Origin of the sequence: Geobacillus sp. JS12, assembly GCF_001592395.1 — a bacterium.
GTDB classification, from domain to species: domain Bacteria; phylum Bacillota; class Bacilli; order Bacillales; family Anoxybacillaceae; genus Geobacillus; species Geobacillus zalihae.
Genome location: NZ_CP014749.1, coordinates 1207693 through 1265363 on the forward strand (window position 1 = coordinate 1207693; position 57671 = coordinate 1265363).

Below are 57671 nucleotides of genomic sequence, written 5' to 3' on the forward strand. Positions count from 1 at the left end.
GGACAAGTGCGACAAAAAAACGAAAGGACCATCTCGAACAAGATGGCCGTTTCATGGATTAAGCACGCTTGGTGAGCGCATGTTCCACTTTAATGCAGCGGTCCATAATGACCGTGCAGCCTTTTTCTTTCAAAAAGCGATACGCCTCCTCATTGACGACGCCAAGCTGCGCCCAAAACACGTCGGCATCGATTTGCACAAACTCGCGGGCCAGCTCGGGCAAATGCTCAGAGCGGCGGAACACATCGACGATGTCGACATGGCCTTCGATATCCGTCAGTTTGTCGACCGCCGGAATGCCTTCCCACTCATCGATCATCGGATTGACCGGAATGATTTCGTATCCAGCGTCTTTCATCGCTTTCGCCACCATATACGACTCGCGCTCCGGATTGTTGGACAACCCAACGACGGCAATCCGTTTCGCCTTGCGCAAAATTTCACCGATTTCTTCCCGGCTTGGGTTGACAATGGACATCCGGGTTCTCTCCTTCCTTCCCTCTTCGGTTTTGCAGTACTTGTTTCGCGATCGAGAAAGAAAAATCCTTCTATGGGACGGAAAATGTTTTAGCCCCTTTTCAGAACAGCCCCTCTTCAGTTTTGGCTACAAGCTGCTTATGCGCAGTCCCCATCCCGCATACACGCCCGCTAAAAAAACAGTCGTCATGGCAATGAGGTGGACGACAATCCATCCCCACCGGCCGTAGCGGAAAGAGGAAGCCGCAAGCGGGGAGCGCGCTTTTTGGGGGACGATTTTTCCGCCCATCCACTCAAAGAAAAGCAAATACAGCCACCAGGCGGTGTATGAATCCCATACATCCCACTTCTTATAATCAATCAGAGAGAGCGGCGATACAAGAGCAACCAACTCGAACAACATAATCAACTGCACCATCGCAAAGTAAAACGGCAACTTCCATGCCCAGCTTTCCGGACTGTACTTGACTCCAAACAAAACGAAAAACGGAATGACGGTTGCCATTTCAACGAGCGGAATCGGTGTATAAGGAACGAGCTTAACAGGGAAGGAGTAAAAGCCTGCATAGACAAACGCAAGGCAAAGAACGATGCCTGTCACCGCACTGAATGCATACAAAACCGCATATCTCCGTATATGCCGTTTGGCGATCCAAAAACTTCCCGCTATACTCAACATGACCGCTGAGAGTTCCACCGTCCAAACAACAGGAAGAGAAAACGTCATCATCGATCCTCCCTAACCCATTTCCCACTCCCTAAACGCTGTCTCAGACAGCACTGTTAGTATAATCCAAAGCATAGAATTTATTCCGGCGCCCTCACCAGCTTTCCACTCCATCAGGCTGCCTAGCATGGCTTAACAAACGTGCTTCGTGCAAATTTAATTATTGATGAAGAAAAGGTGTCCCGCTGTGTTTTTGGGACACCTTCCATGGATCGGACTGCATCAAACTTTCAAGAATTTCCGAAAAAAGAAATCATTGTGCAACAAACACTAAAATTTTCCCGAACGAAAAATCGAGTAAAGCAGCCAACCAAATAGAAAAGCGGACGCGCCTAATCCGATTTCAACAGCAGGAATCTTCCACAGCAGCGTCGACGGACGCCCCAATGATGAAGCGATCATCAGGCCGACGAGGACGATGCTCAGCGAAAGAAGAACGATGCTAAACGACAGCCGGTTCGTCATCTGGTCGAGCTTCTTTAGCAGCGCTTCCAAATCAGGAGCCGTGATTTCCAATCGAAGCTTGCCATGCCGCATCATTTTCGTCCATTCCTTTACGCCCTCCGGCAGTCGGAGCAGCCATTCACCATAATCAAAAATCCGCTTCCACGCTGTTTCTGCCACGCGATCAGGCCGAAGACGCTCTTTCATCAGCTTTCTCCCAAACGGTTCGGCAACGTCCATGATGCGAAACTGCGGGTCAAGCGTCTCCACAACCCCTTCGACCGTCAACAGCGCTTTTCCTAACAGCGTCAAATCGCTTGGGATGCGAATGCCATGGCGAAATGCCACCGAAAGCAAATCCTCGACGGCTTCCCCAAGACTGATCTCACCGAGCGGGACGCCGTAGTATTTCTCCCGCAGCTCGTCAAGATCATCGCGCAATTTTCCTTCATCGACTCCGTCAGGAACAATCCCTAAGCCGTAGATCGCACCCAACACCCCATCCGTGTTTTGCCGCATTAAGGCGATGATGAGTGAAGAAAGATGATGTTTGACATGAGGTCGAAGGCGGCCCATCAAGCCAAAGTCAATGAAGGAAAGCGTTCCATCGTCAAGAACAAATACATTGCCAGGATGAGGGTCGCCATGAAAAAATCCATGCTCAAACATTTGTTTAAAGGTTGCTTCAGCCAAACGCTCGGCGATCGTTTTTAAGGAGTGGCCGTTCGCTTTCAGCCGCTCGAGCTCCCCAAGTTTCATTCCTTCGACATATTCCATCGTGAGCACGGTTTTCGTCGTATAATCCCAAAACACCTTCGGGACATACACCGACGAATCGTCGGCAAACTGCTGTGCAAACCGTTCCGCATGGCGCGCCTCGACGGTATAATCCAGCTCCTGCCGTAATGAACGCGCCAGTTCATCGACAATTTCAGACAATTGGTAGGTTGCCGCCCAATCGAGACGACGTTCCGCCAGCACGGCCAAATCTTGCAAAATTTCCAGATCCGTCTCCACCCGCGCAGCGATGTGCGGACGCTGCACTTTCACCGCCACGGCTTGTCCGGAAGGAAGAACCGCCCGGTGCACTTGTCCGAGCGAAGCGGCAGCGAGCGGCGTTTCGTCAAATGAACGAAACAAGGTTTCAAGCGAGCCCCAAGTTCTGTTTCCACCCTCCGGCGAACGTCGGCAAACGGAAACGGCGGAACTTGGTCTTGCAGTTTTTCGAGCTCGCTGATGATCGGAGCGGGAATCAAATCCGGCCGTGTGCTGGCAATTTGCCCGAGCTTCACGAACGTCGGGCCGAGCTCCTCGAGCACAAGGCGGAGCCGCTCCCCAACCGTTTTTCCTTCCTTTTTCCCTTGCTCCGCTCTCCATCGCGGCGGCAAAGAAAGAAAAGACGAAAAGCCGAGCTCATCGACGATCATCCCGAATCCGTGCCGAAGCAAGGAGATGGCGATTTCGTGATACCTTCCGATATGGCGCATCCGTTTTCCGATCATCGGGACATCTCTCCTAAGGCGGCAAAAAGCGAGCGGACAGGCCGCATCGGTTTACTGCCCGCTTTGTTCTTTTTCCTCCAGACGGCGGATTCGCTCCTCGAGTTGCCGCACGTCTTCTTTTGTTGCCAATTCAAGCTTGTCGATCACCTGCTTGATTTGCTCGCGTACAAGCCGCTGCACTTCCGTTTTCCGCGCCTCGGTCTGCTGCTTCCATTGATCGATCACTTCCTTCGATTCGTCAAGCGACAATTCGCCTTTTTTGACAAGCTCGTCAATGATCTTTTCCACTTGTTCTTTGCTTGCAATCGCCAATCCCAGCCCGAATGCCAATCCTTTTTTCAAAATGCTCATTCGTTTGCAGCCTCCTTGTGCCATTGTGTTTTCCTTATTGTACCATTCTTTGGCGATCCATGTCGAGCTAGACGGCAGCTCTTTTGTATAGGAGACATGTCGATGCGGCATGCTATCGTTGGACAACGATGCAAAGGAGGGGATTTTAATGGCTGATGAACCGTTGCATTACGGAGAAGACTATCATGTTATTCCCGCGACATCCGCAGCAAGCGGCGTCGGCGTCAGCGTGCTGCCCGATTTGTACTGCCATACGATCCAAATCGTCAACATTTGCCTCGTCGGCCGCCCTGGCGACGGCGCATTCGTCTTGATCGATGCGGGAATGCCGGGGTCAGCGGACGATATTATTTCCGCTGTTGAAGACCGCTTTGGCAGCGGCAGCCGCCCGCAAGCCATTATTTTAACCCATGGCCACTTTGACCACGTCGGAGCCTTAATTGAACTCGTCCGGGAATGGAATGTGCCGGTGTACGCCCACAAAGACGAACTGCCGTATTTAACCGGCAAAGCGCGTTATCCCGAACCGGACGCGTCCGTTGAAGGCGGGCTTCTTGCCAAAATCTCGCCGTTTTTCCCAAACGAACCGATTCAACTGGGCGATCACGTTCATCCGCTTCCAGAGGACGGCACCGTCCCGCACTTGCCGGAGTTCCGCTGGCTGCACACCCCGGGCACACACCGGGCCACATCTCCTTGTTCCGTCCGCGCGATGCGGCCTTGATCGCTGGCGATGCGTTTGTCACGGTCCGCCAAGACTCACTGTACAAAGTATTGACCCAGCAAACCGAAATTACCGGCCCGCCGCGCTACTATACGATCGACTGGACGGCCGCCCGCGAATCGGTGCGCAAATTGGCCGCCCTCTTCCCATCGGTCGCTGTCACGGGACACGGCGCCCCAGTAGCGGGAGACGAGTTGCGCGATGGGCTGACGAAGCTCGCTTGTGATTTTGACCGCATCGCTGTCCCAGATTACGGAAAGTACGTCCATTAACGGAGCGATCCCGCCGGCGCTTACAATGGGAAATGAAAGGCTTCCCGGTTTGAAATGATCAGCGGCAGGCCGTGGCTAAGAAAAAAGGGTGTCCCAATCGGACACCCTTACACTGTCGACAACAGCCGCCAATTTGCTACGGAAAGCGGAATCCGTGCTGCTGCAACGTCAAGACGATGCGTTCCTTCGAAATCTTTTTTTCATCAAATTGAACCTTCACTTCCCCATCTTCCGTGTCGACGAGCGAGCGCTCCACGCCGTCGAGCCCACTAAGAAGATGTTCAATGCGCGCAATGGGCTGCGGCGACGTCGCCCCATCGATATAAAAGGTAGCTTCAGCCATCCTCTTCCCTCCTTCCGCAAAAACATGCCGTTCCCCGCCGCTTATTTTGCCCGATTCCCGCCCGCATAAACGGGCCTATCGCTCCGTTAGCGATGGCATAAAAAAAGATGGCAAGAATTGCTCTTGCCATCTGTCATAAAAAATGGGCCTAAGTGGACTTGAACCACCGACCTCACGCTTATCAGGCGTGCGCTCTGACCAGCTGAGCTATAGGCCCGTTTATGAATGGAGGGGGACGGATTCGAACCGCCGAACCCAAAGGGAGCGGATTTACAGTCCGCCGCGTTTAGCCACTTCGCTACCCCTCCATAAATAAAAAATGCCGACTGCAGGACTCGAACCCGCAACCTACTGATTACGATTCAGTTGCTCTACCAATTGAGCTAAGTCGGCATGATAGAAGTAGACCGTGACTCCTTGGCTTCTGTTGTGTCCCTTCCTCTACCAGCCAATTCGAAGAAGCTAGATGCGTCGGGACAACTCGAAGCAAATTCGACGATGCAGATGCTCGTCTCTACCAATTGAGCTAAGTCGGCATAAAATAAATGCAAGAAGGTGGCTCATTGTTGTGCTCTGTGCCTCTTCCTCTACAAGCTGTTTCGAGGAAGCAGGATGCGTCGAGGCAACTCGAAGCCGACTCGACGAAGCAGATGCTCGTCTCTACCAATTGAGCTAAATCAATATTTATGGCGGAGGAGGAGGGATTCGAACCCCGCGGGCTGTGACACCCTATCGGTTTTCGAAACCGACCCCTTCAGCCAGACTTGGGTACTCCTCCATAACTGTTTGGAGCGATGCGGTCGAGAGGACTTGAACCTCCACGGGGTTGCCCCCACTAGGCCCTCAACCTAGCGCGTCTGCCATTCCGCCACGACCGCATACAATGGAGCGTAGGGGATTTGAACCCCTGACCTCTTCGCTGCCAGCGAAGCGTTCTCCCCTGAACTAACGCCCCATGATGGTGGAGTATACTGGGATCGAACCAGTGACCCCCACGCTGTCAACGTGGTGCTCTCCCGCTGAGCTAATACTCCACGTTGTTTGCCTAGCAGCGACCTACTCTTGCAGGGGCGCTGGCCCCAACTACCATCGGCGCTGGAGGGCTTAACTTCCGTGTTCGGGATGGGAACGGGTGTTTCCCCTCCGCTATCACCACTAGGCAATGGCGACGATTTTCATTATAAAGCAATCCAAAAGTTTGTCAAGTTTTTTTGTATCTTTATATTTCAGTTCCTTCAGAATCGGAACGACAATGTAAAATTTACTATAAAAAAACGAAAGAGTCAACCCTCTTTTTCATTTTTTTCGATCTTCACTGTCCCTTTCTCGAAAATTCTTGTCATCCCCTTCTTTATACGCGTATAATAAAGGAAGAAGGAACGTATAATAAAGCAGGGCATTGGCGGCCACCAATGCCCTGTCCATACACAGCCGCTGCAAGAAGTGCAGTGGCCCAAGCCTCGGGCATCGTAACCTACCCTCGCCTCGGCCTAGCAGGGTGGGTTACTTTTTGTCTTTGGATACGGCGATCACCGCGACGATGAGTGACGCAAACGCAATCATGAGCGTCAGCGCGTCGGCAATCGACATCATCAGCACCACCCCTTTCGTTCAGGGAGTGGCCACTGCCCACCCTGCATATAGCTGTGCATGTTTCATTATACCATCAAATCAAACAAATGCGAATATACATTCGCATCCTCGTTGAAAATTAGGAATGTTTCCCTACCCGAGGGGACAAACGCCACTTTTCCTGTTGCTTCGTACCGCCGCTTCCACAGTCCTTCTCCCCTGCTTCCTATAACCGCTGAAACTCCGGCGTTTTCATCAAGCGCTCGAAAAGTTGTTGTACGTATCGAGCGTGTAAAACCCGTTGTATTGGGCGATGGCGGGGTGAATGCCGATGCTGACGACGCGGTAGTCGGACACCGGGAGCCCGATGTATTGCTTGATTTCTTGGAACTGTTTTTCCGCGTAAAATTGTTTTACCGTCGGCTCGTAGCGGAAGACGATTTCTTCGTTAATCAAAAACACCAAGATCACTTGGGCCGCTAGCAGCCGCTTCGCCCACCTTCTCCCGTTTTCGCCATATTGCCACATGATTTTCAACGCCAGCGCAAACTGCACATAAATGACAAGCGGGCGCAAAAAAAAATGAAAGCGGGCAAAGTTAAACGTGTCCAAAAAATGAAACCGCTCGGTAAGCGGCAGCCACCCTTTATAAAACCAAAAGGCGTACCATGCCGACAGCGCGAAATTCAGTCCGAATAGGAAAAGAAATAACCGTTCTTGCTTCCACCGTTTTTTCACGAAAACGAGATACAACGCCACCAACCAGCTTGGCAAAATAAAAAACGTATGCTCGGTCATGACGTGATGGTGGCCGAGGATAAAATTTTTCCACGTCAAGCGGACGCAATGCCAAAACGACAAACGGGCATGGAAGTACTCATCCCGGCTTGTCGGCTCGTCTTCCCATAAAAACGAGTACACAAGCCGGTACTCGACAAGCAAATACAACAGCGTCATGTAAGCGATGGAAGTCAAAAAGCGGATGTTCCACCCCTTCCCGCGCAGCACATCCAAAAGCCAAAGAGTGCCCATGGCGGCAAGAAAGAAAAAGAACCCGAGCACAAAGCTGGAATAAAACGGGAGAAGCGTGAGCGCGACGTAATGTTTCCACTCCCCCTCGCCTTTCCGGATGCTCAAAAACGCCCAGAGCGCAAGCGGCATGCCGAGCGTGCTTAACATCCCCGACGGCCAAAACAGCGTCAGCGCAAATGCGAGCGCCACGCCGATGCGAACAGCCATCCAACGCGGCTCGGGCAGGAAATGCGTTTTCAACAACAAATACATGCCGACAAATACCACCACCCTTGTGATCGTTTGGCTGAGCGCATAAGCAGTCATCGTGGGAAATAACGCGTGCAGCCAGACGATGCCGGTCAACTCCGAACCGAGGGCATTTCTTGACAACTTGCCGTTGGCGATTTGCGGAATCTTCGCGTCAAGCGGCCCGGTGATTTTTCCGCTTTCGGAGAGCACCTTATACCAAGCGATATTGGAATCCAAATTATCGTGGACGCGAATATGGGCGTTTTCGCCAAGGAGAAAGAGCGGGGACACGTAAAGGGCGATGACGCCAAGCGCCAAAAGGAAAAATCGCCGCTCGCTTTGTACGTCCATCGGCATGACGCTCCTATTTCCAAGTTTCTATTGGATACGATGTGCAATTAGGAGAAAATTATTCCTAAGGACGGTCGAAGGGAGGATGGATGAAGAGCCTCCACTTCTTTATGAAGCTGCAACAGAAAATCAGCCCATGACATGCATCGAAAATATGTTATGATATAGATATAAACAGAAAGAAACAGACAAAAAACAACAATCCAGAAAGGAGTTCCTCATGTTAGCAGCAGAACGGCAGCAAAAAATCGTCGAGATCGTCAATGAACGGTTAAGCGTTCGTGTTTCTGAACTAAGCAAGCTGTTTTCCGTTACGGAGGAAACGATCCGGCGCGACCTTGAAAAATTAGAAAAGGAAAACAAACTGAAACGAAGCCATGGGGGCGCCATCAGCATTCGCCATGAATCGGAAATCGACTTTTCCGAACGAGAGATCACGAACGCAACAGAAAAAAAGGCGATCGCCGAAGAAGCGGCCAAGCTTGTCAAAAGCGGCGACCGCATCATTTTAGACGCCAGCACAACCGCTTGGTATTTGGCCAAAACGCTTCCGGACATGCCACTAACCGTCTTGACCAACTCGATAAAAGTCGCGATTGAGCTCAGCAAAAAAGAAAAAATTCAAGTCATTTCAACAGGCGGCATGTTGTCGCCGCGTTCGCTCTCTTATGTAGGGCCGTTGGCAGAGCGATCGTTGGAAACGTACCATGTTGACAAAGCGTTTTTGTCATGCAAAGGGATTCATTTAGAAAGCGGATTAAGTGAATCGAACGAATGGCAGGCGTTGCTGAAGAAAAAGATGATGTCGATCGCCGATCAAGTTATCTTGATGGCCGATTCAAGCAAGTTTGGGGTGCGTACGTTTGTTCATATGGCTGATCTTGACTGTATCCATCATCTCATTACAGACGATCAAATCGGCCATGAATCCGTGCACAAATTGCAGGAACGGCAAATTGTCCTGACGATCGCCAGAACAGAGCAGAGCGCCGATCGGCTTTCGTTGGAATAGGCCGGCATAGGAGGATACAAAAAGAATGGCAGCTTTGTTTCAGCGGAGGATCCACTCAAATGCATCAAAGCAGGCGGAGCATGTGTGAGCCGCCTGCTTTGGATGAAAAATGAAATTTTGTTGCTTGCCCATCCACATATAGATATATATGAATTTTCTTGAATTTAAACCTTATCGTGATGACTCTATCTTTGACGGTTGTTGTAAATGAAGCTGGTTCAATTGTTCAATCACCATGTTCAACCGATGAGACGGCAAAGACACGACGTTGGCAATTTGACGCAATGTCAACATTTTTAAATGCCCAAACATCGACAGACCGAGCACTTCTGGAGCGTATTGTTTTAGAACGTTTACAGTTTCTTCATGGGAAAGAAGATCAATGAACCTCGTATGCTCAGAAAATGTGAGCACAAACCCACGCTTATTTGGATAAACAAAATCATATTCCCCAGACCCGACAACGAGCTCAACCCCGTATTCCGTCTCGGCAACTGACTGGATGCCGTTCGTTTTGTCCAACGTTCTCCCTTTTTCCCTCACTTCACCCGCACTCGCTTCAGGCAAAATGAGTCTCGCCGTCGCATTGGCTGGAATGCGGATGCGGATGCGAATATCGTTCTCTTGCAATACCCAAGAAGATTCAATCCATCCGTACATCGATTTGTACGTCGCTTTCGCATATGTCAAGTCCAAGCCGCTCCAGCGCGGATGAATGCGGATGCGTTGATAAGCCGGTACGGATTCATCAAGATCCAGCCCAGCGACAACGCGGTACAGCCAATCACCAATGGCTCCGTACGCGTAATGGTTGAAAGAATTCATATCATCGCTCCAAAATGAACCGTCCGGCTTGATGCTGTCCCAATGCTCCCAAATCGTTGTCGCGCCTTTTTTCACACTGTACAACCATGATGGATACGTGTCTTGCAGCAGCAATCTTACTGCAGTGTCATGATAGCCGTTTTCAGACAAAACGAAACATAAATAAGGGGTGCCGACAAAGCCGGTTGTTAAATGGTAGTCGTTTTCAATGACCATCTCATTTAATTCACGAGCAATTCGTTTTTTCGCTTCTCCTTCTACTAAATCAAACATGAGCGCCAATACATGCGCCGTCTGTGTTGGAGAAGCGAGACGACCTGACGGAGTAATAAATTCCTGCTGAAACGCCGCTTTGATGCGATTGAGCAATTCCGTATACGTCCGTACGTCTTCCGCTTTATTTAATACGACGGCGGCATCACGGACAAGACGTGTCGAGTAGGCGTAAAAGGCTGTCGCAATCAAATCGGTGGGCGTAGCACCTACATAGCTGTTTTCCTTGGCATCGAGCGCCAGCCAGTCACCGAAATGGAAGCCGGTATTCCAGAGATGTTCGTTTTCTCCTTGGCGGCGTATATATTCGACCCACGCTTTCATGCTGTCGTATTGCTCCGCCAGCAATCGTTTGTCTCCATACACGAGATACACCGTCCACGGGCAAATGACTGCGGCATCGCCCCATGCAGCGGAAGATGACGCCCCTTCCGCTCCCAATATATTCGGGATGACAAACGGAACGCCGCCGTCTGGAAATTGGTCCGCTTTTAAATCGCGCAGCCATTTTGTAAAAAATGGCGCCCCTTGATAGTTAAATAGAGCGGTGCGGATGAATACTTGCGCATCGCCCGTCCATCCGAGCCGTTCATCGCGCTGTGGGCAATCGGTCGGCACATCAACAAAGTTGCCGCGCTGTCCCCAACGGATGTTTTGTTGGAGTTGATTGACGAGTGGATGAGAACATTCAAAATGCCCCGTCGGCTCCATATCCGAGTGGATCACTTCGCCGACAAAACAATCCAGCGGCAGACCTTTTTCTTGGCCCGGATATCCTTCCACTTTGACATAGCGAAATCCTTGAAACGTAAAATGGGGCGCATATGTCTCTGTTCCTTCCCCCTTGGCAATATAAGTGACCGTCTGCTTTGCCCTGCGCAAATTTCCTGTGTAAAAATTCCCCTCTTTATCCAGAACCTCAGCATGTTGAAGCGTAATCGTTGTTCCCGGTGGTGCGCTGACCGTCATTCGGATGCGGCCCACCATATTTTGCCCCATATCCAGCACCGCTTCCCCCGCAGGCGTCACAAATGAAGCGATGGGGCGAATCGTTTCCGTGATGCGCGTCGGCCAATTTTCTTGCGCGATCAAATGGTTCAACGGCATATCCGTGAGCACTACTGTCGGCTTCCAATCCGAATCATCGAACTTTCCTTCGCACCACCCTGGCTGTTCAAGACGAGCGTCATATACTTCTCCATGGTAAATTTCCGAGTATAAAATCGGGCCTGTCGCCGCTTTCCATGTCGAATCGGTCACAATGATTTCCTCGGTCCCATCTTCATAACAAACATGAAGCTGCACAAGAGCGGCGCGCCGATCGCCGTAAATATGTCGCTTCCCTTCCCAGCCCAGCGTCCCTTTATACCAACCATCCGCCAACATCACACCGATGGCATTGATGCCTTCACATAATTGGCTCGTCACATCGTACGTTTGATATTGAAGGCGCTTATGATAACTCGTCCACCCAGGCGTAAGCACATCTTCCCCAACGCGTTGTCCGTTAAGGTACAGTTCATACAGGCCAACGCCTGTCGCATACACGCGCGCCGCTGCAATCGGTTTGTTCACTTCAAACGGTTTTCTCAACAAAAAAGCAGGTTCTGCCAATGGGTCGATCTCATTGGGATCAGGAGTAATCCATCGCGCTTTCCATTCAGCCGACTCCAACAAAGCTGTTTCCCACCAGGCCGTGTCGCTCCAATCCGACTCTCGTCCAAAGTTATCCCACACTTTCACCCGATAGAAATATCTCGTTCGGGACCGAAGTCTCGGTCCAGCATATTCAATGTGGATAGACTGATCAGATTCGACTCGTCCGGGATCCCAGACCATCATTTTTTCCCCGCGTTCTTCCGTCCATACTTGAATTTGATATGCCTGCTGCACAGTTCCTCGTTGATCCGATTCGATCACCCAACTGAGGCGCGGGCGCAGAACATCAATTCCGAGAGGATTCGTTTTGTATTCGCATTTTGTATCACAGACTTTCAAAACATCCATATGGTTTCCCCTTTCTGCTTTTTGCATGGCGTTAGATTTCATTCAACCAACTTTTTTTGTTATCGCATCAGCTGCTCGCTTGCCAGAAATCAAGGCTTCCCCAACGTCCTTTCGATATTTGTTTGTTTTTCACTCAAGGAACAAGTCCCTCTCTTCTCTTCCAGTGATAAAGAGCTCCTATCATTCCAGCGTCGTTTTGATGCTTGCAAGTTTCAATAGGAATTTTAAATTCCTTCCAAAGCTCAATGTTATCCAAATGAATGTTGAGCTGATTGACTAGATTCCCCAAGAACTGATCCCTCCCCCAATCAAAATTTTCTGAGGATTTAAGGTGACAGCCAGGTTGAAAATTCCATAACTAAGACATTTCAACCATGAATCAACCAGCTTCTTTACCTCCGGATTCTTTTCCGCCTCAAGGAGCACTTCCTCACCGGATATATTTGCTCCTTGATCCAGCCCTTCAATTGCTTATAACCATTGACCAATGAAGAAGTAGAGGCGTTTTTATGCATGATATCCTTGTTTCGCCTCCCGCCTTGAGTAATCATAAATCCAAATTCTCCACCTCTGAACGCAGTGCCGCGCACTAGCTCATTATGGATGAAAATCCCTCCCCCGATCCCGGTTCCAATCGTTATGCAAATAAAGTCTGTACAATCAACGGCATTCCCATTTAATTTTTCTGCTAATGCCGCACAATTGCCATCATTTTCAACTTCCACCCTTAGATGAACTTTTTCTTCCAGTAGACGCTTCAAGTTTTGATGGTCCAATGCAGTGATCGATCCCGCTCGTTCAGCATATCCAGTATATGGATTTATATAGCCCGGCAAACTGATCGCAATGCCGCTAATTTCGTGCAGATCCCTATACATCTCAATGACGTTGAGCATATCTGCTAAAAACAGCTCTACATGATGGCGCTGAGTAGGATAGCTGTCCTTTGAAAGAATCGTATAATCTTCTAGCATCACGCTATGTTTTACTGTCGTGCCGCCAACATCAAACACAATATACTTGTTCATCATCCGCCCCTATGAAATGCAAAATGGATGTATCGATCACTTGATGGAACCCGCAACCATGCCTTCAACGATTTTCTTATTGAAGAAAATAAACAAAATTAATGGCGGAAGCGAGATTAAGAGAATATTCGTAAACAGCAAGTTCCACTCCGTATTGTACATACTCAAAAAGTTGTACAGCGTCAGTTGCAATGTTGCGTTTTCCTTGCCTGGATAAAAATAAAGTGGATTGACAAAGTCGTTATAAATTCCCACCATCGTCAACACCACGACTGTCGCCGAAACCGGTTTTAACAACGGGAAGATAATGGAGAAAAACAGACGGAAACGTCCGCAGCCATCGATTAATGCCGCTTCATCAATTTCCTTTGGAATCGTGGCCATGAAATTTTTATAAAGAAGCACCGTAAACGGAAGTTGGAGCGCCACTTCAACAAGAACGATTCCTGGCATCGTTTTAAACAAGCCGATTTCATTGAGCACCCAAATGGTCGGCACAACTGCTGGAGGAATGATGAGCCCAACAAGAATCAAAAAGTCAAAAAACGGTGTTGCTTTGCTTTTCTTTCGGTGCAGCACATACCCCGCCATAGATCCAAGAAAAATGAGAAGAATAATCGAAAACATGGTGATCATAAGGCTGTTAAAAAAAGCGCGAATGATCATGCCATCTTGTGCCGCCAACACTGTCCGTATATTTTCAATCAGATGAAATGAACTCGGCCATGCCATATTCAACAGGGAAGATTCCTGCACATCCTTTACTGCATTGATCATGACAAAATAAAAAGGAATGCCGAATACAACCAAGGTCAATAAAACAGCGACAAACTCGGCAGCCATCTTCCCAATCTTTTTGCTTGTCAGGCTCTTCGGTTTTTCGGAAGCAACATGAAGTTTAAGCTGCTGATTCACTGCCTTGTTCATTACAAATTCACCTCTTTTCGATTCAAATAGACGTACAGCGGGAAAGCCAATGCAGAAACGAGCAAGAATAAGATGACGTTTCCAGCTGTCGAAAGACCGTAAAAACCTGCTTGATATTGTTTATAAATAATTGAAGCGATTAAGTCCGTGCTAAATCCAGGCCCGCCTTTCGTCATCGCCCAAATCAAATCAAAAGAACGGAGACCGCCGATAAATGCGAGAATAATCACGGAATTCATCGCCGGGCGGCTGAGCGGCAATGTAATGTGCCAAAAACGCTGGAACGCGTTTCCTCCATCGATCATCAACGCTTCATAATAATCGCGCGGAATCGACATAATTCCGGCGATAAAAATCACGGTTGCCATTCCGACTCCTTTCCAGACATCCACGAGCGCCACCGACAAAAGAGCGATTCTCGTGTCGCCAAGCCAGTCCGGCCCCACAATGCCGATCGTTTTTAAGGCGAGGTTGATTAATCCTTTCGACGGATGCATCATCGCCATAAAAGCCACCCCAACGGCCACCGTGCTGAGGAGCGAGGGGAAAAACACCATCGAACGAATAAACCCTACGCTTCTTAACTTTGAACTCAAAAACACACCGAGAAGCAAACCAAGAACCACTTTTAAAGAACATGTCACAACGGCATAAATAATCGTATTTCGAAAACCGATATTTAACGATTCTTCCGTTAAAAACATTTTAAAGTTATCCAACCCAATGAATTTCCAATCGGTCAGCGACCACCACGTCATGCTGAAGAAAAACGACATGAGCGTCGGCAACAAGAAAAAGACAAAATAAATGACGCCAGCCGGGATCAGAAACCAATACGTATATGTGCGATTTGCCAGAGGATTCATTCGACCGTCACCTCTCTATGTCTCGAGTCAAAGGAAGCCCTGCCGAACGGTGGACAGGGCCTTGATTTTGCATCGATGCCGCAACCCGCTTACCATCCTTTCAAGCCAAGCTGCTTCGCTTGCTTTTCAACATCTTTATCATAAGACTCGGCTCCTTCTTTCGCCGATTTGAGGCCGCTTCCAACCGCAACGGTAATTTGTTCGAGGTTCGGGCCTTTGACTGGGCTTAAAAACTCAAGGGCAGGCGCTGTTTTGCCTTGTTCAAAGTACGGAAGCATATCTTTGACGGCTGTGTACGTATCATCCGGCAGCTGGATTCCTTTAATTGCCGATGGGCCATAAGGCTTCACTTTTGACAATAAAATTTGTTGCGCTTCTTCCGATACGAAGAATTCAAGCCATTTCTTCGCTTCTTCGACATGTTCGCTTGCTTTATTAATATAAATGCCTCCTGGCGACCATACCGTAATTCCATTGATATCGGGGCTGTCGCTCGGCTGCGGGAAAAATCCGATATCGTTCACTTTATCTGGATACAACTTTTCAATGTTTGGCAACGCAAAGGAAATCATTGGGTAATGAGCTCCTTTGCCTTCCGCCAGCATTTTCAAGCCGTCTTCATACGTCGTTGCGTTAAAATCTTTATTCATGTAGCCTTTCTTATAGATTTCCTCCAATTTTTCGAAGCCTCTTAATGCAACAGGTGTGGTGGCGATTTTTGCCTTATTGGCCGTGTAATCTTCCGCAAACGTCGGTTCCTGCGCAAGCACGTTATAAAAGTCGGCCAGAAACACAACTTGAGACGTCCACGTATGTCTGTATGTGCCAATCACCGCCGTTTTCCCCGCAGCTTTGATTTTTTCACAGTTGGCCATCAGTTCTTCCCACGTTTTCGGAACAGAAAGCCCAAGCTCTTGATACACTTTTTTGTTGTATAGCCAACCGCCCGCTGCAAAATTCCCAAGTGGTACACCGTACACTTTATTGTTGACAGTGACTGACTTCTTAAACGAATCTTCGAGTTTATCAATATACGGTTCATTCGAAAGATCGACGAAATTTTTCTCCGGATTTAGCGCTTGTAGAAGCGAACCAGAATTATAAGCAACTAAGTCTGTCATATCTCCTGTAGCGAGACGCGTTTTGACCAAGTTATCGCCTTCCGCCCTCCTGGACGGGTTTCGATTTCGGTTTTGATGTGATACTTCTTTTCAAATTCTGCGGAAATAGCTTTCAATGCCTCAAGCACAGGAGGATTTTCGTTGTCCGTCAATAATGTCAAAGTCGTCTCCTTTTCTCCCCCTTGCCCGAAGCGTTTTCTTTGCTTCCGCCGCATCCTGATAAAATCCCTGCCAATAGAGCAGTAGAACAAAGGATGGACAGCCACTTCCTTTTTGTTCCTGTCAAAGTCAACTCCCCTTTTCAATCTATTTGTTTTTTGTGATGTTTTTATTGTAAATGTTTTTTGTTTTGTTTGTAAGCGCTTCATTTTTTGGGGGTGTGTACGTTTTTTTTAGAATAACCCATCTTATTTCTTTTTTGGCTATTCCCGTTATCAATCACCATTCATCATGTTTGGTGACAGAATAAAAGTCAATACGCCCCATTATGCCAAAAACCTCGCTTCCATTTCGTCAATGCAGCGAGGCCTCTTTTTATTGGTCAAAAATATCTCGATATTGTCCTGGTTTCATGCCGGTGTATTTTTTAAACAGCTCTGAAAAATGACGATAACTATGGTAGCCAACCTTCTGGCTCACTTCGCTGACTTTTTCTCCCTCCCGCAACAGCTTCTTCGCCTGTTCCATTCGCACGTTTGTTAAATATTTAATGTACGATTGCCCCATTTCTTCTTTAAACAGCAGACTAAAATAAGCGGGATTCATGCCTACATACTCCGCCACTTCTTGCAAAGTCAAATCGCGAAAATAATATTTCTCAATATAATCGCATGCTTTGGCAACAGCTTCATGCTTAATTTCCCGGCGCGCAGCAAGCAACCGTTCCATCATTTTCTCCATTTGCTCCTGAAACCACCGGTACAAGTCTTCTTTTGTACGGATGGCTCGAATATGGATATGCGGCAAATAATGAGGGTCGTTGATGGCAATCATGTCTTTGTGAACCTCTTTCACCACTTCCAAGGCAAGATAAATCATTTTCAACAGTTCCTGTTCCAGTATATCGGGATTTAATCGCTGTTGATCAAGCTGCTTGAGAAAACGTTGCATTTGCTCCCTAAGTCCCTCTTGATCCCCAGAGCGCATGCAAAAAATCATGTTTTCCTCTTGTTCAGGCAGGTTCATCGGAATATTTGGGTTCTTTCCAACATCTTCAAATCGAATTAAACCGTTCTCCTGCATAAATTGCCCATAACGCAGCGCTTGTAATGCCTCTTGATAACTTTTGGGGGCATCTTCCACATACTCATATGTTGTTCCCGCCCAATGACAAGTTTTTCGTCTTCAAAATCCATGATCCATTTCTCCCACAGTTCTCCGTTCAAATGCGTAAGATGAAAAACAATAAACAAACGTTCCTTCCCGTTTCGAATATGAACGGCTTTGTATGAATCGTCCTCCGGAAGGGACCATCCTTCATGGAACGTAGCAAGCACGGTCACCCCTTTATGCGTTCAGCTTCTTCCCCAAAACTTTCTCTCCATTTTGGTATGGCTTCTTTTCCTAGCATCAATAAATCAAACGTCGCTTTTTCCAACAATTCTGCTCTCATATCATTCCATTTGGATTGAATCATAGAGACGTTTTGCCGATGTTCGATTTTCTCGATCGTCCGTTTAATCGCTTCCTCGATCATCGGAATGGTAATCGGTTTTTCTAAATAATCCACAACTCCAAGCTTCAGCGCCTTTTTGACGTATTCAAATTCATTAAAACCACTGAAAACAATGCAAATCGTATCCGGAGCCATAGATAAAATGTTCTCGATGACTTCCAATCCATCCATTCCCGGCATGCGAATATCCGTGAAAACGATATCAGGACGAGTCGCTTCAAATAATGCCAAAGCATCCGTTCCGTTTGCAGCTGTTCCCGCCAGTTCAATTCCGTACTGCTTCCAATCAATCATCGTTTGCAATCCTTGAAGCACAATATACTCATCATCAAAGATGACGGCCTTTAACATTTGTCGTCACCTCCCGCTTCTGGACGAAACTTGATCTCCACTGTCGTTCCTTCGTTCACTTGGCTTGATACCGTTAGTGAACTTTCCGGTCCGTAACATAAAACCAATCTTTCCCTCACATTCCGCAACCCAAACCCTTGTTCAATCTGTTTCATATCCGCGATCCCACTCCGTTATCACGGATGACAAAAACAACTTGTCCGTCTACGATGCTTCCAATGACTTCAACAGTCCCTGGCCCCACTTTCGGTTCTAAACCGTGGTAAATGGCGTTTTCAACTAACGGCTGAAGCAGCAGTTTCGGGATTTTTTTCTCTATGACAGCACAATCCACTTGTTCGATATAACGAAAACGATTTTGATACCGAATGTTTTGAATGGTCACATAATGGCGGATATGTTCTAATTCTTTGGACACGGGAATCATATCCTCCCCTTGGTTCAAGCTCAACTTGAAGCTTTCCGACAACGCGACAGCCATTTGCGCGATTTCATGGTGATTTTTCAGTATAGCCATCCAATAAATAGAATCGAGTGTGTTATATAAAAAATGCGGCTTGATCTGCGCTTGAAGAGCTCTTAACTCCGCCTCTTTTTTTTCTAATTGAGCACGAACAAGCTTTTCGTTCAATTCCTGATTTTCTACCGTCACCTTTTGGAAAATTTCCCGCAGATTCATCAACGGCTTCGCTACTCTCCCAGACGCAAAAAAGGCGAAAAAAAGGGCGAAAAGACCAAGAACTGACGAGATAAGCGCGGTTGCCACCCGATTTGGCGGGCTTGCTTCAGCAGCTCCTTTTCTTTGATGATTTGGATAAAAAACCATTCTGTCGTTTCATTCTGATAGCTGCTAATTAGATACCCTTTTCCTGCAGCTGATGAGGAAAAGATTTTGCATCGCTGTTTAAAAATTTTAACAGAAGAGGCGGAACTTTGTTAAAAACGTCTTTCCCTTCTTTGCCCGTGAAATCTAGGATCGCCCATTCAAAGCTTTTCTCCTGCGGAAATACTCGTTGAAACATCGACTTTCGAATATTGACAACCAATAGACCTATTTTCCGTGGATGAAACACATTTTGCGGGTCCCTTAACAATTTTACCGATGAAAACGTGCTATTTGACTGTCCTTCATTAAGGACATTGTAGCCAAAAAACACCGGTCTTCCTTGTTCTTCTAGACTCCTCTGATACCATGGAAAGCGGGCGATTTCCTGATGAACTCCGCCTTTTCCGTATTTCCCGCTGCTGTTCGGATTTCCGTAACAGACCGCACGGTAGTGATTATCAAATAAACAGATGGAATCAATGTATTGAGTATCAATGAAGTAGCTTGAGATTAAATGTTCGATTTTTCGCGTCGTGTCTTGGTCAAGTCCACCGCGCACATACTTCTCACTGTTGACGAGTTCATTCCGGACATCCCATTCCATGAGATCAGGCGTTCCATGTTGATGATGTTTTGGAACAACAAATCCGCCACATGACTGGATGTCTGCAACTGTTTTTCCATTGTTTTTAGTTGATGATCAATTAATGTGCTTCTCGCGATATGAAACGAAACAAAACCGAGCAACAACAAAGGAGGGATCGAAATGCCGATCATGAGGAGGAAATATTTGCTGCGAATGTTGTCTTTTAGGCGAATTTTACTCCATATGGAACGAATAGTTTTCATCTTTCATCCAACTTTCTTTAATGGCTCTGTCATGATGGCACGGAAACGAGGAGGAACGGGATCGTCAATCTATTACGCTTGACGATCCCGTTTATGATCAACAACATTACCGTTTCAACAGCACCTCTTCTTCATACTTTTGCACTTCGGCCAACCAATGTTCCCTTACCGGAACGTTCATCGACACGCAATATTCATCCCACACCGCTCCGAACGGATACGTTTTAAACTCTTCCATCAGCGCAAGCCGCTCTGTGAATCGCTCTTCCTCTTGCAGCTTCTTCAAGTGATCGTGCGGTAATAAGAGTGCATAAAGCAACGCTTTGATCATATTGCGCGTGCCGATGACCCACGCCGCCACCCGATTGATGCTCGCGTCGAAAAAGTCAAGGCCGATCATAACGCGATCCAGCGCCTTGTTGCGGACAACTTCTAAGGCGATTTCCTTGAGTTCATCGTCCAAAATGACAACATGGTCGCTGTCCCATCGCACCGGCCGTGAGACGTGCAACGCCAGCTTGTCCAAATAAAGCAACAGAGCGGAAATTTTATTCGAAATCGTCTCCGTCGGATGGAAATGGCCGGTATCAAGCAGGTAGATTTTGTTGCGAGTCAAGGCATAGCCAAGATAAAATTCATGCGACCCAACGACGTACGCTTCAGAACCGATGCCGAACAGTTTGCTTTCGACGGAATCGAGATTGTATGCTTCATTGATCGGCTCGGCAAAAATTTCATCCAATGACTCTTTGAGCCGCTCCCTTGGAGTGAGCCGGTCGCTCGGAATGTCTTTGTAGCCGTCAGGAATCCAAATGTTTGTCAAGCACGGCGTACCAAGCTGCTCTCCGAAATAAGCGCCGATTTTCCGGCTGGCAATGCAATGGCGAATCCAAAATTGGCGAATCTCGTTGTCTGGATGAGACAGCGTCAAACCATCGGCCGCTTTTTCGTGGGAGAAGAGCGTCGGGTTGAAGTCCAACCCAATCCCCCGATCTTTCGCCCACTCAACCCAATTGGCAAAATGCTCCGGGGACAATTCGTCCCGCTCGACCGCCTTGCCGTCGGTTTCTGCATAAATCGCGTGCAAATTGACGCGGTGTTTTCCTGGGATCAAGGACAGCGCTTTGTCCAAATCTTGCCGCAATTCATCCGGCATGCGCGCTTTGCCTGGATAATGGCCCGTCACGTCAATTCCACCGGACAGCTCACGCTTTTGCACTTCAAACCCTGTAATATCGTCCCCTTGCCAACAATGAATGGAAATCGACACTTTCTCCAATGTGCGCAACGCCTCATCAACGTTGATCCCCCACTGCTCATACGCTTGTTTCGCTTCATCAAACCGATCGCGGGCCATATCGTCACTCTCCTTTTTTCGGGACAAATTTTTTTAACGGGAACGATTGACGAACAAGCAGCCGAGCTTCTTCCAACGTTCTTACTTTTCCAAGCGCCAACCATTGGGCAATGAGGTTGCCGATCGCCGTCGCCTCGACAGGTCCAGCATAGACGGTCTTCCCAGTGGCATCAGCGATCATCTCATTCAGCCATTCATTTTGACAGCCACCGCCGATCACATTGATTTGCTGGAATGTTCGTCCCGTTGTTTCTTCCATTTCGTCTACTGTCTTTTGATAGCTAACAACTAAACTATCAAACACGCACTTAGCGACTTGCGCCGGGGTTTCGGGCACCGGCTGATTCGTTTCCCGGCAGTACGCTTGGATGGCAGCAATCATGTTCTCCGGCTTTAAAAACCTCTCATCATCGACATTGACGATGGCATGGAAATGACGCTCAGCACGGGCCAAGTCAGCCAGCTCGGCAAAGGAATATTGATTTCCATAGTTTCGGCGCACTTCTTGAATCATCCATAACCCCATAATATTTTTCAAAAAGCGGAATCGGTAATCAATGCCACCTTCGTTCGTAAAATTATAGCTGCGCGCCTTAGGCGAGCAAATCGGCTCATGACATTCCACTCCCATTAACGACCATGTACCTGAGCTTAGGTAAATCGTATCGTCCAGCTCAGGAACAGCAGCGACCGCCGAGGCGGTATCATGGGTGGCCGGCAAAATGACTGTCATCTCAACGCCGAGCTCTTCCGCGATGTCCTTGCGCAGCGGGCCGAGCACAGTTTTGGGCAGCTGCAGCGGCTGGAACATCGTTTCCTTGAGCCCAAGCTCCCGCACGAGTTCCACATCCCACGTTTTCGTCTGCGCGTTCACAAGCTGCGTCGTCGTCGCATTCGTATATTCATTTGTTGTTCGGCCGGTGAGCAGATAATGGAAGTAATCCGGGATCATCAAAAACGTATGCGCCCGTTCCAATACATCCGGCGCTTCCTGTTTTAAGGCATACAATTGATAAATCGTATTAAACTTTTGAAATTGAATACCCGTTCGCTCATACAGCCGTTCTTTTCCGACAATGTCAAACACTTTTTCCATCATGCCGTCGGTGCGCGGATCGCGATAAGCCACGGCATCCGTCAATCGATGGCCACGTTCATCTAAGAGCACAAAATCGACCGCCCACGTATCGACGCCAATGCTCGTTGGGCGCAATCCTTTCTCCCGACATAATTGAATGCCTTTTTTGATTTCCGCAAATAAATAGGCAACATCCCAACAAAAATGATTTCCTTTTTGGATCATTTCATTGGCAAAGCGGTGTACTTCAACGAGTTGAATTTGCCCCCCTTTGATCCATCCCGCCATTACGCGGCCGCTTGACGCACCGATATCGACGGCTAAACAACATTCCATCATGCTGCCCCCCTCCGCAAGCGCTTTCCTATTCATTCAAGAAAACAGCGGGAAAGGGCATCCTTTCCCAGCTGTTGATTAGCGTGGAAACGCGGCTGGCACGCCGCCATCGACCGTCAACATGCATCCGGTCGTTTTTTCCGCTTTCGACGAGGCAAAAAAGGCGATCGCCTCGGCGATGTCTTTCGGGTACACATTGACAAGCAGTGTCGTCCGTTTCCGGTAATAGTCTTCAAGCTCATCGGGTTCAATGCCGTACGCCTTTGCCCGCTCTTCGCGCCACGCCGAATTCCAAATGGCGGACCCTTGCAAAACAGCATCAGGAAGAACTGAGTTGACGCGAATGCCGTATTGCCCTCCTTCAGCGGCGATGCAGCGGGCCAAATGCGTTTCCAACGCCTTCGCTGCGCTGTAAGCAGCCGCATTTTTCCCCGCATACACCGAGTTTTTCGAGCCGACAAACACCATGCTGCCGCCGATGCCTTGTTGTTTCATTTGCTTGAACGCCTCACGGGCGACAAGGAAGTAGCCGGTGCCAAGGACGTTCATGTTCAAATTCCACTCTTGCAGCGTTGTTTCATCAAACGGGCTTGATGTCGCCAACCCAGCGTTGTTGACGACAATATCAACCCCGCCGTAGGCGAGCGCCGCTTCGGCAAACGCCTGTTTTACCTCTTCTTCGTTCGTCACATCCATGCGGACGGCCAATGCTCTTCCCTCGCCATACGCCTCATTGATCTCCGCAGCGACTTTCTCTGCCCCTTCGATATTCAAATCCGCCACCACAACGTGCGCGCCTTCCGCTGCGAGCCGCCGGCACGTTTCACTGCCGATGCCCCCCGCTCCACCTGTAACCAATGCGACTTTCCGCGAAAATTCTGCCTCGGGCGGGGCGAGCGTTAACTTATACAGCTCAAGCGGCCAATATTCCACTTGATACGATTCTTCTTCATTTAACGAGACAAAGTTTCCTAGAGCCGCCGCTCCTTTCATCACCGCAATCGCCCGATGGTACAATGCACCGCTGACGTTCGCCATAGTTAGACTTTTTCCTGTGTTGACCATGCCCAGACCAGGAATCAAAATGACGCGCGGCGCCGGTTCAAACATTTGGTCGCCTTCTTGTTTGTTTCGTTCAAAGTACGCTTGATATTCGTCTTTAAATCTCGCAATTCCTTCTTTTACTTTTTCGATCAACCGCGGAACATCTTCGGACTGTGGATCCCAATCGATGTAAAGAGGAACCCGTTTCGTATGCACCAAATGATCCGGGCAAGCCGCCCCGACTTGCGATAGAACCGGTGCATCATAGCTGTTGACAAATTGCAACACATCATCGGCATCGTCATAGGTGACAATCATGCGTTTTTGATCGCTGACCGCCCCACGGATGACTGGCAATACTTGAGCGAACACCGCTCTCCGTTCCGCTGCTGGCAGCGGTTCATATTTTTGTCCGCCAAACACCTGTGCTTCATCGATGCGCGCTTGGATGTACTGTTCTGCTTCGTTAATAATCGAAATCGTTTTGTCATAACATTCTTTCGCCGTATCTCCCCAAGTGACAAGACCGTGTTTTTCCATCAACACGAGCTCCGCATTGGGGTTGTTTTTGACTCCTTCGGCAATCATTTTGGATAATGTGAATCCAGGACGCACATAAGGAACCCAAACAAAACGATTCCCATAAATCTCTTCGGCAATTTGTCGGCCGTTATCAGCGCAACAAATGCTGATAATCGCATCTGGATGCGTATGATCGACATGCTTGAACGGCAAAAACGCATGAAGCAGCGTTTCAATCGACGGACGCGGGTGTCTATGGTCGATCATGCAATGGGACAAATACTCGACCATTTCTTCATCTGACATTTCCTCGCGCTCCATCAGCGGCCGGATATCCTCAAGCCGCAGTCCGGTAAAATGCTTCGCCTTCATCGTCGCTAAATCAGAGCCGCTTCCTTTCACCCACATCACTTCAATCTCACGGCCGCGGAAATCTTTTTCGATCGTCTTCATCGACGTATTTCCCCCGCCCCAGTTGCACACCGAGCGGTCGGAGCCGATCAAATTAGAGCGGTAGACGAGCTCCTCGAGCCCTTTAGAAAGTCGGGCTGCTTTTTGGTCATCCCAACGATTTTGCACCATTTTTGTTTCGCCACCTTTCCTATTTTTTATCAAGAATTATTATAATATGTTTTTGGATTTATTTGAATAAGTTTATTTGTTTTTGTTTTTTTATGAATATAGATCGTGTTGGACATAAAATCGTTATCTACCAATTCACTTAATAAAAAGTGTTCAAAAAAGGTATCTCAAACCAACTGGTTTAAGATACCTTTTTTCATATTTTTAGTGAATTTTAGAAATCGTAGTTCCCAGCATTCTCTGCAGTGAAATCAGTCGGAGGTCCCATGATCACAGTTTTGCCATCCTCTCGTACTTCGATCGTCCCCACATTTTCTACATTTTGCCCATTTTTAGGTGTTTTGCCTTCAGCTAAATCCTTTGCAAGAGCAACGGTTAAATAGCCTAGTTTGTTCGGTTCCCACAAGATGGCAACATCCAATGAACCATCTTCTAAGAAAGGCTTCGAATCTTTAGGTAATGCTGTACCGACAACAGCAATTTTATCTTGCAAACCTTTTTCTTGAATGGCTTGAGCAGCACCTAATGGAGCTGGAGTCGAAAATGCCATAATACCTTTTAAATTCGGATATGATTTAATTAAATCCAGTGTTTTTTGATAAGCAACTTGTTGTTTTTCATCTGTAGCAATTTTATCTGTAACTAGTTTGATGTTTGGATAATTCTCTTGCAGTTCTTTCTTGGCAGCATCAATCCAAGCATTTAAGTTGGCTGCGGAAAGCCCACCGGTTAGGATAGCGATTTCTCCTTTGTCAGTTCCCATCTTTTCAACTAATGTCTTCGCAATATGGCGACCGTAAGCATCATCATCAATTTGGTGAACTGATAATTCCACAACAGATTGGTCCGCTGGTGTATCCCAGTCCATGACTTTAATTCCCTGTTCTTTCGCTTTCTTCAATACTGGTGTCAAAGCAGCAGGATCATTGGGAGCGACTGCAATCACATCTACTTTTTGACTGATTAAATCTTCGATGACTTTGACTTGTTGAGCAGCATCCGCTTCTGTTGGGCCAGTATAAATAACATCAACCCTAAATCTTTTCCAGCTTGCACTGCTCCTTTTTCTGCTGCATTGAAATAAGGAATACCAACAAGTTTTGGGACTACAGCGATTTTCAATTTACCGTTTTTGGATTCCTTATTTTCGCCAGCTTGGTTGCTGTTCGTTCCGCTATTTTGAGAAACACAGCCTGCAAAAAGACCAACTAAAAGAATAAATGAAATAAGTGATACTAGAACTTTTTTTAGTTTCACGTAAAGCTCCCCCTTTATAAAATTTAGCAAAGTTTTGCCGTTAATCTCACTGAACTGGTCAGATTAACTTTATGTTTTACAAAGTAGCCTGTAGTTTTTTCTTTTGCTCTAACTTCACTTTAATAAAATTGATTACAAGAACAGAAATAAGGATTGCACCCATAATAACATTAACAATCGCCCGCGGAACACCAAGCAAGTTTAATCCGTTGGAAAGCACTTGGAAAATGATGACCGCGTATATGGTTCCAGCTACTTTCCCATACCCCCTTGTATTTCTGTGCCTCCTAAAACGGCAGCGGCCACGCTTTGCAGAAGATATGAAGACCCAAGGTCTACCTTAGCCATATTGTATCTTGAAGTCATAATAATCCCTGCCACCGTTGCAAGGAATGAGGCATAAAGGTAGACTTTCAGAAGAATCCTGCTATTGTTAACTCCCGAAAAAAGAGTGGCGACAGGATTGCTTCCAATCATGTACACACATCTTCCCCAGTTTGTTTTTCCTAAAAGAATGGCAGTGAAAATGGCAAAGAAGACGAAGATGATCATAGACAGCGGAACTAGCCCGAGATAATAACCATTTCCTATCAATTCATAAGCTTCACTAAACCCAGAAATTGAATTCCCTTTGGTTATACTTAATATCACCCCCTCAAATAAAACCATCGTTCCTAGCGTAACAAGAATCGGCGATACACCGATTTTTGAAACAACAAATCCGTTAACAAAACCGCAAATTAGACCAACGAAGATGCCGACAAGTATGGCTGCCATCATGGAATAACCATGGCTTTGCATGATGGCAATCGCCACGCCGGATAACGCTGCGGTATAAGTAATGGATAGATCAATACCACCTGTTATGATGACAATCATCATGGCCAAGGAGATTAATCCAAACTCAGGCAACTGGAACATCATATTATTTAGATTTCCCATGCTTAAAAATCCCGGGGCTATAATCGCCATAACGCAAAACAATCCCACAGCAATCAATCCTAATATGTTCTCTTTTGACAACGCTCTCATTTATGCCCCCCTTTCTATGACTCTACCTCAATTTTTGCCAGTTTGTCTTTGGTTCGTTTATATTGAATATGATCATATGAAACAGCAATCAAAATAATGGATCCAACCACTATTTTCTGCCAAAACGTATCGATTCGCGCTAAAATAAGACCATTTTGCATAATCCCCAACAAAAGAACCCCTAAAAATGTTCCCAAAATTGTTCCACGTCCTCCCATAATATTGGCACCGCCCAACACAACGGCTGCAATAACTGAGAGTTCGAATCCAACTAGGCCGTTTGGGTCAACTGCCTTTGTGTAAGCGACTTGCGCAATGGCCGCAATCCCAGCTAAAAACCCCATATAGGCAAAGACGAAAATCTGAACTTTATCAAAGTTAATACCGGCCCTTATGGCTGATTCCTTATTTCCACCAACCGCTAAAATTTCACGGCCAATAACGGTGTACTTCAAAATAAACCAAGTTAAAAGCGCAACAACAAGAAATATCAAAATGAGAATAGATACTCCAAACACTTGAAAATTAGCAAAATCAATAAAGATTTTGGGGAAGTTTGTGCTGTTTAAATATTGACCGTTGGTGATATACAAAACTAACCCATTAATCATACTCATTGTTCCAAGCGTAACTACAATAGCTGGGATCTGAATTTTGGACACAAGAAAACCATTGATCCCCCCAACACTCCCCGAGTAAAGGGGCAATTACAAATAAAAGAAGAAGTGATATTGGACTGTCCGGCAGGAGCAACAAAAGTCTTCCGATAATTACGCAAACAGCACTAGTTACCGCCGCTACTGATACATCGATCCCCCGGTAATAATGACCAATGTCATCCCTACAGCTAAAATACCAAGAACAGCATTTCCTTTCATAATATCAACAATATTGTCAAATGTTAAAAATACAGGACTGATAAATGACAGCACTATAGACAGCATAATCACAATCACGGCAATACTCATTTCTTTTGATTTAAAAACAGTCTTCACATTTGCACCTCCTTGTCTGCTGCGTATGTTGCTGAATACTCGTAGTTTATCTGTTGCTTTGCTCCGAGTAACGCATAGTTCATAATATTTTCCTGGGTGGCCTCTTGAATTCCCAGTTCACCCACTATTCTTCCATGCCTCATGACTAAAACTCGATCACTTACCGCTAAAATCTCCGGGAGTTCCGAGGAGATCACAATAATCCCCATTCCTTCTGAAGCAAGCTGACGGAGAAGTTGATGAATTTCTGTTTTAGCCCCAATATCAATGCCGTTCGTCGGTTCGTCAACAATTAAAACTTTCGGTTTGGTTGAAAGCCATTTTCCAATGACAACCTTTTGCTGGTTTCCACCTGATAACTGGCCAACAGCCATTTCCGGTATAGGCGGCCTAACATCAAGTGTTTTCATATAGTGACAGGCTAAATCAACTTCCTTTTTGCGATTAATTAAGCCAAACATATTTCGAAACGTTTTCAAAATGGGCAGAGATATATTATTAATAATCGATTGTCGCAGAATAAGACCTTGAGTTTTCCGACTTTCAGGAATATAGGCAATTCCTTTTTTCACCGCATCCTCCGGTGACGTTATATTTACTGTTTTTCCATTAACTTTAATTTCACCTGTATAAGGTCTGTTAATCCCAAATATCGCTTGGGCAAGTTCCGTTCTTCCTGAGCCAACCAGACCTGTAATTCCTAAAATTTCCCCTTCTCTTAAACTAAAAGAAATATTCTTAAAATTCCCCTTTTTTGATAAATCCTTCACTTCTAAAACCGTATTTCCTATCTTTCTAACTCCTTGATTTCTTTCGTACTGGACTTTGCGTCCAACCATTAAAGTAATAAGTTTTTCCTCATCAAGTTCCCCTTTCAAAAATGTTCCAACATATTTACCATCCCTCAAAACAGTAAACCGATCGGAAACGGTAAATAGTTCTTTTAATTTGTGACTGACAAATATAATAGAAATTCCTTTTTGTTTAAGATTATTTATTACTCTATAGAGCTTTTCAACTTCTCCCGAGGATAGCGACGATGTCGGCTCATCCATCACAATGAGCTTAGAATCGAATGCAATAGCCCTTGCAATTTCAACAAGTTGTTGTTGAGCAACGCTTAAACGTTCAACTGGAATGTCTAAATCGAGATGAACATCAAGTTCTGTTAGCGCTTTCTCCGCTATCTCCCTTACTTTTCCCCAGTTTATTTTTTTCCACGACTTGCTGTTGCTATCTCTTCCTATATATATATTTTCCGCCACTGATAAGTTAGGGAATAAGCTTAGGTCTTGGTAAATAACCGATATCCCCTTCAAAGTTGCATCTAATGGCCTTTTTATATGCACCTTTTGCCCCTCAAAGTAAAATTCCGCACCAGGGTCCGGCTGATAAATTCCTGCCAATATTTTAATAAGTGTGGACTTTCCTGCACCATTTTCTCCGATTAAAGCATGAACTTCACCATGTTTTACTTCGAGACTGACCTCATCAAGCGCTTTAACCCCAGGGAACGTTTTGCTAATACGATTCATCCTCAATAAATATTCAGACATAGTCCATCCCCTTTCCGTCTCACGTCAATAATTCGCCTTCTTCTTGATTATTCTCTTTCTTCAACTTATAGTACATAAGATTCCTCTCCTTACAGAACTCATCTACTTCCTCAATAGTCGGAATACCAACTTGTGCACCTAGCCTCATCACCTTCAACGCCCCGACGATGGTTGCAAATTGTGCAGCGCTTACAAGATCCTCCCCATCAACAATAGCACATGCAAGTGCACCCGCGTAGGAATCACCCGCCCCAACAGTATCTATAGGGGTTACTGGAACAGCCTGGATATACTCAAACTCTCCGTCATTGCAGATCAATGAACCTTTATCAGCCATTTTAATAATCGACTTTTTTACTCCCATTAACTCAAAACATTTGGCGGCTTCATATGCTGTGTCCACCGATACTACATCTATTCCAGTTAATTCCTTTGTCTCTTGACGGTTTGGAATAATTAAATCAGCGTATTCCAACGCACGCACCGTAATTCCATCAGCTGGCGCAGGATCAAGAATCACAAACATATCCTTCTTTTTGGCTTCAATCATAGATTGAATGACTACTTCTTCTGGAACTTCCATTTGAACTAACAGAACTTGGCTGTTCGAAATGCCAGAAAAAGCGTCGCATACATCTGCAACCTGTAGCTGGTCATTCGCTCCTTTTACCACAAGCATGGTGTTTTCGGCTGTACGATCAATCGCAATAATTGCACAGCCTGTTGGACTATCCTCTATACGTTTTACATAGGTCGTATCAACTTTGTTTTTTTGCAGCGAATTTAACACAATCTCCCCATATAGATCCTTTCCGATGGCACCAACCATATGGACAGTTTTCCCTAGACGAGCGCATGCCGTTGCCTGGTTTGCCCCTTTTCCTCCAGGCAGCAGCTCGATTTTTTTTCCGAAAACCGTATCGCCATGGCCAGGATATCGATCTGTAAGAGCTACTATATCTATGTTTATACTGCCAACAACGACAATATCCGCCATTCTTTTATTTCTCCTTTGATCTTAGACTTGATTGTATTTGAAAACTATCAATAAACTGTCTTAACCTAAGAACAGCATCTTCTAAAGCCAGTTCTTTCTTAAATAGGCATGACGTGCCCAAGACCAGCATATTTGCGCCATTTTCTAAAACTGCAGGCATTGTTTGATACCCTATGTTTCCATCTACTTGAATATTCACATCATAGTCTGCCTCTGTGATCAACTCTTTCAGTTTACTAATTTTTTTCTTCATTAAAGGTATAAATTTTTGTCCGGCAAACCCAGGATTGACCGTCATCACTGTAATATAGTCCACCGTATCCAAAACGTATTCAATGGTGGAAATAGGGGTCGATGGATTTAATGCTACCCCCGCCTTCAAGCCACTATCTCGAATCTTTTGTAATGTTCTTTGGAGATGAAGGGTAGCTTCGACATGCACTGAGATCATATCCGCTCCGGCATCAATAAATAATCCCAAGTGCTCTTCCGGTTTTTCAATCATCAGATGGACATCAAATGGTTTATTAGTAAAATTCCTTAGCGCTCGAATTATATCCGGCCCCATTGTAAAGTTCGGAACAAATTTTCCATCCATAATATCAAAATGAAAATAGTCAACTCCCGCTTTATCTAAACGAATGACATTATCTCGGAGATTTCCCATATCAGCGCACATAAGGGATGGGCCGATTAAAATCACGTACTATCTCCCCTCAGACAAATTCCTCATTTTTAATAGATAAAAGGTTTTTCATCAACTTCGCTCTTCCAAAATAATCATACAAAAACTCGTATTGTATAAATAATTGATCATAGATCTTTCTGTTTTCTTCATTTACTTCGTAAACGATAGGTTCATAGTGAATCATATGGCGCTGAGCCTCCTCGATCGTATCCCATCCTCCCCTTGTTTTCCCTGCTGCAACAGCAGCAAGCACAGCTGCTCCCATAGCACATGTATGTGGTAATGTCACAACGTGCACATTTTTACCTGTTATATCTGCAAGCAATTGCATCAATAGCCTGTTTTTTTCCGCCAAGCCTCCACATGCATATATTTCATCAATATTGATACCGTTTTCAACAAAAGCGTTTAAAATCTTCTTTGTGCCAAAACCGAGAGATTCCATCAGTGCTCTATATATATGCTCTGGTTTGGTTTGTAAAGTAAAACCAACAATAAGCCCTGTGAGATTTGGATCTTTCAAAACAGAACGATTGCCATTCCACCAATCGAGCGCGATTAACCCATTCTCTCCTGGCCGGAGTCGGGAAGCTTCTTCTTCCAAAACGCAGTATATCGATTTTTCCGATGTTGCTTCTCTCATCAAATGAGCAGGTGCCCCATTTTTAACAAACCATGATAATAAGTCTCCCCCGGCGCTCTGCCCAGCTTCGTATCCAAAATAACCAGGCAGAATACCATCTTCAACTACGCCGCTGATCCCGGGCACAAAAATTTCTCTTTTATCCACACACATATGGCATATCGATGTTCCCATCGCCATAACCATTGTTCTAGGTTTATTTATTCCAGCACCCAACAGAGAAGCATGGGCATCAATAATTGCAACAGATACAGCAACACTTTCAGTTAATCCTAATTCCAAAGCCATTTTTCGGGATAGAAAACCTGCTCTTGAACCAATTGGATAAATATTGTCCGATAATTTCTCACCAATTAAGTTTTCGAAGCGCGGATGAACAAATTTTAAATATTCCTTAGAGGGGAATCCTTCATGCTTACTCCATAACCCCTTATACCCCGCCATACATGAACTCCGTTTTTCTTCCCCAACCAACTGCATAACAATCCAATCACCGGCTTCGATAAATTTATCTGCAGCATCATAGATCTCCGGGGATTCATGCAATATTTGTAAAATCTTAGGCAACATCCACTCCTCAGAGATTTCCCCTCCATACCTACGCAAAAAGGGTTCGTTTCTCTCGAGTGCTACTTTATTGATAAGTTGGGCTTGTTTATGTGCTGCATGATGCTTCCATAACTTAACCCAGCTATGTGGGTTTTTTTGTATTTCTGATCAAAACAAAGGGGAACACCACTTTTAAAAATAGGCAAAATCGTACTCGCAGTAAAATCGATCCCGATACCTATCACATCTTGGACGTTAACCTTAGAACCTTTTAAGCATTGTTTTGCTATATCTTTTAATACATATAAATAATCTCCCGGATGTTGAAGCACCCAATTGGGCTCAAGCAGTTCTCCAGACTCAGGTAGCCTCTCTGTGATTACCCCATGAGGATAATAGGAGACGGCTGAGGCGATGACTTCCCCTGATTTCGTACTTACTAGTACACCTCTAGCGGATTCAGTACCAAAATCTATTCCAAATACATATTTGTCTTTCAAAAGTTCTCACCTCTATATTGTTTGACTATTATTATAATTAATTCATTTTTGTTTTTCAACATCATTTTGTATATTTTTTTCTGAATTAGAGATTATAAAACAAAAAAATAAGTTGAAATATATTATATTTTTGTGGGGTTTCATCTTTGTTAAGCCAAAACAACATTGATTCCCAAACTTCTGATGCTTCTCATGTCATTCACAGACATTTTGTCATCCGTAATTAAATAATCCACATCCTCCAAATCAGCTACCCGAATCAATGATTTTGTTCCGTATTTGCTGTGATCAGCAAGCAAAAAAAGTTGATCCGATATAGAAATAAATTTTTTCTTTGTCTGGGCCTGCATTTCATGAGCTTCACTAACCCCTCTCTGCACATCAAATCCAGTGCATGAGAAAAAGAACTTATCTACATGGTAATCATCAATAACTTTTTGAGCAGATATCCCAACAAATGACATCGATTTATCTAAAAGATACCCACCAATAGTGATTAGTGTGACTTCTTCTCTCCCTGCTAACTCCAACGTTACAGCAATCGAATTTGTAATCACCGTAATCTCTTTATCTTGGATGTATTTCGCCATTTGCAATGAAGTAGTACTGGCATCCAAAGCAATAATATCCCCATTTTCAATAAAAGTTGCTGCTTTTTGTGCTATCACTTGTTTTTCTTTTATATTAATCGATTGACGCCTAAAAAACGGAATTTCTGTTTGATTTTTTTTATGGATACCGCCCCTCCATGTACACGTTTCAGCAATCCCTCCCTTTCTAACCGTTCAAGATCCCTGCGAATCGTCTCTTCGGTGACGTTAAATTTTTTGCTCATATCCGCCACCCGAACTGACCCGAATTCCTCAACAAGTTTTAAAATATGTGCCTGCCTCTCATTTCCCACCCACGTCATATCCAACTGGCCATGTTTTATCATCATACTACTCCATCCTTTCTAAATAAATTGATGAATCCCACAAAAAACAACTATTATTTTTTTATTATTATCTATTTTCTAATATAACACACAAATCGTTTTTAAGGAATTTTACGTTTTTTAGGGCCTTTCCCCTATATTGAAACCTTATTGGTTCATCACCACACAACGTGTACTTGACAAGTGAGGATTTTTCTCGTTTTCCCCTGTATAAAATCGTTGTTTTACTGGTTTTTCATTGCAGAAGGAAGTATGGCGTGTTTTGAAACGGTCAAGTACAACTTTTGTTGAACATCCATCTATTGTTGTCATGTGAATGAATTTGTCTCTCGAAAAAACATGATTGACAAAATGACGGTTGATAGATGTCCGAATATAGAAATATCCTTGTAGGATATACAATTAAAAAACAGCGGCCCTCTCTTACAAAGCCGCTGTTGACGATCTTCTTTTCTTCTTCTACGCCCTTGATTTTTCCTTTAATCCAATCCTATGATGATCCTCCTCATTCATCCGGCTGAAAATCGCCGCGAGGATCGATCCAGATATGTTGTGCCACACGCTGAAAATGGCGCTTGGAACAGCCGCCAAGGGTGAGAAATTGGCTGTGGCGATCGCCACGCCCAATCCGGAGTTTTGCATTCCGACTTCCATTTTCCTGCAAAAGAACTAATTTTCTCTATGATCGTCATAAATGGAATCCTCCTCAACAAATGTGCCCGCCAACCGCTTGGATATCTTCTTCACGTTCGACCGCCACGTCAATGGCAAGACGCAGCCCTTCCACGATCGTTTCTAATGCCATGCTGGGCTGCCCGAGATGCCGGGCGGCTTGTTCCGGCAAATACGGAATATGGATAAATCCGCCGCGAATGGGCTTCTTCGATTGGGTGATGTAATGCATCAATCCATAAAACACATGGTTGCAGACGAACGTTCCCGCTGTATAAGAGACAGAGGCTGGTATGCCGTGACGCCTCAACGCCTCGACAATCGCTTTGACCGGCAAGGTTGACCAATAGCCGACAGGCCCGCCTAGAACAACGGGTTCGTCAATCGGCTGCTGGCCTTCGTTGTCGGGAATGCGGGCATCATTGATGTTCACCGCCACTCTTTCAACAGAAATATCCGCTCTCCCTCCTGCCTGTCCGACGCAAATCACCACATCAGGATCCACTTGCATGATTGCGTCATGCAAGATGGCTAATGATTTGCCAAATATGGTTGGAATCTCGCGAACTTCAACGATATACCGATCGTTTTTCCATCCGGCTGCTTGCTTGGCCGCCTCCAGCGACGGATTCACCGTTTCTCCTCCAAACGGATCAAATCCGGTCACGAGCACTTTTTTCATCGCATCTCCATCCTTTTTGATGATGAAATTTATAAATCTATGAGTGTAATCACATACATTGCGGCGATGTTGAACGCCAACAGAATCAACGCTGTCGGCACTTGCACGCGAATCACGTGGTTTTTGTCTTTCAAATATTGTCCACCGCTGCCGAATGAGCGCGAATGTCATCCCGCACATGATCCGGCAGTTTTCCGTATTTCGCTTCCGCCGCTCCTTCTGCCATAGGAGCGACGAGCGGACGAACCATTTGAGCATGGCCGCCGATGGAAGTAAGCCCAGCCGCGGCTGCCGCTTCCCGGATGATTAAATAGACCGTCAAGATTCTCCCTGTTGTCGCCGCCTTGATTTTCGCCACGACACTCTCCGCCTGTTCCCGCAGCCCAAAGCGTTCCAAAAGGCCGATGACGGGCAATGTCGCAATGAACACCGCCATATACCGGTTGGTCGTAAACGCCGTTCCAAACTGTTCAATAATGTCATACAGCGATTGATGAGCGAGCAATCCTGTCGCCAATCCAGCCGCTGTCACAACAAGAAGCGGATTTATGCGAACGATAAAACCAATGATGACAATCAACACGCCAATGAGCACCATGTTCCCTTTCTCCTCTCCCAACATCATATTGGCATTGTGATCCGTCCATCTCGCTGCCTTATTCCTCCACCGACTTTTCCTGCCTCCCCCCTTTTCCTTCAATCGTTCCGTATTTCGGAACAATCATTCCAATTTCATCATTTTCATTATATAATTAAGAAAAGTCAAAAATCAATCAATATTTGGTGGAATTTGTCCTCGCTGAACACCGCCGCAGCAATTGAACCGAGCCCCTTTTTATTGCATCCCCTTCCTCTATTTTGTATCATGAATAATTAAGAGAAATTTAGCAGAAAAAGGAGTGCTCCCCATGACCAAACAACTCCCTCCCGGCCAATTTGAAACGGAAAAATGGCCGATTTTGCATGAAGGCGATGTGTACGAATTCGATGAAGCGACGTGGAATTTCCGATTGTTCGGCGATGTGAAAGAGGAAGTTTCGCTGTCGTATCAAGAAGTGATGCAGCTGCCGAAGACGGTTTCAACCATCGATATGCATTGTGTCACAACATGGTCAAAATTCGACACGACGTTTGAAGGCATCGCCTTCCGCGAGTTTTTGCGCTTTGTGGAGCTAGATCCTGATGTGAAATACGTGAAAATTTACGGATATTTAAACGGCGACCGGTTCGGTTATTCGGCGAACTTGCCGCTTGAGGCGCTCATGGGCGACGATGCCTTGTTTGTCTATCGATGGAAAGACAAGCATCACGACTGGCAGGACATCTCGCCGAAGCACGGCTATCCGCTCCGGTTCATCCCGCCAGCGACGTTTTACTTATGGAAAGGGGCGAAATGGGCGTCGGGCATCCGCTTTATGAAGGAAGATGAGCCGGGCTATTGGGAGGAGCGCGGCTATTCGATGACCGCCAATCCGTTTAAAGAGGAGCGGTTTGCCGACTGGGTGCCGCGGATTCGCTTTTGACAAACGCAAAAAAGCGAGGGAAAAACCCTCGCTTTTTGTTCATCAAGCGGCTTGGCGGGATGCCGCTTGTTTCTCAAGCCAAGCACGAAGGCGCCAAAAGAGAAGCTGAAATACGATGGCCGCCATCGCTCCTTTGACGGCGTTAAACGGCAAAATCGCCGATACCACCAACGCCTTCGCTTCCGGCGCGCTCATCTGCGGAGCGCCGAGGAAAAGCGTGTACGCCGGCAGAAAGACGTAGTAGTTGAGCACGCTCATGACGAGCGCCATCGTCACTGTTCCCGCCGCCAACCCCAGCAGCAAGCCTTTTTTCGATGCGGCTTTCCGATAAATATAGGAAACCGGCAAAAGGAACGCCACCCCGGCAGTGAAGTTGGCGATCTGGCCGACCGGAACGCCGGTCGCACTGCCGACGAACACGTAGTTCAGCACGTTTTTCAATAGTTCGACCGCCACGCCGGCGAGCGGGCCGTACAACAAGGCGGCGATGAGCGCCGGAATGTCGCTGAAATCAACAAGCAAAAAGTTGGGAAACGGCGGCAGCGGAAAGTTGAGCATCATGAGCACATGCGCCATGGCGCCCAACGCTCCGATGCCGACAAAGGCGCGAATGGAAATGCGTTTCATGCTTGTTCTCCTCCCCTTCTCGTGATTCATCCTCACAAGAAGAAGGCTGCCGCCGCGAGCGCCAACAAAAACTCCCTTAAACCGGACGAGGCTTAAGGGAGAAAAAGGGTGTGCGCAACTAGACGTTCGCATGCGCCAAAACGAACGCCGGCAAACCTTCATCTTCTCCCATCCAGACTATACTGTCGGCTCCGGACTTGCACCGGATCCTGCCTTGCGGCTCGCGGGCTGAGAGGCGAAGCGCCTCATCACCGCCGGTCGGGAATTTCACCCTGCCCCGAAGATGAATCGTTTTTCATTTTTGATTATTCTGATGAGTTTAGTATACAATCCTGTTTTCGATTTGTCTATGTTTTTTTGCTCACAGCTTGATTATTCCCGCATCGGAAGCGAATCTCCCGGTTCGAGCACCGGTGGGGCGACTTGAACCAAATCGGCGTATTTCAATCCCGTCCCCGTGTTGAGCACGACGACCGTCTCCCCGTCGCGAATCCAGCCGCTCTCGCGCAATTTTCGGGCCGCCGCAAACGCCGCCGCTCCTTCCGGGCAAATGAACGCTCCTTCGAGCTCCGCCACCGTCCGCTGCTCGGCCAAAATCGCTTCATCGCCAACGGCAACCGCGCAGCCGTCTGTCTCATATACCGCCTCAAGCACCAGGAAGTCGCCGAGCGCTTTCGGCACATTGATGCCAAACGCCACTGTATGAGCGTTCGGCCAAAACTCGGATTCGCGTTTTTTCTCCTGCCACGCCTTCACAATCGGCGCGCAATGCTCGGCCTGCACAGCAACAAGCCGCGGCATGCGGCCGTCCACCCAGCCGAGCGCCTGCAATTCTTTGATCGCCTTGTAAATGCCGATCAACCCAACGCCGCCCCCGGTCGGATACAAAATGACATCCGGAAGCCGCCATGAGAATTGTTCGGCGATCTCAAGCCCCATCGTTTTCTTTCCTTCAATCCGGTACGGTTCTTTCAACGTCGACGCATCGTACCATCCGTATTCGCGGATCGCTTTCGCCACAATTTGGCCCGCATCGCTGATCAAACCGTTGACTAAATACAATTCCGCTCCTGCGATGGCGCATTCTTTGCGCGTCAATTCCGGCGCGTCAACCGGCATGACGACTGTCGCCTGAATGCCCGCCCGCGCCGCATACAGCGACCACGCCGCACCCGCGTTGCCGTTTGTCGGCATGACGAGCTGTTTGACCCCTAATTCTTTTGCTTTAGAAACGCCGACAGCCGCTCCGCGCGCTTTAAACGTTCCGGTCGGAATGACTCCTTCGTCTTTCATGTAGAGCGCTTCAATGCCGATTTTACGGCCGAGCCGCGGCATCGGCACGAGCGGCGTCATCCCTTCGCCGAGCGACACGATATGTTCAGGACGTTTCACCGGCAATAACTCATGATACCGCCATAAGCTCGGTTCCCGCTCTGTAAGCACATCCTGCTTCACTTCTTGGCGCATCGACTCCAAATCATACGCGACCAGAAGCGGCGACCCGCATTCACAAAGTTGATGAATTTGGTCGACATCGTATGTACGTTCACATTTCGGACAATACAGATGAGACACGTAGCTGAATGACATGGTTTGGCTTCTCCTTTCTGTTCCGCTCATCTGCACAAGGCAGGAAGCAGCTGCGTTCTCATTTTGGACGAGGCCCTTGCTTTTTCATTATATCATAACGCTTCTCTTGGCCGCCTCGCCCGCCGTGGAAAAACTCGTGCGCCGCATGGCGCCCCCTCTTTCCCTGTTGGAGATCGCATATGATAAAATAAACACGGAACCTCTCCGCTGCATTGGCGGAAGCGATTCGCGGATTCACCCAACACTCATACATAAAAAGGAGATGAACCAATGAAACAGGAACTCATCGAACGCTTCATCCGCTACGCGAAAATCAACACTCAATCCGACCCAAACAGCCATACGTGCCCATCGACTTCGGGACAGTGGGAGCTGGCGAGAATGCTCGTCGAAGAGCTGAAGTCGATCGGCATGGAAGATGTGACGATCGATGACAACGGCTACGTGATGGCGACGTTGCCGGCCAATACGGACAAAAACGCGCCCGTGATTGGCTTTTTGGCTCATATGGACACCGCTCCGGAGTTTACGGGAGCCAACGTCAACCCGCAAATCATCGAACAGTACGACGGCGGGGACATCGTGTTGAACAAAGAACAAGGCATCATCTTGTCGCCAAACGATTTCCCGGAGCTCGCTCACTACCAAGGGCATACGCTCATCACGACCGATGGGACGACGCTGCTTGGCGCCGATGATAAAGCCGGAATCGCCGAAATTATGACCGCGATGAACTATCTCATTCAACACCCGGAAATCAAGCACGGCAAAGTGCGCGTCGCCTTTACGCCGGATGAGGAAATTGGCCGCGGGCCGCATAAATTTGACGTTGCCAAATTCGGCGCCCAATTTGCCTATACGGTCGACGGCGGGCCGCTTGGCGAATTGGAGTATGAAAGCTTTAACGCTGCCGAAGCGAAAATCACGATCAAAGGAAAAAACGTCCATCCGGGCACAGCGAAAGGAAAAATGATCAACTCGATCAAAATCGCCATGGAGTTCGAGCAGCAGTTGCCAGCCGATGAGGCGCCTGAGCATACGGAAGGATATGAAGGGTTTTACCATTTGCTTTCGTTCCAAGGCAGTGTAGAGGAAACGAAGCTTCACTACATCATCCGCGACTTTGACCGCGAACAGTTCGAGGCTCGCAAAGCGAAAATGAAAGAGATCGCGGCTTCGCTTGCGCAAAAATATGGAAACGACCGAATCACGCTCGAAATCAACGACCAATATTACAACATGCGCGAAAAAATCGAGCCGGTGCGCCACATTGTTGACATCGCCCACGAAGCGATGACGAACTTGGGCATTGAACCAAAGGTGAAACCGATCCGCGGCGGCACGGACGGGTCGCAGCTCTCCTACATGGGGCTGCCGACGCCGAACCTTTTCGCCGGCGGCGAAAACTTCCACGGCCGCTACGAATACATTTCCGCCGACAATATGGTGAAAGCGGCCGAAGTGATCGTGGAGATCATCAAGCTGTTCGAGCAAAAAGTATCTTGATCTGCAGCGATGGCCTGACTTGAACGATCGTTTGTCTATCGCCCAAGCAACGGTTTTGTGCAACCATATGAAAAGGTGTCCCCAACGAGCCGGGACACCTTTTTGACGAAGCGATCTGTCGCCCCAATCCCGTTCCGTCACGGAAGCCGGTTGATCCGCCCCTCGATCCGTGCTGAGAACGGTTGCTCAAGACCGCGAATATACGAGACAAGGGCATCCAAATCGACCGGGCCGACCTCGCGGTTTGTCCCATGCGTCAACACCGTGAACCCATCGCCGCCGTCGGCGAGGAAGCTGTTGACCGTCACCGTGTACTCGGCGTCCGGTTTTAGCGGTGTGCCATCAGGAAGCTGAATGTCAATGACTTTTTCTCCGACCGGCCTGCTGGCGCTCCATGTATAGCGGAGGCCGGAGATTTGCAGCATGCGCGTTTGGGTTGGCTGCCATTGTTGATTCAAAAGCTGGCGGATTTGCGCGCCGGTGAGCGTCATTTTCACAAGCTGGTTGTTGAACGGCTGAACGTTGTACAATTCGCCCCACGTCACTTCGCCTTGTTCAATATCGGCGCGAATGCCGCCCGGGTTCATAAAGGCAAAATCGGTTTTCATCGCCGCCCGCTGGGCATCGGCGATCAAATTGCCCAAGGCGGACTCGCCGCTTTCGTTTTGTTCATCGGTGATCGTTTCGGCTGCTGTGCCGACGACTTGATTGACAAGCGGCGCCACTTTCGCTTCATATTTTTCGACGAGGGCACGGATTTCCGGGTCCGGAGTGATGCCGTCATGATAGGTCGTCACGATCTCCGCTTTTTTGGCGACGACGTCTTTCGTGCGCGGGTCGATTTTCAAATCGACATCAGCAAACGCCGTGCCGTACGAATACGACTGAACGAGCAGCTTGCCGTCCACAACCGCATTTAAATAGGCATGGTTATGACCGGCGAAAATCACATCGACTTCATCATCGACATTTTTGGCGATATCGACAATTTCCCCGCTTGCGTTTGTCCCATCCGGATTGGATACGCCTGGGTTATGGGCGAGAACGACGATCGTTTGCACTCCTTTTTTCTTCAGTTCCCGGACCGCTTTGTTAATCGCTGTTGCTTCATCGATGAACTTGACTCCCGCGACGCCGCTTGGCGTCACAATCGTTGGTGTTTCCGTGAGCGTGACGCCGATCAATCCGATCGGCATGCCGTTGACCCGCTTAATCACATATGGCGGGAGAATCGGCTTTCCTGTTTGCGCATCAACGACGTTGGCGCTCACGTACGGAAAATCTGCTCCGGCGAAATCGCCGGTCGCCGGGTGGTATCCGCCATGGATCAAGCGGAGCATTTCCGCTACTCCTTCATCAAACTCATGGTTGCCAAGGGTGCCGACGTCAAAGCCGAGCTTATTGAGCACTTCGATCGTCGGCTCGTCCTGCAGCAACGCCGATACCGGCGGGCTGGCGCCAACCGCATCGCCGGCATGGACGAGCAGCGTATTTTTGTTTTCCGCCTCCCGCTGTTTCAAATAAGCGGCCAAATAATCAGCCCGTCCGACTTCCCGCCCGCCGACTTTTCTCGTCACATTCAACTGACCGTGGAAGTCGTTAATGCCTAACAGCTGCACCTCAATATAACGGTGCGAGGAAGCAGGCGGCTTCCCCTTGCTTTTCCCGTTCCCTGCCGCCCCAACTGGAGCCGCGGCCAGCACCGCTGCAGCAGCCAATGCGGATAGCACCCGTCTTCCCCATCGTTTGGAATTCTTCATTCCCGGTTCCCCTTTCTCTCGCCTTCTCGTTCACTCCCATTATATCCTTGCGAGTCCATACAATGATAGAGAAGAAAGGATGATTTTTCGTAAATATTTTGTAAATTCACAACTGACTGTTGAGAACAACAGAAACAAAAAAAGACCGCCCGATAGAGTCTGTTGATCGGACAGTCTTTCCCTTTTAGCTCGGTGGACAGCCAGCGTCATTCGGCGCTATGCCACGCGAAACGGCCATGAACGTCAAGCCCTTCTCCTTGTTAGATCGTCTCCTTCCCGCGCACGCCGTTGATCGAATAGCTCGCTGTAATGGCGGCATTTAACGAATGGGAAACGGAACAATATTTTTCTTTTGACAACCGAATGGCGCGGACGACCTTGTCTTCCGGCAAATCGCCTTCGAGCGCGTAATGAATATGAATCTCTGTAAACCGCTTTGGGTGGTCATCGGCGCGCGTTCCTTCGACTTCCATCGAAAACGCGCGGACATCAAGCCGCATTTTCCGCAAGATCAAAACGATGTCAATGCCGGTGCAGCCGGCTAAGGCGTGAAGCAAAAGCTCCATCGGCCGAGCGCCTGAATCGTTGCCGCCGACGTCTTTGGCCGCGTCGATCGGAATGGTGACACCGGAAGCGCTTTGGCCGCTGAATGACATGTTTCCGTTCCATACAACCGTCGTTTTCATCATGGTCGCTCCTTTCTCATCGGTCCGGGGTCGGACGGACGTTCCGACAGCCCGTTTCTTCTTTTCAGTTTAGCGGCTATGTCCTTGAAATGCAAAATTCCTGTCTACCGTTTTCGCTCATGCATGTTAAAATAGAAACATGCACAAACTTGTTGAGTAAAGGGTGTTTGATTCGATGACCGCACTCATTTTGCTTCTTGCTTATCTTCTCGGCTCGATTCCGTTTGGCCTTCTTGTCGGGAAAATCGGCTACGGGATCGACATCCGCGAACATGGAAGCGGCAATCTTGGGGGAACAAACACGTTCCGCGTGCTTGGGGCGAAAGCGGGAACGATCGTCATTGTCGGCGATATGCTAAAAGGGACGCTGGCGGCGAGCTTGCCGATGCTTTTTTCCGTCCCCGTGCATCCGCTTTTGGCCGGGCGGTGGCAGTCGTCGGCCATATGTATCCGGTGTTCGCCAAGTTCCGCGGCGGCAAGGCGGTGGCGACATCGGGCGGGGTGATGCTGTTTTATTCGCCGTTGTTCTTTTTGTCGCTCATCGCCGTGTTTCTTGTCGTCTTGGCTGTTTCACGCTACGTCTCCCTGTCATCGATGGCCGCGGCGCTGTATGCGGTCGTGTACACCGTCTTTTTCACGGACGACATTCCATTGACGGTGGCAGTGTTGTTGCTGGCTTCGTTTATCTTTTATCGTCATCGCGCCAACATCAAGCGCATCTTGAACAAAACAGAGCCAAAAGTGAAATGGCCAGGCAAACGCTCATGACGACGGACGGAGAAAGGAGTTTGTTGCGTTGAGATTGCCGGAAGCATTTGTCGCGAAAATGAAGAAGCTGCTTGATGAAGAAGCAGACGAGTTTTTCGCTGTTTATGAAAACGAAAAAATCAACGGCTTGCGCGTCAATCCGTTGAAAACCGACCCGGGCGCATGGGCAAAAACGGCGCCCTTTTCCCTTTCCCCGGTGCCGTTTTGCCCGACCGGGTTTTATTATGAGCCGGACGAACAGCCGGGAAAGCATCCGTACCATGCGGCCGGCCTGTATTACATTCAAGAACCGAGCGCGATGGCGGTCGCCGAAGCGCTGCGTCCCGCCCCTGGGGAGACAGTGCTCGACTTGTGCGCCGCCCCTGGCGGGAAAACGACCCAGCTTGGAGCGATGATGGAAAACAAAGGGCTGCTTGTCGCCAACGAAATCCACCCGAAACGGGTCAAAGCGCTCGCAGAGAACGTCGAACGGTTCGGCTTGACGAACACCGTTGTCGTCAATGAAGCTCCCGAGGCGCTTGCCGAGCGGTTTCCCGGCTTTTTTGACAAAATTTTAGTGGACGCCCCCTGTTCCGGCGAAGGCATGTTTCGCAAGGATGAAGAGGCCGCTTCGTTTTGGAGTCCGGCCTATGTGGAAGAATGCGCGGCAAGGCAGCGGCGCATTTTAGAAAGCGCCTATGCGATGCTGAAAGAAGGCGGCATTCTTGTCTATTCAACATGCACGTTCTCTCCGGAGGAAAACGAGCAAACGATTGAATGGCTGCTTGAGGCGCACGATGACTTGCGGCTGTTGCCGATCGCCAAAGCGGGAGGGCTTGAGCCAGGGCGGCCGGAATGGACGAAAACCAATCGATCCGATCTCGTCCACGCCGCCCGCCTTTGGCCGCACCGTCTGAAAGGGAAGGGCATTTTGTCGCCAAACTGCAAAAACAGCGGCCCACCTCACCTTGGCAGGGGCGACGGGCAAAAGCGAACGCGCCAAAAGCCGCGATCCGCCTGTATCGCCAGTTTGAACAAGAGGCATTGTGGACAGAGCGAGACGGCACGTTCGTGTCATTTGGCGCCCATTTGACTGTGTTGCCCGAGCGTTGCCCGGATTTGTCCGGTTTGAAAATCGTCCGCGCCGGGTTGCACTTAGGGGATGTGAAAAAAGAGCGGTTTGAGCCGAACCATGCCCTTGCCTTGGCGCTGCGGACAGAGGAAGCGAAACATGTGCTTGACCTATCGAGCGCAAGCCGCGAAATCGTCCAATATTGGCGCGGCGAGACGCTTTCCACCGGCGGCGACCGCGGTTGGCTGCTTGTGGCCGTGGATGGATTTCCGTTCGCCTGGGGGAAAGAAGTGAAAGGAACGGTGAAAAACTTTTATCCAAAAGGGCTGCGCCTCGTCTAAAACGTCGGAAAAGCAGATGGCAAAGGAGCTCCCAATCGCAAAAAAGGGGCTGACCCAAAACGCGGGTGCGTTTTAGGTCAGCCCTTTTTTACTGGTGCTGCTTCGTCGGAATTGTTAAGGTAAACACGATCTCATCGGCGGCCAAATCGATTTTTTTGGCCGCCACTTGATAGCCGTTGCCAAAGCGAATGTCCGTGAGCGCGACGTAGACGCGGGTGTGCTCCGGGTCAATCGCCACTTCATCCGGCAGCGGGGCGTGCTTTTGCAAGTAGCGAAGCACATACGTCACTGGCAGCTTCCAGTCGCCGAGCGAAATCGTCGGCTCCGTGAGCTCGACATTCCCTCCTTTGATTACTTTGGGCACAAACGAGACGACAAGTTCGACCGAGCGGCCTAAAATGGGGATTTCGCTTGAAACATAGACGCGATCGGCGAGCCAAACGCGGTATTGCAGCGGATGGCCTTTCGTTTTTTCTGCCAAATAGTCGTTCATGACGGCGTTCAAATGCTCCTTCTTCGAGTATACTGTAAACGAAGCTCCCTCCACATTTGGGCGCGCCGGCCGCTTCACCGGTGAAGTGGGTTCGAACAGCCAGGCGACAGTCCAAACAAGAACCGCGGCGTTGACAGCCGCCAACATCCAAAACGCTCGTTTCCAATTCATTGCAATAAGCTCCCTACCCACCACTCTTTTTGTTGATCTAACGCTTCATGCACTCGCATGGCCATCTGTTCGTATCCTGCGGCATTTGGATGAAATTCATCACGGTAGAGCAAATCATCATGATCGGCAAAGATGTCTTGAATATCAACGAAAATCGTTCGGTCATAACGGGAAAGCACCGCCTGGCTTGCCTTGTTCCACTCGGTAATGACATCATTGATTTCCGGAATATTCGGCAACGTCGTGGAAAACGGATTGTATAGACCCACAAGCACAATGACCGCATCCGGATTAATCGTGCGAAGCGAGATCAATAGATGATCCAGTCGGTCGGCAAATATTTCCGTGGCTTGCTGAAACCGCTGGCGCGACAAGTCTAAAAAGTGCGAGCGGACGACATTCATCACATCGTTGCCGCCAATGGTGATCAAGATCATATCAGCCCGCCCGAGCTCCGCTTGATGGGCGTGAATGACTGGTTCCAATTCAGCGAGGCGCCGGCCGCGTTTCCCGAAATTCGCTACGGTGACTGTCCGCACTCCCTCTTCTGTCGAAAGGAGCGGGACAAGGCGGCCGACATACCCGCCTTTCCTTTCGCCGTCCCCCACTCCTTCCGTCAACGAATCGCCTAAAGCGACCAAATGTATATCTTTCGGAAGCGGCTTTGCTTCCGTCTGCTTGACGGCGGCTTCATGCGGGCGCTCCGGCTTTCCGCCCGCCGAAAGCGACACGCATCCGGCGAGCAGCCAGCAGCACAACAACCATCCCCACCGTCTCATTGTTTGACACCTGCCTTTTGCCGCAACAAGGGGAAAGACGAAAAGAAGGCAAAAAGGCGGTAGCCGTTTTTGCCTCATTGCGACGACTGCACGATTTTGATATGCTCTAAAATTGTTTCGTATGGCACATCTTGCACGCCGCTGTACGTCTGAACCACTTTTCCGTCTGGCCCGACCAAATAAAAACTGGTGCCATGCACGACTTGGTCGTCATTGGCCGGCTTTTGCACGATCGTTTTAAAGCTTTTTTGCGCCAACTCGCTGATCTCGGCCGGGCTGTATCCAGTCAGCAAATGCCAGTTTGCTAGATCATCTGTAAATTGCTTCGCATACGCCGCCAGTTTTTCCGGCGTGTCGACTTCCGGGTCGACGCTGAAGGAGACAAACTCGACATCCAGTCCTTCTTTCTTTGCCATTTGCTTTAGCTTGGCCATATGGGCCGTCATCGGCGGACAAACCGTTTCGCAATTGGTAAAAATAAAATCGGCGACCCACACTTTTCCTTTCAAGTCGCGAAGTCCAAACGGCTGACCAGACTGATCGACAAACGTAAAGTCCTCAACCGGCCAGTTTTTGGCGTCCGGAATCGTTTTTCCGCACGCCGCCAGCAAAAGAACAACGAGAAAAAGTGCGATTCGTTTCCACATCGATAGGTCCTTCCTTTTCGACCAAAATATGTTGATGCCGCCAATAACGGCGTTTATTCATCAAGCGGCGCTTCCTCGGCGTAGTACATGAGCGCCAGCGACCCGGGACCGGTGTGAATGGAAATGACCGGCGTTGTTTCAACGATGTCAATCGGCGAATAGCCGATGATGTCTGTCACCGCTTCCTTGAGCCGCTCCGCCCACCGAGGAGCATCGGCATGGGCGATGGCGATTTTCTCTACCCGTTTGGCCCCTTGTTCCTCGACAAGACGGCCCGCCAAATGGGACACCGCTTGCGAAAAGCTGCGAACCTGGGCAACCGGCGTATACAGCCCGTCAACCAGAGCGGCGATCGGCTTAATACGCAAAAGCGAACCGATGAGCGCTTTGCCGCGGCCGATGCGGCCGCCTTTCACCAAATGCTCAAGCGTATCAAGCACAACATACAGCCGCGTGCAACGGCGTATTTCGTCAAGCCGCCGGATGATATCGGCGACGCTTCTGCCCGCCTTGGCCAAACGTGCTGCTTCGAGCACTTGAAACCCCAACGCACAGGAAATAAATTGTGAATCCACGACGGTGACCGCTGCCTCTGTCAAAGCGGCCGCATGTTCAGCCGCACGGACCGTACCGCTCAGCTCGCCAGCCATATGGATCGACACAATCTCGCTGCCGTCCGCTCCGAGCCGGTCATAGACGGCTAGAAACTCACCGACCGACGGTTGCGAGCTTTTCGGCAATTCACGCGCTGCCTTCATCTTCGCCATAAACTGCCCTGGCGTGATTGTCACCCGGTCGATAAACGCCTCCCCATCCACTGTCAAATGAAGCGGAACGACTTCAACGCCGTGCTTGGCAAGCACCGCCGCCGGCACATCGACCGTTGAGTCGGTTACAATTTTGATTGATTTCATTCGTTCACTCCTAATACTGATGATCTCGTTTCCATTATATAATGAAACCGGCGAAAATCCCACCAAAAAAAAGTTGTTTTGCCGCCAAGGGCAAAACAACAACAGTCATGCATTATGCTTTAACGCCGTTTCTTTAAAGATCTGTTCATATACAGGCCATTTCAGCACTTTCTTCAAATGTTCGCGGAACGAATACACAGAACGGCTCGTTCTCGATCGGTACACCTTTGCAATAAACGCCTCCAAGCGCAGTTGGATCATGAATCGGTATGTGTTCTCTTCCTCCAATACAGGAATTTCGATAATCTTGACCTTCTGTCCATATGCGTTTTTGAACTCGAGGCTTTTGAATAGCAAAATATCAATCCTCTTTTTCACCGATTTACTTTTATTATACACCAATCCGGTGAAAAAGTATGTCGGAATGCGGCAAATTTGTTCCGACTTTTTTCGTCAAATCAATAGATGGAACAAGTTCGGGTCTTTGTTGACCTCTTGGAACGGGAAGCCTTTTTTCTTCATCCGCTCGATGAGCGGCGCGTAGTCTTCGCGCCGTTTCAGCTCGATGCCCACAAGCGCCGGTCCGCTTTCTTTGTTGTTTTTCTTCGTGTATTCAAACCGGGTGATGTCATCCGTCGGCCCAAGCACTTCATCCAAAAACTCACGCAACGCCCCAGCCCGCTGCGGGAAGTTGACGATGAAATAGTGCTGCAGTCCTTCGTAAATCATCGAGCGCTCCTTGATTTCCTGCATCCGGTCAATGTCGTTGTTGCCGCCGCTCACCACGCAAACGACCGTCTTGCCGCGGATTTGTTCCTTGTAAAAATCAAGCGCAGCGATCGGCAGCGCCCCTGCCGGTTCAGCGACAATGGCGTTTTCGTTGTACAGCTCCAAAATCGTCGTGCATACTTTTCCTTCTGGAACGACGACGATGTCATCAAGCACCCCGCGGCATAAGGCGAATGTCTTTTCCCCGACCGTCTTGACGGCAGCGCCGTCAACGAACTTGTCGATTTCATCGAGCGTCACCACATGTCCGTGCTCGAGCGCCGCTTTCATCGATGGGGCGCCGGCCGGCTCAACCCCGATGACTTTGGTGGACGGAGAAATGCTTTTCACATACGTCCCTAGTCCGGCCATCAATCCCCCGCCGCCGATGCTGGCGAACAAAAAGTCGATCGGTTCATCGCAGTCGTTGAGCACCTCGACGCCAATCGTCCCCTGTCCGGCGATGACGTATTCGTCATCAAACGGATGGATGAACGTCCGCCCTTCCGCCTCGGCGCACTTCACCGCTTCGTTGTAGGAATCGTCAAACGTGTCGCCGACAAGCACGATCTCGACCATGTCTTTGCCAAACAGCTGCACTTGCGACACTTTTTGCCGAGGCGTCGTCGCCGGCATATAAATTTTCCCATGCACGCCAAGCGCCCGGCATGAATAGGCCACCCCTTGGGCATGGTTGCCGGCGCTGGCGCATACCACCCCGTTTCTCCGCTCCTCATCGGTTAAATGCTTCATCCGGTTGTACGCCCCGCGCAGCTTAAACGAACGCACGACTTGCAAATCCTCGCGCTTTAAGTAGACATTGCACTCGTAGCGCTCGGATAACAGCGGATTTTTTTGCAGCGGCGTATGGAAAACAACATCCTTCAGCGTATGATACGCGATCAAAATGTCCTCGACGTATACTGCCCCTTGCTTCCGTTTCAGCTGTTGTTCCATGTTCTCGTTCCCTTTCTTTTCTAAGTTGTCTTTGATTTGTAGATTATATCACAAATTCGCAAAAAGAAAAGGGAATTTTCGAAAAGTTTTATGAGGATGAAGGGAAGCGGGCTCGTGAACATCGCGATGACCCCGCTTTACCGGATACTGGACGCTTCCGCCGGCCGGATTCACGCTTTTGGCCTGACGCCATCCGATGAGCGCCATCCTTCCTGCTCGAAACCTCTCCCTAGCCGTCCTGCCAGACGGCAACACGGCGAATTGTGCAGCATATGTACGGCGAACTACTTCTTCATGCGCAAGCGGACAGAAAAAACGACCGGCGCTATGCCCGGTCGTCCTCTTTTTTGAACTCTTCTTCCTCGGCAAATTCCGTCGCCCATCTTCCTTCATCATACCAGCGGTGCGCTTCTTCCCTTCTTGCTTCTTCGTGCACATGGTTTTCCATATACAAATGGAAAAACGCTTCAACCGCCCCGATCGCCAAGGAGCTGAAAAACGCGCCGTATGCCATGTTGACGGACGGGGCAATGAGGGCAAAGCTGACCGGCCAAATAAGCAAAAAGGAAAGCGGCACGTCAAGAGCGGCAGCGACAAAATGGCCGACGCGCGGCAACACGAACAGATCGCCGATCATATAAGAAACAAGCGCCGTCACGATCGTCATGAGTGAAATCAAGGAAAGCGGGGCATCGAAGATCGTAAACATCGAAAACAAGACGACGCTCCAAGCAGCGAGCTTGACGACAAACGGAACGATATGTTTCATCGTCTTCCTCCATTTCCATTGTGGTTCTATTGATTATCGTTCCTTTTTCGCCCCGCTTCTATGCAGAAACACGTTTTCAAAATGTTCCGATCTCAAACAAAAAGACGCCCCGTTTTTGGGGTCGTCTTCGCAAACGTTTCGTACGCCAACGACAAACGCATATCCATGCCCGTGTCCCATCTATTTCGCCTTTTTCCGCTCATAAATGATAAAGGCGTGTTCATACGGATTCTTTTCATCTTTCCCTCCTGGCGTATAGGAAACGATTTCCCATTCATCGTCAGAAATGGGCGGATAAAACGTATCGCCGGGGAAGGAAGCAAAAATTTTTGTCACATACAGCCGGTCGACAATCGGCATCGTCGCCCGAAACAGTTCGGCCCCGCCGATGATAAACACTTCATCAGCGCGCGATGCGATCCATTGCTTGACTTCCTCGAGCGAATGAAGCACAAGGCAGCCTTCCGGGCGAAACGAGCGGTTGCGCGTGACAACGACGTTATCGCGGCCGGGAAGCGGCCGGCCGATCGCTTCAAACGTTTTGCGCCCCATCACGATGGCATGGCCCGTTGTCACCCGTTTAAAATACGCCAAATCGGCCGGCAAATGCCAAGGCAAGCGGTTGTCTTTGCCGATCACCCGGTTTTCATCCATCGCCACAATGTGCGAAATCATCGCGTCCTCTCCTTTACACAGCCACCGGTGCTTTAATCGTCGGATGCGGGTTGTAGCCGACAATTTCAAAATCGTCGTATTCGTAATCGAAAATGGACGGCGGCTTCCGTTTGATGACGAGCTTCGGCAGCGGGCGCGGCTCGCGCGTCAGCTGCAGTTTCGCCTGTTCGAGATGGTTTTTGTACAAATGGACGTCACCGCCGGTGAAAATGAGTTCGCCGACATCGAGGTCGCACTGCTGGGCGATCATATGCGTCAACAGCGCGTAGCTGGCAATGTTAAACGGCAGCCCTAAAAACGTATCAACGGAGCGCTGCTGCCACATGCACGACAACCGACCGTTCGCAACATAAAACTGAAAGGCATAATGGCACGGCGGCAGCTTCATCTCGTCCAATTCCGCCACGTTCCAAGCGCTCACAAGCAACCGGCGTGAATTCGGATTTCGTTTGATCTCCTCGACGACCCACGCGATCTGGTCGATTGTTTTCCCGTCCGCCCCTTTCCATGAGCGCCATTGCGCGCCGTAAATCGGGCCGAGATCGCCGTTTTCGTCCGCCCACTCGTCCCAAATCGTCACGCCATTCTCCTGCAAATAGCGGACGTTCGTATCGCCTTTTAAAAACCAAAGCAGTTCATAAATGATGGAGCGGATATGCAATTTTTTCGTTGTCACAAGCGGAAATCCATCTTGCAAGTTGAAGCGGAGCTGGCGGCCGAACACCGACAGCGTGCCGACGCCCGTGCGGTCTTCTTTTTCGACGCCGTTTTCCAAAATATCCTCCAAAAGCTGCAAATATTGCCGCAATGTTCTCACCTCACGCTCTATCATACCATAAAGCAACGCATGGTGAACCACTTGTCCATAAAAAAACGAGCCTTTTACGAGGCCCGTTCCGCCAATCCGCGGATCAACGCATATGTTCTCGGCGCTGCCGCCCGCAACGTTTGCCGCGTCTTGTCGCTTGCATAATAATAGGCAAACGACTCAGCAAAATACTCTTCCGGATAAGTCAAAAAATAATATTCGCCAGGAAAGAGCCGCGGCGCCTCCTCCCGCCAAATCGCTTGAAATTCGTCCGTTTCATGAATGCGGTCAAATACGATGTAATCGAGCGAATGAGCAAACTCATGCAGCTCCAAATTGACCGAGCCGTGTCCTTTCCCTTTTTCGCTATGGCCGAGGCGGACAAGCACTAAATGCGCCCCGCCGATGCCCGGCACGTCATCCCATGTTTTCGAACCCGGCATATAACCGCGCGGCGTTTTTCCGCGCAAATGGCGGGCCGTCGGCTCATCGGTGATCGGGCCGGTCAACAGTTGGATGTAAATATGGTGGTCCGCCGCCTGCTCTAAAATCGTGCGATCAATGTGGGCGAGCGTCTGAATGGTCTTGTTCGCCTCCGCAGCGGGAAACGCTGTCTCGGGCACGATCACAATGCGGCCGAGCACGTCACGGGACGGAATGTCCCGAAGATCAAGGCCGCTTTCTTGAAGCAGCACGCCGTGGGCGGCCGGGTACGGCGAAAGCGATAGAAGCGGAATGGCGAACAGCGCCGCCAACAAACTAGTGAACAGCCGTTTCATCGTGGTTCCCCCGCTTCTTTCAATCTATGAAAATCATATCATAGAACGAAGCGGGAAAAAACGCGCAAAATCAGGAAAGAACCGCAGGCGATTATGTACGCCAGTTCGGCGGCGTATTTTTTGACCAGTAGATTTTCCCGAGTTCATGATGGGCTTGAAACCCATCATCGCATGTATGATAGTGAAACTGAAACCAATATCCGTCTTGCGGCGGATGCTCGCGGCGGACGTGAAAGCGGATCAAATCCTCTCCCGTATCCGCCCGATACAAATGAAAAATGCGCTCCCCTTGCCCGCCGGACGGATTTTCCGAAACAGCCAAATAGCGGAGCTCCTCTTCCGGATAACGATCGGCAAGCTCGGCGATCACTTCTTCCATGCGCGGCAAAATGACGGCGCGAAACTCATCTTCAATGACCGGAGCGATTTTGCGGCCGAATTTTTCATGGGACTGGGCAACGGCCTTTTCCATCGTCCGCTCAATGAATTGAGCTCGCGTCAACGAAACCGCTTCCTCGGCACGACTTGTTGGACTGTGCTGCCAGTCGGAAGACGATGCATCATCTGACGGTGGCTCTTTGGCCGCGAGCAGCGAAGCGGGCGGTGTGACGAGTCCAAACGTGCAGACGGTAATGGCGGCAACAAGCGTTTTTCGAAGCCAAGACGGCAGCTTCATCGCCTTCACCTCCCGCTACCGCCGTCAGCGGCCAAAGACGCGAACAAGCCGGTCGCTTTTAATTTGGCGACCGCCCGGCGCAACACTTCTTCCGGCTGGACAAGGGCGATGCGCACATACCCTTCGCCGCTCGGCCCAAACGCGTGCCCAGGCGTCACAACGACGCCGGCTTGGTCGATGAGCGCCTTCGCAAACGAAAGCGACGTAAACCCGTCCGGAATTTTCGCCCACACGAACATGCCGGCTTGCGGACGGTCAACCGTCCAACCGATGTCAGCGAGTCCATCCACGAGCACATCGCGGCGCGCCTGATACATCATGCGGCTCTGGGCGCAAAAGCCGGCGCCATGGCGGAGCACTTCCGCGGCCGCTTTTTGCAGCGGCCAAAAAATTCCGTAATCCAAATTGGACTTGAACTCGGCAAACGCACGAATCACCTCGGCATTTCCGCACAAGTAGCCGACCCGGCAGCCGGCCATGTTGTAGCTTTTTGACAACGAATTGATCTCCACGCCAACGTCCTTTGCGCCTGGAACAGAAAGAAAACTCACCGGTTTGTTTCCGTCATAATACAGCTCGCCGTAAGCAAAATCGGAAACAACGAGGATATCGTACCGCTTCGCAAACTCGACCACTTCGCGATAAAATGATTCTGTCGCTACGGCTGGAATCGGATTTCCAGGGAAGTTGATAAACATGATCGTCGTCCGTTTGGCGATGTCCTCCGGGATCGCACGCAAATCCGGCAAAAAGCGGTTTTCCTCCCTCAGCGGCAGAAAATACGGCATCGCTTCCGCCATCGCCACCCCCGCCGCATACGCCGGGTACCCGGGATCCGGCAATAAAATGACATCCCCCGGGTCAGCGAACACCATCGGCAAATGAACGAGCCCGTCTTGTGACCCGATGACGTACGTCACTTCCGTCTCTGGATCGAGCACGACGCCATGCGCCGTCCGATAATAATCGGCGACCGCTTCATGAAACTCGCGAATGCCCTTTAATGTGTAGCCGTACGCATTCGGCTCGTTGGCGTAGCGGGCGATCGCCTCACGCACAAACGGCGCCGGGGGCAAATCCGGGCTGCCGACGCTTAAATCGATCCACTCGTCATGAAGATGGCGCCGCTGTTGACGATACGCCGCCAATTCGGCAAAAATCGATGCCGAAAACGCGTTCATTCGTTTCGCTTTTTTCATTTCGTCTTCCTCTCCCTTGACAAGACCAAAACTGCATTTTCTTTTTGCTTTTGTTGGTATATACTTTTATCATAGTTCCGAAAGAAGACACCCGCTTCAACCGCGTGAAGGTCGCAACCCAGCGATCAGCGGCAAATGGATGTCGGTTGGCGTCAGCCAAAACACATGATAAAATCAAGGTATATCATGTTCTTTGTGAACTGGATATAGAGGGTTGCATGGAGAATATCCAATGCGAAAACCAAGCAAAGCCTTCCATGCGTAAAATATCCAAGGCGCGAAAGAACTCCGAATCGTCGGATGCCTAGGGTTGGGACGACCCGAAGTCACGCTCAGGGAGACGAAAGAATGCTTTCGTCGTGGAACTGAGAAGCTCCCACTTCAAGCAAAGCGAAGTGGGGGTAGTTCACATGAATAGTGTATCATAGATTCTCAGTGAAAATATAGACAGAAAGGCGGGAAAAATGAAACATGAACACGATCTTTTTTGCGGCCAGCCTCATTACATTGCTTTACTTTATTTATAGTTGTATCGCCAACGCCTAAACGCTCTTGGCGATCCATCCAGCTCCCTTGGCATTCTGTTGGATGCGAAGGGAGTTTGCGCATGAAAACGACAAAAGGAGCCCCGCATCGGGAGCTCCTTTTTAATCGATTTTTGTTTTTTTGCGGGCAGAGTCAAGCTCGAAGGCGCCTGTCTCCGTCTCCGTCGTGCCTTGCCCTCGAACATCTGGGGCGCTGACGCCCGTTTTCGAACGGTCTTTTTTCCGCTTCGGCACGCCGATCACCTCCGCCCTTATCGTTCCCCGGCGCCGGCAGCGGTATGCAAGGCCGGGGAAGGCGTTGGGCATCAACCGCAATATTTGTCAAACGCAGCCAAAATATTTTCCATCACGTCCTCCATCGAGTGAAACTCGATGTCTTCGCGCGGGATAAAATGAACAACTTCTTTTCCTTTTAAAAGCGCCATCGACGGCGAGGACGGCGCATAGCCGACAAAGTACTCGCGCATTTTCGCCGTCGCTTCTTTGTCTTGGCCGGCGAATACCGTCACGAGATGATCCGGCTTTTTCTCGCTCCTAAGCACCGCCTGCGTCGCCGCGGGGCGCGCCAATCCAGCGGCGCAGCCGCACACTGAGTTGACAAAGACAAACGTCGTTCCTTCCACTTGTTCCATAAACTGCTCGACTTCTTCGCTCGTGCGCAATTCGCGAAAGCCGGCGCGGACGAGTTCATCCCGCATCGGCTGCACGAGCTGGCGCATATATTCTTCATACGCCATCGACATGGCCATCATCCCTCCATATGATCATCAGTGTGCTATCAGCATACTATACTTCGAACATTTATTTCTCCGGCTTGTTCTCTTTTTTTCGGCTCTCCGTCATTTGCTTCCACACAGACCCTTTCGCTTCTTCGCCGCCTTCGATCCGTTCAATGGCCATTTTCACTTGCAAGCTCACTTCAAACTCCGGATCGTTTTCCGCCGCTTTTAACGCCGGCAGCGCCGATTCGTCGCCGACTTCGTACAAAAACATGGCCGCGCGCCAACGGACGAGCTTGCTTTCGTCCTTTAGCGCTTCGATCATGGCCGGAATGGCCTCCGGATCGCCGATGTCGGACAAACAGTCGCCGGCGGTGCGGCGGACAGCGACAGCAGGATCTTTTAACGCTTCATACAAATACGGAAGCACCTTTTTGCCGCCGATCATGCCGAGATACGCTGTTGCCAGGCGGCGGATGGCCATTTTTTCATCCTTGAGCGCCTTGGCCAACACCGGGATATCGTCCTCGGTCGGCTCGGCCATCTGCTCGAGCGCGGCATACCGTTTGCGCCAATCCGGGTCATCGAGCATCTCGCTCGTCACTTTGAGGCTTGGACGCTTTTGCACCGTTTTTTCCTGCTCACCGCGGCGGAACATGTTGACGATCCGCTCCAGCCGCTCGGGCGGATAGGCGGCTGACAGCTCATCGACCATTTCGCGGCCGATTTCCTCAAACGTGCCGTAGCGCACTCCTTTTTCGACCCATTTGCGCTCAAGCACAACATTTCCTGCGTATTTTTGCGCCTCAATGACCGCGTCCATAAACGGTTTCGGCAGCCCGACGCGGTGTTCGCGCTCCCCATCGACAAGCTTCACTTGCATCGGCAGACCGTACAGCATTTGCACGAACACTTTCACTTCGCCGAAATGTTCGTTTCCTTTCGGCTTTGCCTCGGCGCCGTCATCCGCTTTCTCGCCGAACACTTCGCGCACTTTCGCCAAAATGTCGCGCCAGTCGTATTTCGGATGGCGTTCAATAGCCAAAAAATCAGCGACATGGTAAATGCCTTTCACTCCGTCAATGCGCATCAATGCTTGAATAAGCGGCGGCGCTTCGCCAATGTTGTCCGGTTTGTAGTTATGGCGCGTGCCGGAAGGCAATTCTTCATCAAGCAATATTTTCATCGTGTTCGGGCTTGGCGTCGGCTCAATCGCTTGAATGCGCAAGCGTTACCCCTCCTTGCCTTACAGCAGCTTTTCAATTTCCCTTCTCAGCTCGCTTGGCTTTGTTTGCGGTGCGAAACGAGCAACAACCTTGCCGTTGCGGTCGACTAAAAACTTCGTGAAATTCCATTTGATCGCCTTTGTTCCCAATGCCCCGGCGCCTCTTCTTTCAAATATTGAAACAGCGGATGGGCGTTATCGCCATTCACATCCACTTTCGCAAACAGCGGGAACGTCACACCGTAATTCAACTGGCAAAATTGCTCAATTTCCTCTTCCGTCCCCGGCTCTTGGCCGCCGAACTGGTTGCACGGAAAGCCGAGCACAACAAACCCGCGATCGCGATATTCGTCATACAGCTCCTGCAGTTCTTTATACTGCGGGGTGAAGCCGCATCGGCTCGCCGTGTTGACAATCAACAGCACGTTGCCTCGATAGACGGAAAGCGGTTGTTCCTCTCCGTGAATGGTTTTGGCGCTGAA

The 57671-nt window shown here is 49.0% G+C and carries 53 protein-coding genes, 7 tRNA genes, 1 rRNA gene, 10 pseudogenes and 1 riboswitch (1 of these 72 running past the window's edge); of the genes and pseudogenes, 6 read left to right on the plus strand and 65 right to left on the minus strand.

Going from position 1 to position 57671, the window contains the following annotated elements; all coding sequences use genetic code 11:
* Positions 1–58 precede the first annotated feature (58 nt).
* From A0V43_RS05950 to A0V43_RS05965, 4 genes and pseudogenes are all read right to left on the minus strand, one after another.
* The gene (locus A0V43_RS05950; RefSeq protein ID WP_063192627.1) at positions 59–478 is read right to left on the minus strand and encodes a CoA-binding protein; all 420 of its coding nucleotides are present in this window, start codon (positions 476–478) and stop codon (positions 59–61) included.
* Positions 479–604: 126 nt separating this feature from the next.
* Positions 605–1204 (minus strand): CBO0543 family protein, encoded by a 600-nt coding sequence (locus A0V43_RS05955; protein ID WP_033006577.1) that lies wholly within the window; start codon positions 1202–1204, stop codon positions 605–607.
* A gap of 270 nt (positions 1205–1474) precedes the next feature.
* Positions 1475–3150, minus strand: a pseudogene (locus A0V43_RS05960) (ABC1 kinase family protein).
* Positions 3151–3201: 51 nt separating this feature from the next.
* Positions 3202–3501 (minus strand): phasin family protein, encoded by a 300-nt coding sequence (locus A0V43_RS05965; protein WP_025950623.1) that lies wholly within the window; start codon positions 3499–3501, stop codon positions 3202–3204.
* A 148-nt stretch (positions 3502–3649) separates the two neighbouring features.
* Here A0V43_RS05965 and A0V43_RS05970 point away from each other — a divergent pair.
* Positions 3650–4497 (plus strand): annotated as a pseudogene (locus A0V43_RS05970) (MBL fold metallo-hydrolase).
* A gap of 136 nt (positions 4498–4633) precedes the next feature.
* Here A0V43_RS05970 and A0V43_RS05975 read toward each other — a convergent pair.
* The 11 genes and pseudogenes from A0V43_RS05975 to A0V43_RS06020 all read right to left on the minus strand — a co-directional run.
* Positions 4634–4840, minus strand: a complete 207-nt coding sequence (locus A0V43_RS05975; protein WP_063192628.1) for a heavy-metal-associated domain-containing protein — start codon at positions 4838–4840, stop codon at positions 4634–4636.
* Positions 4841–4983: 143 nt separating this feature from the next.
* Positions 4984–5057, minus strand: a tRNA-Ile gene (locus tag A0V43_RS05980).
* A 9-nt stretch (positions 5058–5066) separates the two neighbouring features.
* Positions 5067–5148, minus strand: a tRNA-Tyr gene (locus A0V43_RS05985).
* Between the two features lie 12 nt (positions 5149–5160).
* A tRNA-Thr gene (locus tag A0V43_RS05990) sits at positions 5161–5233 on the minus strand.
* 294 nt (positions 5234–5527) lie between these two features.
* A tRNA-Ser gene (locus A0V43_RS05995) sits at positions 5528–5618 on the minus strand.
* 17 nt (positions 5619–5635) lie between these two features.
* Positions 5636–5718, minus strand: a tRNA-Leu gene (locus A0V43_RS06000).
* Between the two features lie 6 nt (positions 5719–5724).
* Positions 5725–5795 (minus strand) — tRNA-Ala (locus tag A0V43_RS06005).
* A gap of 4 nt (positions 5796–5799) precedes the next feature.
* Positions 5800–5874, minus strand: a tRNA-Val gene (locus A0V43_RS06010).
* Between the two features lie 9 nt (positions 5875–5883).
* Positions 5884–6000: ribosomal RNA gene (gene rrf / locus A0V43_RS06015) — 5S ribosomal RNA — on the minus strand.
* A 343-nt stretch (positions 6001–6343) separates the two neighbouring features.
* Positions 6344–6433 (minus strand): putative holin-like toxin, encoded by a 90-nt coding sequence (locus tag A0V43_RS20305; RefSeq protein WP_021322622.1) that lies wholly within the window; start codon positions 6431–6433, stop codon positions 6344–6346.
* Positions 6434–6679: 246 nt separating this feature from the next.
* A pseudogene (locus A0V43_RS06020) lies at positions 6680–8026 on the minus strand (DUF6044 family protein); the annotation flags it as partial.
* 220 nt (positions 8027–8246) lie between these two features.
* Here A0V43_RS06020 and A0V43_RS06025 point away from each other — a divergent pair.
* Positions 8247–9038 carry a DeoR/GlpR family DNA-binding transcription regulator gene (locus A0V43_RS06025; RefSeq protein WP_025950628.1) on the plus strand — a complete coding sequence of 264 codons (792 nt, stop codon included), beginning with the start codon at positions 8247–8249 and terminating at the stop codon, positions 9036–9038.
* Positions 9039–9209: 171 nt separating this feature from the next.
* Here the strand turns inward: A0V43_RS06025 and A0V43_RS06030 are convergent, their stop codons facing one another.
* The 30 genes and pseudogenes from A0V43_RS06030 to A0V43_RS06140 all read right to left on the minus strand — a co-directional run.
* The gene (locus A0V43_RS06030) at positions 9210–12143 is read right to left on the minus strand and encodes an alpha-L-rhamnosidase (protein WP_063192629.1); all 2934 of its coding nucleotides are present in this window, start codon (positions 12141–12143) and stop codon (positions 9210–9212) included.
* Positions 12144–12276: 133 nt separating this feature from the next.
* Positions 12277–12432 carry a hypothetical protein gene (locus A0V43_RS19730; protein WP_164834610.1) on the minus strand — a complete coding sequence of 52 codons (156 nt, stop codon included), beginning with the start codon at positions 12430–12432 and terminating at the stop codon, positions 12277–12279.
* Positions 12420–12569 (minus strand): ROK family protein, encoded by a 150-nt coding sequence (locus A0V43_RS20995; protein ID WP_164834611.1) that lies wholly within the window; start codon positions 12567–12569, stop codon positions 12420–12422. The genes A0V43_RS19730 and A0V43_RS20995 overlap by 13 nt, the downstream gene beginning before the upstream one ends.
* Entirely contained in the window at positions 12536–13174 is a 639-nt protein-coding gene (locus A0V43_RS06035) for an ROK family protein (RefSeq protein WP_128577984.1), read from the minus strand. The genes A0V43_RS20995 and A0V43_RS06035 overlap by 34 nt, the downstream gene beginning before the upstream one ends.
* A 33-nt stretch (positions 13175–13207) precedes the next feature.
* Positions 13208–14014 carry a carbohydrate ABC transporter permease gene (locus A0V43_RS06040; protein ID WP_063193819.1) on the minus strand — a complete coding sequence of 269 codons (807 nt, stop codon included), beginning with the start codon at positions 14012–14014 and terminating at the stop codon, positions 13208–13210.
* A gap of 83 nt (positions 14015–14097) precedes the next feature.
* Positions 14098–14964, minus strand: coding sequence for a carbohydrate ABC transporter permease (locus tag A0V43_RS06045; RefSeq protein ID WP_063192630.1), 867 nt, complete (start codon positions 14962–14964; stop codon positions 14098–14100).
* A gap of 89 nt (positions 14965–15053) precedes the next feature.
* Positions 15054–16085 carry an ABC transporter substrate-binding protein gene (locus A0V43_RS06050; RefSeq protein ID WP_236930955.1) on the minus strand — a complete coding sequence of 344 codons (1032 nt, stop codon included), beginning with the start codon at positions 16083–16085 and terminating at the stop codon, positions 15054–15056.
* On the minus strand, positions 16082–16300 hold the full coding sequence (locus A0V43_RS20310; protein ID WP_236930957.1) for a hypothetical protein: 219 nt from the start codon (positions 16298–16300) through the stop codon (positions 16082–16084). Before A0V43_RS20310 ends, A0V43_RS06050 begins: the two co-directional genes overlap by 4 nt.
* Before the next feature lie 319 nt (positions 16301–16619).
* Positions 16620–17387 carry a helix-turn-helix transcriptional regulator gene (locus tag A0V43_RS20315; protein WP_236930959.1) on the minus strand — a complete coding sequence of 256 codons (768 nt, stop codon included), beginning with the start codon at positions 17385–17387 and terminating at the stop codon, positions 16620–16622.
* Between the two features lie 196 nt (positions 17388–17583).
* Positions 17584–18111, minus strand: a complete 528-nt coding sequence (locus A0V43_RS20320) for a response regulator (RefSeq protein WP_236930961.1) — start codon at positions 18109–18111, stop codon at positions 17584–17586.
* 151 nt (positions 18112–18262) lie between these two features.
* Positions 18263–18937: a sensor histidine kinase gene (locus A0V43_RS06060; protein WP_063192631.1), complete on the minus strand. Its 675-nt coding sequence runs from the start codon at positions 18935–18937 to the stop codon at positions 18263–18265.
* 28 nt (positions 18938–18965) lie between these two features.
* The gene (locus A0V43_RS06065; protein WP_063192632.1) at positions 18966–19541 is read right to left on the minus strand and encodes a cache domain-containing protein; all 576 of its coding nucleotides are present in this window, start codon (positions 19539–19541) and stop codon (positions 18966–18968) included.
* A gap of 351 nt (positions 19542–19892) precedes the next feature.
* Positions 19893–21143, minus strand: a complete 1251-nt coding sequence (gene rhaA / locus A0V43_RS06070) for an L-rhamnose isomerase (RefSeq protein ID WP_063192633.1) — start codon at positions 21141–21143, stop codon at positions 19893–19895.
* 4 nt (positions 21144–21147) lie between these two features.
* A complete protein-coding gene (gene rhaB, locus A0V43_RS06075) occupies positions 21148–22560 on the minus strand; it encodes a rhamnulokinase (RefSeq protein ID WP_063192634.1) in 1413 nt (470 codons plus the stop codon).
* A 75-nt stretch (positions 22561–22635) separates the two neighbouring features.
* Positions 22636–24705 (minus strand): bifunctional rhamnulose-1-phosphate aldolase/short-chain dehydrogenase, encoded by a 2070-nt coding sequence (locus tag A0V43_RS06080; protein WP_025950638.1) that lies wholly within the window; start codon positions 24703–24705, stop codon positions 22636–22638.
* A gap of 214 nt (positions 24706–24919) precedes the next feature.
* Positions 24920–25729 (minus strand): autoinducer 2 ABC transporter substrate-binding protein, encoded by an 810-nt coding sequence (locus tag A0V43_RS06085; protein ID WP_236931020.1) that lies wholly within the window; start codon positions 25727–25729, stop codon positions 24920–24922.
* Positions 25669–25962 (minus strand): hypothetical protein, encoded by a 294-nt coding sequence (locus tag A0V43_RS20325; RefSeq protein ID WP_063192636.1) that lies wholly within the window; start codon positions 25960–25962, stop codon positions 25669–25671. The genes A0V43_RS06085 and A0V43_RS20325 overlap by 61 nt, the downstream gene beginning before the upstream one ends.
* A 252-nt stretch (positions 25963–26214) precedes the next feature.
* On the minus strand, positions 26215–26994 hold the full coding sequence (locus A0V43_RS06095; protein WP_063192637.1) for an ABC transporter permease: 780 nt from the start codon (positions 26992–26994) through the stop codon (positions 26215–26217).
* A gap of 14 nt (positions 26995–27008) precedes the next feature.
* A complete protein-coding gene (locus A0V43_RS06100) occupies positions 27009–27656 on the minus strand; it encodes an ABC transporter permease (protein WP_164834612.1) in 648 nt (215 codons plus the stop codon).
* A 135-nt stretch (positions 27657–27791) separates the two neighbouring features.
* The gene (locus A0V43_RS06105) at positions 27792–27989 is read right to left on the minus strand and encodes a hypothetical protein (RefSeq protein ID WP_063192639.1); all 198 of its coding nucleotides are present in this window, start codon (positions 27987–27989) and stop codon (positions 27792–27794) included.
* Entirely contained in the window at positions 27986–29545 is a 1560-nt protein-coding gene (locus A0V43_RS06110; protein ID WP_063192640.1) for a sugar ABC transporter ATP-binding protein, read from the minus strand. Before A0V43_RS06110 ends, A0V43_RS06105 begins: the two co-directional genes overlap by 4 nt.
* A gap of 19 nt (positions 29546–29564) precedes the next feature.
* On the minus strand, positions 29565–30542 hold the full coding sequence (gene rbsK / locus A0V43_RS06115; RefSeq protein ID WP_063192641.1) for a ribokinase: 978 nt from the start codon (positions 30540–30542) through the stop codon (positions 29565–29567).
* Positions 30543–30546: 4 nt separating this feature from the next.
* The gene (gene rpe / locus A0V43_RS06120) at positions 30547–31245 is read right to left on the minus strand and encodes a ribulose-phosphate 3-epimerase (protein ID WP_128577987.1); all 699 of its coding nucleotides are present in this window, start codon (positions 31243–31245) and stop codon (positions 30547–30549) included.
* Between the two features lie 13 nt (positions 31246–31258).
* Positions 31259–32922, minus strand: a pseudogene (locus A0V43_RS06125) (ribulokinase).
* A gap of 149 nt (positions 32923–33071) precedes the next feature.
* Positions 33072–33590, minus strand: a complete 519-nt coding sequence (locus tag A0V43_RS06130; RefSeq protein WP_236930962.1) for a DeoR/GlpR family DNA-binding transcription regulator — start codon at positions 33588–33590, stop codon at positions 33072–33074.
* Positions 33591–33601: 11 nt separating this feature from the next.
* The gene (locus A0V43_RS20330) at positions 33602–33862 is read right to left on the minus strand and encodes a DeoR family transcriptional regulator (protein WP_236930964.1); all 261 of its coding nucleotides are present in this window, start codon (positions 33860–33862) and stop codon (positions 33602–33604) included.
* Positions 33863–34318: 456 nt separating this feature from the next.
* A pseudogene (locus A0V43_RS20335) lies at positions 34319–34513 on the minus strand (transporter, sodium/bile acid symporter family protein); the annotation flags it as partial.
* Positions 34514–34565: 52 nt separating this feature from the next.
* The gene (gene pcp, locus A0V43_RS06135; protein WP_063192642.1) at positions 34566–35213 is read right to left on the minus strand and encodes a pyroglutamyl-peptidase I; all 648 of its coding nucleotides are present in this window, start codon (positions 35211–35213) and stop codon (positions 34566–34568) included.
* Positions 35214–35242: 29 nt separating this feature from the next.
* A pseudogene (locus A0V43_RS18750) lies at positions 35243–35347 on the minus strand (5-oxoproline transporter, DUF979 family subunit); the annotation flags it as partial.
* Positions 35347–35811, minus strand: a pseudogene (locus A0V43_RS06140) (5-oxoproline transporter, DUF969 family subunit); the annotation flags it as partial. The pseudogenes A0V43_RS06140 and A0V43_RS18750, both read right to left, overlap by 1 nt.
* A gap of 310 nt (positions 35812–36121) precedes the next feature.
* Between A0V43_RS06140 and A0V43_RS06145 the strand changes: the two are divergent.
* On the plus strand, positions 36122–36736 hold the full coding sequence (locus A0V43_RS06145) for a sulfite oxidase-like oxidoreductase (protein WP_063192643.1): 615 nt from the start codon (positions 36122–36124) through the stop codon (positions 36734–36736).
* Between the two features lie 42 nt (positions 36737–36778).
* Here the strand turns inward: A0V43_RS06145 and A0V43_RS06150 are convergent, their stop codons facing one another.
* Together A0V43_RS06150 and A0V43_RS06155 are read right to left on the minus strand one after the other, a co-directional pair.
* Complete coding sequence (locus A0V43_RS06150) at positions 36779–37363, minus strand: ECF transporter S component (RefSeq protein ID WP_042381121.1); 585 nt, start codon at positions 37361–37363, stop codon at positions 36779–36781.
* A gap of 156 nt (positions 37364–37519) precedes the next feature.
* Positions 37520–37652, minus strand: a riboswitch (FMN riboswitch).
* Positions 37653–37735: 83 nt separating this feature from the next.
* The gene (locus tag A0V43_RS06155) at positions 37736–38953 is read right to left on the minus strand and encodes a threonine synthase (protein ID WP_063192644.1); all 1218 of its coding nucleotides are present in this window, start codon (positions 38951–38953) and stop codon (positions 37736–37738) included.
* Between the two features lie 270 nt (positions 38954–39223).
* Between A0V43_RS06155 and pepT the strand changes: the two genes are divergently transcribed.
* Positions 39224–40459 carry a peptidase T gene (gene pepT / locus A0V43_RS06165; RefSeq protein WP_063192645.1) on the plus strand — a complete coding sequence of 412 codons (1236 nt, stop codon included), beginning with the start codon at positions 39224–39226 and terminating at the stop codon, positions 40457–40459.
* A gap of 137 nt (positions 40460–40596) precedes the next feature.
* Here the strand turns inward: pepT and A0V43_RS06170 are convergent, their stop codons facing one another.
* Both A0V43_RS06170 and A0V43_RS06175 read right to left on the minus strand, forming a co-directional pair.
* Positions 40597–42219, minus strand: coding sequence for a bifunctional metallophosphatase/5'-nucleotidase (locus A0V43_RS06170; protein ID WP_063192646.1), 1623 nt, complete (start codon positions 42217–42219; stop codon positions 40597–40599).
* 260 nt (positions 42220–42479) lie between these two features.
* On the minus strand, positions 42480–42905 hold the full coding sequence (locus tag A0V43_RS06175) for an OsmC family protein (protein WP_015374887.1): 426 nt from the start codon (positions 42903–42905) through the stop codon (positions 42480–42482).
* Between the two features lie 175 nt (positions 42906–43080).
* On the opposite strand from A0V43_RS06175, the pseudogene plsY reads away from it, so the two are divergent.
* A pseudogene (plsY, locus tag A0V43_RS06180) lies at positions 43081–43673 on the plus strand (glycerol-3-phosphate 1-O-acyltransferase PlsY).
* A 28-nt stretch (positions 43674–43701) separates the two neighbouring features.
* Positions 43702–45065, plus strand: a pseudogene (locus A0V43_RS06185) (RsmF rRNA methyltransferase first C-terminal domain-containing protein).
* An 88-nt stretch (positions 45066–45153) separates the two neighbouring features.
* On the opposite strand, the gene A0V43_RS06190 reads toward A0V43_RS06185, so the two are convergent.
* The 16 genes and pseudogenes from A0V43_RS06190 to A0V43_RS06260 all read right to left on the minus strand — a co-directional run.
* Positions 45154–45729, minus strand: coding sequence for a YpmS family protein (locus A0V43_RS06190; protein ID WP_011231260.1), 576 nt, complete (start codon positions 45727–45729; stop codon positions 45154–45156).
* Entirely contained in the window at positions 45726–46508 is a 783-nt protein-coding gene (locus A0V43_RS06195) for an SGNH/GDSL hydrolase family protein (protein ID WP_063192647.1), read from the minus strand. The genes A0V43_RS06190 and A0V43_RS06195 overlap by 4 nt, the downstream gene beginning before the upstream one ends.
* Before the next feature lie 74 nt (positions 46509–46582).
* The gene (locus A0V43_RS06200; protein WP_011231262.1) at positions 46583–47155 is read right to left on the minus strand and encodes an SCO family protein; all 573 of its coding nucleotides are present in this window, start codon (positions 47153–47155) and stop codon (positions 46583–46585) included.
* A gap of 53 nt (positions 47156–47208) precedes the next feature.
* On the minus strand, positions 47209–48069 hold the full coding sequence (locus tag A0V43_RS06205; protein ID WP_063192648.1) for a DegV family protein: 861 nt from the start codon (positions 48067–48069) through the stop codon (positions 47209–47211).
* 105 nt (positions 48070–48174) lie between these two features.
* Positions 48175–48426 (minus strand): YpmP family protein, encoded by a 252-nt coding sequence (locus A0V43_RS06210; RefSeq protein ID WP_015374891.1) that lies wholly within the window; start codon positions 48424–48426, stop codon positions 48175–48177.
* A 96-nt stretch (positions 48427–48522) separates the two neighbouring features.
* Positions 48523–49794, minus strand: coding sequence for a threonine ammonia-lyase IlvA (ilvA, locus tag A0V43_RS06215; RefSeq protein ID WP_015374892.1), 1272 nt, complete (start codon positions 49792–49794; stop codon positions 48523–48525).
* A 325-nt stretch (positions 49795–50119) separates the two neighbouring features.
* Positions 50120–50563, minus strand: a complete 444-nt coding sequence (locus A0V43_RS06220) for a YndM family protein (protein ID WP_020755891.1) — start codon at positions 50561–50563, stop codon at positions 50120–50122.
* 180 nt (positions 50564–50743) lie between these two features.
* Complete coding sequence (locus A0V43_RS06225) at positions 50744–51238, minus strand: dihydrofolate reductase (RefSeq protein WP_063192649.1); 495 nt, start codon at positions 51236–51238, stop codon at positions 50744–50746.
* Between the two features lie 13 nt (positions 51239–51251).
* Positions 51252–52046 (minus strand): thymidylate synthase, encoded by a 795-nt coding sequence (gene thyA / locus A0V43_RS06230; RefSeq protein ID WP_011231268.1) that lies wholly within the window; start codon positions 52044–52046, stop codon positions 51252–51254.
* 74 nt (positions 52047–52120) lie between these two features.
* A complete protein-coding gene (locus tag A0V43_RS06235) occupies positions 52121–52825 on the minus strand; it encodes an anthrax toxin lethal factor-related metalloendopeptidase (RefSeq protein WP_063192650.1) in 705 nt (234 codons plus the stop codon).
* Between the two features lie 91 nt (positions 52826–52916).
* On the minus strand, positions 52917–53495 hold the full coding sequence (locus A0V43_RS06240; protein WP_173346448.1) for a YpjP family protein: 579 nt from the start codon (positions 53493–53495) through the stop codon (positions 52917–52919).
* Between the two features lie 11 nt (positions 53496–53506).
* Positions 53507–54700, minus strand: coding sequence for an LL-diaminopimelate aminotransferase (locus tag A0V43_RS06245; protein ID WP_063192651.1), 1194 nt, complete (start codon positions 54698–54700; stop codon positions 53507–53509).
* A 647-nt stretch (positions 54701–55347) separates the two neighbouring features.
* Positions 55348–55479 (minus strand): YuzL family protein, encoded by a 132-nt coding sequence (locus A0V43_RS18755; RefSeq protein WP_011231272.1) that lies wholly within the window; start codon positions 55477–55479, stop codon positions 55348–55350.
* 71 nt (positions 55480–55550) lie between these two features.
* Entirely contained in the window at positions 55551–55988 is a 438-nt protein-coding gene (locus A0V43_RS06250; RefSeq protein ID WP_063193821.1) for a BrxA/BrxB family bacilliredoxin, read from the minus strand.
* A gap of 58 nt (positions 55989–56046) precedes the next feature.
* Positions 56047–57192 (minus strand): conserved virulence factor C family protein, encoded by a 1146-nt coding sequence (locus tag A0V43_RS06255; protein ID WP_013523800.1) that lies wholly within the window; start codon positions 57190–57192, stop codon positions 56047–56049.
* Between the two features lie 18 nt (positions 57193–57210).
* Positions 57211–57671 (minus strand): annotated as a pseudogene (locus A0V43_RS06260) (glutathione peroxidase); it runs 15 nt beyond the window's last position.

What these genes read in the sequence shown, in the direction of transcription:
- A0V43_RS05950 (WP_063192627.1), bottom strand. Translation starts at nt 478, where the DNA reads ATGTCCATTGTCAACCCAAGCCGGGAAGAAATCGGTGAAATTTTGCGC.
- A0V43_RS05955 (WP_033006577.1), bottom strand. Translation starts at nt 1,204, where the DNA reads ATGACGTTTTCTCTTCCTGTTGTTTGGACGGTGGAACTCTCAGCGGTC.
- A0V43_RS05965 (WP_025950623.1), bottom strand. Translation starts at nt 3,501, where the DNA reads ATGAGCATTTTGAAAAAAGGATTGGCATTCGGGCTGGGATTGGCGATT.
- A0V43_RS05975 (WP_063192628.1), bottom strand. Translation starts at nt 4,840, where the DNA reads ATGGCTGAAGCTACCTTTTATATCGATGGGGCGACGTCGCCGCAGCCC.
- A0V43_RS20305 (WP_021322622.1), bottom strand. Translation starts at nt 6,433, where the DNA reads ATGATGTCGATTGCCGACGCGCTGACGCTCATGATTGCGTTTGCGTCA.
- A0V43_RS06025 (WP_025950628.1), top strand. Translation starts at nt 8,247, where the DNA reads ATGTTAGCAGCAGAACGGCAGCAAAAAATCGTCGAGATCGTCAATGAA.
- A0V43_RS06030 (WP_063192629.1), bottom strand. Translation starts at nt 12,143, where the DNA reads ATGGATGTTTTGAAAGTCTGTGATACAAAATGCGAATACAAAACGAAT.
- A0V43_RS06035 (WP_128577984.1), bottom strand. Translation starts at nt 13,174, where the DNA reads ATGATGAACAAGTATATTGTGTTTGATGTTGGCGGCACGACAGTAAAA.
- A0V43_RS06040 (WP_063193819.1), bottom strand. Translation starts at nt 14,014, where the DNA reads ATGGCTGCCGAGTTTGTCGCTGTTTTATTGACCTTGGTTGTATTCGGC.
- A0V43_RS06045 (WP_063192630.1), bottom strand. Translation starts at nt 14,964, where the DNA reads ATGAATCCTCTGGCAAATCGCACATATACGTATTGGTTTCTGATCCCG.
- A0V43_RS06050 (WP_236930955.1), bottom strand. Translation starts at nt 16,085, where the DNA reads ATGACAGACTTAGTTGCTTATAATTCTGGTTCGCTTCTACAAGCGCTA.
- A0V43_RS20310 (WP_236930957.1), bottom strand. Translation starts at nt 16,300, where the DNA reads ATGCGGCGGAAGCAAAGAAAACGCTTCGGGCAAGGGGGAGAAAAGGAG.
- A0V43_RS20320 (WP_236930961.1), bottom strand. Translation starts at nt 18,111, where the DNA reads ATGTTAAAGGCCGTCATCTTTGATGATGAGTATATTGTGCTTCAAGGA.
- A0V43_RS06060 (WP_063192631.1), bottom strand. Translation starts at nt 18,937, where the DNA reads ATGGTTTTTTATCCAAATCATCAAAGAAAAGGAGCTGCTGAAGCAAGC.
- A0V43_RS06065 (WP_063192632.1), bottom strand. Translation starts at nt 19,541, where the DNA reads ATGGAATGGGATGTCCGGAATGAACTCGTCAACAGTGAGAAGTATGTG.
- rhaA (WP_063192633.1), bottom strand. Translation starts at nt 21,143, where the DNA reads ATGGCCCGCGATCGGTTTGATGAAGCGAAACAAGCGTATGAGCAGTGG.
- rhaB (WP_063192634.1), bottom strand. Translation starts at nt 22,560, where the DNA reads ATGATGGAATGTTGTTTAGCCGTCGATATCGGTGCGTCAAGCGGCCGC.
- A0V43_RS06080 (WP_025950638.1), bottom strand. Translation starts at nt 24,705, where the DNA reads ATGGTGCAAAATCGTTGGGATGACCAAAAAGCAGCCCGACTTTCTAAA.
- A0V43_RS06095 (WP_063192637.1), bottom strand. Translation starts at nt 26,994, where the DNA reads ATGAGAGCGTTGTCAAAAGAGAACATATTAGGATTGATTGCTGTGGGA.
- A0V43_RS06110 (WP_063192640.1), bottom strand. Translation starts at nt 29,545, where the DNA reads ATGTCTGAATATTTATTGAGGATGAATCGTATTAGCAAAACGTTCCCT.
- rbsK (WP_063192641.1), bottom strand. Translation starts at nt 30,542, where the DNA reads ATGGCGGATATTGTCGTTGTTGGCAGTATAAACATAGATATAGTAGCT.
- A0V43_RS20330 (WP_236930964.1), bottom strand. Translation starts at nt 33,862, where the DNA reads ATGATGATAAAACATGGCCAGTTGGATATGACGTGGGTGGGAAATGAG.
- pcp (WP_063192642.1), bottom strand. Translation starts at nt 35,213, where the DNA reads ATGAAAAAAGTGCTCGTGACCGGATTTGATCCGTTTGGAGGAGAAACG.
- A0V43_RS06145 (WP_063192643.1), top strand. Translation starts at nt 36,122, where the DNA reads ATGACCAAACAACTCCCTCCCGGCCAATTTGAAACGGAAAAATGGCCG.
- A0V43_RS06150 (WP_042381121.1), bottom strand. Translation starts at nt 37,363, where the DNA reads ATGAAACGCATTTCCATTCGCGCCTTTGTCGGCATCGGAGCGTTGGGC.
- A0V43_RS06155 (WP_063192644.1), bottom strand. Translation starts at nt 38,953, where the DNA reads ATGTCATTCAGCTACGTGTCTCATCTGTATTGTCCGAAATGTGAACGT.
- pepT (WP_063192645.1), top strand. Translation starts at nt 39,224, where the DNA reads ATGAAACAGGAACTCATCGAACGCTTCATCCGCTACGCGAAAATCAAC.
- A0V43_RS06170 (WP_063192646.1), bottom strand. Translation starts at nt 42,219, where the DNA reads ATGAAGAATTCCAAACGATGGGGAAGACGGGTGCTATCCGCATTGGCT.
- A0V43_RS06175 (WP_015374887.1), bottom strand. Translation starts at nt 42,905, where the DNA reads ATGAAAACGACGGTTGTATGGAACGGAAACATGTCATTCAGCGGCCAA.
- A0V43_RS06190 (WP_011231260.1), bottom strand. Translation starts at nt 45,729, where the DNA reads ATGAATTGGAAACGAGCGTTTTGGATGTTGGCGGCTGTCAACGCCGCG.
- A0V43_RS06195 (WP_063192647.1), bottom strand. Translation starts at nt 46,508, where the DNA reads ATGAGACGGTGGGGATGGTTGTTGTGCTGCTGGCTGCTCGCCGGATGC.
- A0V43_RS06200 (WP_011231262.1), bottom strand. Translation starts at nt 47,155, where the DNA reads ATGTGGAAACGAATCGCACTTTTTCTCGTTGTTCTTTTGCTGGCGGCG.
- A0V43_RS06205 (WP_063192648.1), bottom strand. Translation starts at nt 48,069, where the DNA reads ATGAAATCAATCAAAATTGTAACCGACTCAACGGTCGATGTGCCGGCG.
- ilvA (WP_015374892.1), bottom strand. Translation starts at nt 49,794, where the DNA reads ATGGAACAACAGCTGAAACGGAAGCAAGGGGCAGTATACGTCGAGGAC.
- A0V43_RS06220 (WP_020755891.1), bottom strand. Translation starts at nt 50,563, where the DNA reads ATGAAACATATCGTTCCGTTTGTCGTCAAGCTCGCTGCTTGGAGCGTC.
- A0V43_RS06225 (WP_063192649.1), bottom strand. Translation starts at nt 51,238, where the DNA reads ATGATTTCGCACATTGTGGCGATGGATGAAAACCGGGTGATCGGCAAA.
- A0V43_RS06235 (WP_063192650.1), bottom strand. Translation starts at nt 52,825, where the DNA reads ATGAAACGGCTGTTCACTAGTTTGTTGGCGGCGCTGTTCGCCATTCCG.
- A0V43_RS06245 (WP_063192651.1), bottom strand. Translation starts at nt 54,700, where the DNA reads ATGAAAAAAGCGAAACGAATGAACGCGTTTTCGGCATCGATTTTTGCC.
- A0V43_RS06250 (WP_063193821.1), bottom strand. Translation starts at nt 55,988, where the DNA reads ATGTCGATGGCGTATGAAGAATATATGCGCCAGCTCGTGCAGCCGATG.